Origin of the sequence: Microbacterium sp. NPDC060132 (assembly GCF_042729675.1) — a bacterium.
In the GTDB taxonomy this organism is placed as follows: Bacteria; Actinomycetota; Actinomycetes; order Actinomycetales; family Microbacteriaceae; genus Microbacterium; species Microbacterium sufflavum.
In genome coordinates, this window is the sequence record NZ_JBHWXU010000001.1 from 1613534 (window position 1) to 1671204 (window position 57671).

Consider the following 57671-nt stretch of genomic DNA (forward strand, 5'->3'; position numbering starts at 1 on the left):
CATGGCCGGAGGCAAGAAGCTGCCCGAGCTGGACGCCCTCACGATGGCCTCGAACGCCGTGCGCGCGGGGGCCGCCGGAGTGGACATGGGCCGCAACATCTTCCAGAGCGCCCACCCCGCGGCCATGATGCAGGCCGTGCGGGCCGTGGTGCACGACGACACCGACCCCGCCGACGCCTACGAGCTGTTCCGCGAGGCCACCGAGACGCGGGTGCTCGCATGAGCGCCGACGTGCTGCGCAGCGCCGAGGCCGCCCTCCGGTTCGGCGACTGGGGCCCCGGCTACCTCGCGCAGGGCGACGACGCGGCGTTCGGCGTGGTCGTGCTGCGGCCCGGCGACGAGTTCGCCAACCACCTCCACGAGCACCACACCGAGTCGTTCGTGGTGATCGAGGGGCGCGCCGAGATCTGGCTCGACCGCGACACCCGTCGCGTCGTCGAGACCGGCGACGTGCTGCGCGCCGCACCGCACGAGGAGCACTTCGTGCGGAACCCGTTCGACGAGACCTTCCGCGCCGTGTTCGTGAAGACCCCCTGGGTCGACGGCGACAAGGTCGACCGCCCCTGGACGCCCGACGCCTGAGCGCCCTGAACCCGCACCACCCTCACCCGAGCACGAACCCCTCACCCGAGAAAGAACATCGAAAGGACAGCACCATGAGTGTGCAACGACGCTCCTCATCCCCCGCGCGGCTGACGCGCCGTGCCCTGCCCGTCATCGCCCTGGCGTCCGCCGCGGGCCTCGTGCTCGCCGGCTGCTCCGGCGACGCGGGGGGCTCCGGCGGCGACGGCGGCGACAAGACCCTCAAGGTCCTCATCGCCGCCCCGCAGGAGGGCGCGGGCAAGATCCTCGAGGAGGACTTCGAGGCCTCCACCGGCGTCGAGGTCGAGGTCGAGGTCGTGCCCTACGACCAGATCCAGACCAAGGCGATCCTCGACGCGCAGTCCGGCACCAACAACTACGACGTCATCCAGTACTGGTACACGTCGGTCGGCGCGCTCGCCGACGCCGGGGCCCTCGCCGACATCACCGACTGGGTGGAGTCCGACGAGGACATCGACTCGGGCGACTTCATCGAGGCGATCTTCGGCCCCTACTCGCAGTACGAGGACGCGACCTACGGGCTGCCGATCGACGGCGACACGCACGTGCTCTTCTACAACAAGGCGATCTTCGAACGGAACGGCGTCGAGGTCCCGACCACGTGGGACGAGTACGTCGAGGTGTCGCAGAAGATCACCGACGCCGAGAAGACGAACGGCGTGTACGGCAACGCGCTGCTCGGCTCGAAGAGCGCGTTCAACATCGGCTCGACCTTCTTCAACCGCCTCGCCACCATGTCGCCCGACCCGATCGACCCGCAGATGCCGCAGCTCGACACCGAGTACGCGGTGGCCGCGGCACAGTCGATGCTCGATGCCTCCGGTTCGGCGCTGCCCAGCCCGCTGGAGATCGGGTTCGAGCAGGCGCTGCCGCAGTTCCTCTCCGGCTCCGTCGGCATGATCGAGTTCTGGACCGACCTGGGCGTGTTCGCGCAGGACCCGGAGCAGTCGAAGATCGTCGACGGCTGGGGCGTCGCGCCGCTGCCGGTCGGACCCGAGGGCAAGGTCTCCGGAGCGCTGAACGCCGGCTGGGCGATGGGCATCAGCCCGAACGCCAGCGACGAGGACCTCGCGAAGCAGTTCGTCGCGTTCGCCTCGTCGAAGGAGACGAACGAGAAGCTGATCACCACGACCGGTTCCGGTGTCGACCCCACGCGCACCTCCACCCTGGAGAGCCCGGAGTACATCGAGTTCGCGCCGGAGGTGTCGGCCGTCGCCGCCCAGGTGCTGCCCAACGCGCAGTCCTGGCCGACCTCGCCGCAGGCCCCCGAGATGATCCAGTCGCTCAGCGACAACCTCGCGCTCATGCTGCAGGGCAGCCTGACCGCGGAAGAGGCGATGCAGCAGACCTGGGACACCTGGCAGTCCCTGGCCGACTGATCGCCTCGTCGAACCCGAAAGGACAGCTCATGTCGCAACCCGTCGCCTCCCGGCGCCGCGCCCGACGCGCGTCGTGGACGGGCCGCGCCCTGCTGGCGCCCGCCATCCTCGCGATCGTGATCATCGCGATCTACCCGCTCGCCTACATCGTCGCCGCGTCGTTCTCCGACTCGTCGCTGGGGCGTCCGTTCGCGGACTGGGTCGGGTTCGACAACTTCGCGGCACTGCTGGGGGACGGGGTCACCCTCCCGTCCCTCGGCAGGTCGCTGCTCTTCGCGATCCCGTCCGCCCTGATCGCCCTCGTCGCCGGTCTCGTGGTGGCCCTCTCGCTCGACGCGGCCGTCAAGGGCGGACGGATCATCCGGGTGCTGCTCCTGCTGCCGCTGATGACGCCGCCCGTGATGGCGGGCGTGATCTGGAAGCTCATGCTCGCCCCCACCGGCGGGCTGCTCAACAACATCGGTCAGTCGTTCAGCCCGGGCGCCGAGCCGTTCCTGTTCCTCGGCTCGAGCCCGGCGGCGATGGTCTCGCTGATCGTGGTCGACGCGTGGCAGTGGACGCCCTTCTGCGTGCTGCTCGTGTTCGCCGCGCTGCAGACCCTGCCGACCGAGGTGTACGAGGCCTCGCAGGTCGACGGCGCCGGGGTGTGGCAGACGTTCTGGCGCATCACGTTCCCGCTCGTGCTGCCGAGCCTGGTCACCGTGCTGCTGCTCAAGCTCGTGGTGTCGTTCAAGGTGTTCGACCTGGTGTTCATCATGACCGGCGGCGGACCCGGCTTCGACACCACCGTCAGCAGCTTCGAGATCTACCGCACCGGGTTGCAGACCTTCGACGTGGGGGCTGCCGCCGCGCAGACCATCGCGTTCCTGGTGCTGGTCACCATCGTCATCCTGCCGCTCAACGCCGTCCGGCAGCGCCTGCACAGGGAGAGCTGACATGTCGCTCACACTCCGCACCTCCGACCACGCCTCCGACAGCGCGACCGTCACGCTGGTCGTGCCGGACGCGCGCCGCCGTCGTCGCCGCAGCCGCACCTCGAGCATCTCGCGCCCCGGTCGCCCGTCCGTGCTCGTCACCGTCGTGAAGTGGGTCGTGATCCTCGTCGCGATCGTGCTCGCCCTCCTGCCCGTGCTGTACATGGTGGGCATGTCGTTCAAGAGCCCGGACGACATCCTGTCCACCCGCATCCTGCCCTCGCGGCTCGCGTTCGAGAACTGGGTCGGCGCGTTCGAGAACTGGCCCATCCTCACCTACCTGCGCAACTCCCTCGGTGCCGCGCTCGTGGCGGTGCTGGTGTCGCTCGTCGTCTCGATCCCCGCCAACTACGCCATGGCGCGGCTGCGCGCGGGCGGGAAGCAGACCCTCGGGCTGATCGTCTCCGCCTACGTCGCCCCGCCGATCGTCGCGATCATCCCGCTGTTCGTGCTGGTGCGCACCGCCGGGCTGATGGACTCCGTGATCGGGCTCGGCATCGTGGAGGGCCTGCTGCTCACCCCGGTCGCCGTGTGGCTGCTGGACGGGTTCTTCCGCGCGATCCCGTTCGAGGTCGACGAGGCCGCGCAGATCGACGGCTGCGGACCGCTGCGCACCCTGTGGGCGGTCATCCTCCCGCTCACCGCGCCCGGCATCGTCGCCGTGTCGATCATCGTGTTCATCCTCGCGTACAACGACTTCCTCATCCCGCTGCTGCTCACGCAGAGCATCGACTCGCAGACCCTCCCGGTCGGCATCGCGCTCATGCAGGGCGGCCGCGAGGTGATGTTCGGGCAGATGGCCGCCGCCAGCCTCGCCGGCCTCATCCCGATCTACCTGCTCGCGCTGTTCCTGCAGAAGTGGCTCGTCGGCGGGCTCACCCAGGGGAGTGTGAAGTAGCCCGAGGACGCGATGGTCCGAGTGCGGGGTCGGAGACGTGGCGGGCGGGGTGGTCCGGGGTGCGTTTGTGAGGCCGCGACAGGGGCGGAGCGGGGGATGGATCGCGTCAGGGGGCGGGGCGGCGCGCGATCGAGATCGAGTCGGCGGCGGCGAGGCGTCGGAGGTGGGCCGTGATGCGGGCCCGGAGATCGTCGTGCTGCGGGCCGAGGCGGGTGGCGGCGTCGTGCCAGTTCGAGGGGTCGTAGCGCCAGACGGGCCAGGACTTCAGGTCGGGCGCTTCCCACTCGTAGCGGGGCCAGACGTGGGCATGGACGAAGGCGTCGGTGTTGCCGAGGATGTCGATGTTGATGCGACGGAACGCCGGATCGACCTCTCGGCAGGCGTGCTCCACGGCCGTGGCGAGGAGGTCGACGGCGGCGAGGAACCGTACCCGTTCCTCCCGCGGCAGGTCCGCCAGCGCGGTGGCCTCCGGATCCGTGCCGAGCAGCACGCAGTAGCCGGGGAGGAACTGCACATCGCCGATCACCGCGTAGCCGCCGGGCAGTTCGGCGAGCAGCGTCGGGTTCTCTCCCCGCGCGGCGGAGCGGATGCGGTCGTCACGCCAGTCCATGCCGCCGATGCTATCGATGGGTGCTCCGGCGGGGACGATCGGGTCGCGAGGGCGTGGTCTGCGAGCCCGTTCCGTCGGGCGCCACCGTGCGGTTCGTGGAGGGCGTCGGTGGCCCTCTCGACAGCCCGATATCCCGGTTCTCGATTCGAACAAAGATACGAAACTCGCCGCCGTCGACGGTAGAATCGGGGCATGTCCACACTCTCCGGTTTGCACGAGGCGATGTCCCGCCTCGACGCCGCGTGGGGTGGCGCGGGCGATCCGATGGACCTGAACCGCGAGCAGTTGATCGCGGTGAACGACGCGATCGGCGTGCTGCGGAGACGTCTCGACGCGGTGCACGTGTCAGTGGGAGCGGGCATCGCGCGGGAGTCGCGGCCTGAGCTCGGTGCCGGCAGCCTGGCGAAGCAGCAGGGCTATCGGAACCCGGCGAGGCTGATCGCCGCGACGACCGGAGTCTCGACGGGAGAGGCGGCGCGACTGGTGGCGGTGGGCGAGGCCACGGCCCCGCGCGCCGACCTCCTGGGGCAGCGACTGCCGGCGAAGTACCCGTGCGTGCGGGAGGCGTTGGCCGCGGGTGCGCTCGGTGCGCCGGCGGCCGCGCTGATCGTCGCGATGCTCGACCGGTGCCGCGTGGCCGTGGGTGCTGCTCGGGTGGCGGAAGCCGAGCGGGTGCTGGTGGAGCAGGCGGCGGGGTTGTCGGTGGATGAGGTGCGGCGGTTGGTGGTGCGGGCGGAGGCGTGGGTCGATCCGGATGGGGTGGAGCCGCGGGCGGAGGAGCAGCGGTCGCGTCGGTCGTTGACGCTGTTCGAGCGTGACGGGATGGTGCATCTGAACGCGGTGCTGGATGCGGAGACGGCGGCGCCGGTGGTGGCGGCGATCCGGGGGTTCGTGTCGGCAGCGTTCGCGGCGCGTCAGGAGGCGCCGGATGCGGGGGCTCCGGATGCGGACCGTCGTACAGTGCCGATGATCCAGGCGGATGCGTTGTCGGCGTTCGCGGGGCACGTGCTCGGGTGTGCGTCGCGGTTGCCGCTGGCCGGGGCGACGGTGGTGGTGCGGGTGGGCCTGGGGGATCTGGAGGCGGGATCGGGGTCGGCGCAGGTGGACGGGATCGATCAGCCGGTGAGCGTCGGGGCGGTGCGGCGGATGGCGGCGGGCGGCGGGGTGATCCCGTGTGTGCTCGGCGGGGGCAGTGAGGTGTTGGACTGGGGGCGGGAGAAGCGGTTGTTCACCCGGGCGCAGCGGCTGGCGCTGGTGGAGCGAGACGGGGGGTGTGCGATGTGCGGGTTGCCGCCGGAGATGACGAAGGCGCATCACATCCGGTGGTGGTCGCGCGACCGCGGGCCGACGGATCTGTCCAACGGGGTGCTGCTGTGCGAGACGTGTCACCATCGCATCCACGACAACGGGTGGGACATCCACATCGACAGCGGCGAACGCGGCAGTGGTGGCGGTGGTAGCGGCGGCGGGATGGCGAGGGTGTGGTTCGTGCCTCCGCGGTACATCGACCCCGCACGCACGCCTCGGCTCGGTGGGCGGGCCCGCTTCGACATCGCCGCCTGACGGGTGGACGGGTGGTGGGGGTGGGCTCGAGTCGCGTCGAGGCGGGGTCAGCGGCTGCGGCCGACTCCGGCGGCGCGCAGGCGATCAGCGATCAGGATGCCGAGGGCGGTGGCGGCGACACAGCTCGCGAGTGTGATCGCGAAGAAGAGCAGCTGCACCGGAAGGGTGAAACCGCCCAGGTCGAACGACGCCCACGCGAGCAGGGGATACACGACCCCCACCACCACGGCCCCGACGTAGTGCAGCCACGTGCCCCAGTAGCGCCACATCACGAACAGGAACGGCAGCTCGGTGAAGGCCGCCCACCACAGGTTCGTCGCCACACTGCCGAAGCCGTACCCGGAGAACGGCACGATCACGAGCCCGGCCAGCAACCCGACCAGCAGACCCACGAGCGGCGCGCGCAGCAGGCGCAGGGCGATCACCGACGGCAGCAGCCACAGGCCGGCGAGAGCGACGCTCACGAACGGCAGCCCCGGGAACAGGATCGTCGACACCCAGTTCGCGGGAGCGAGCAGCAGCCCGCCGGCCACGCCCAGCGCGGCGCACGTCAGCAGCAGCGCCGTCGGGAACCGGAAGCGCCGCCTGCCGGAGACACCGCCGTCCGGCGCGCTCATGCGAGGGGTACCGAGGTCCGCGGGTTCCGGCGCGTTCGTGTGATCGGGTCCGCCATCCGTAGCTTCCGGCGCGCTCGTGTGATCGGGTGCGCCGTCCGTAGTTTCCGGCGCTTTCGCGTGATCGGGTGCGCCGTCGGCCGTATCCTGAGCGCTCATGCGAGGGGTTCCGACGCGGCCTCGCGGGCGGCCTTCGACGCGGGCGACGCCGCGCCGACCTTCCAATACCCGCAGAAGCTCACGGCGTTCTTGTCCACGCCGCGCTCGCCGACGAGGAGCCTGCGGGCACCGGAGGCCAGCGACTGCTCCCCGGCCGCATAGGCGTGGAAGGGCGCGCCCGGAAGCTCGCTCCGGCCCAGCGCCTCCAGGGCGAGAGCACCGGGCGCCGCGTCGTGGGGGCGCACGATCAAGACCACGTCGAGCCCCGGAGGGCGCGGGAAGTCCAGGGCGTCGTCCTCGGCCGGCACCTCGACGATCGCGGTGCCGGTGGCGTGCGCCGGGAGCGAGGCGGCGATCCCGGCGATTGCGGGCAGCGCGGTCTCATCGCCGACGAGCACCACGCGATCGGTCCCCCGCTGCGGGTTGAACGTGAGGCCCTCGTCGATGATGAGCACGTGCTCGCCGGGCTCGCAGGTCTCCGCCCACCGCGACGCCGGGCCCGCCGTGCCGTCGGCCGCAGAACCGTGCAACACGAAGTCCACGTCGATCTCCGCCCCCGCCTCGGCGGTCGCCGCCCGGAAGGCACGCACCGTGTAGTTGCGCATCACGGGCCGCTCGCCGTCGGGGATACGCAGGAACTTGAGATAGCCGAACATCTTGTTCGCCTTCGCCGGCACCCGGTCGAGACCGGCCTCGCCGCCGATGGGCAGGAACAGCCGGAACCACTGGTCGTACCCCATCGGGCGGAACCGGTCGATCTCACCGCCGCCGAGCGTCACGCGGATCCAGTGCGACGAGAGCCGTTCAGAGCGCAGCACGGTGAGGTGCAGGAGTTCGGTCGTCTCGGGCTTGACCATCTTGCTGAATGCCATGGAGTGCCTTTCAGGAGAGGGGGAGCTGCCAGGGGAAGAAGACGAGGAAGATCGCCGCCGAGGTGAGGAGCATCGCCACGGTGAACACGGTGTCGCGCACGCGGAACGGCACCAGGTGCCGCTCGGTCCGCGTCGGATGCGCGCCGAACGCCCGGGAATCCATCGCCAGGGCCACGCGCTCGGCATGCCGGATGGCCCCGGCGAGCAGCGGCACGATGTACCCCCAGCCTCGGGCGATGCGGGAGAGGGGACCGCGCCCGCCGTGATAGCCGCGCACCCGGTGTGCCGCGCGGATCACCGCCAGCTCGTGCCCGAACCGCGGCACGAAGCGGAACGCCGCCAGAGCCGTGTACCCGATGCGGTACGGCACGCGCAGCTGCTGCACGCTCGCCCGCACCAGGTCGGAGCCGCTGGTCGTGAGGCCGCCCACCAGCGCCAGCGCGACGATCGCCCCCAACCGCAGGGCCGTGGCCGCACCGATCGCGAGCGCGCCGCTGTACAGCGTCCAGTCGCCCACCGAGAGCAGCGCCGGGGTGCCGTCGACCCGTGCGGCATCGACCCACAGCGAGAACCCGGCGGTGACCGCGAGCATCCCCAACGGCAGGCCGAGCAGCAGCAGCGCGAGCAGCCGCCCGGTGACCCTGGCTCCGGACAGGATCAGCACGTACGCGAGCGCGAGGAACGCGGCGGGCGTCGCGAGATCGCGCACGAACACGAGCAGCACCATCGCGGGAGCGAACCCCGCGACCTTCGCGAGCGGGTTGAGCGCATACAGGAACTGGTGCGGCGCCGTCGCGGTGAGACGCGCGTACGGGTCGAACGCGGTGCCGGTGCTGCCGCTCACGACGACGCCTCCGGGTCCGGAGCGGGAGCGGATGCGGATGCTGGGGGCGCGGATGCGGGTGCGGGGATGAGTCCGGACGCGGCGGTGCGTGCGGGGGACTCCGCGGTGAGACCCGCGGCGGCGAGCACGCGCTGCACGTCGGGGAGGCGCAGGCTCGCGTCGGTGAACACCGCGGGGTCGGCGAACAGCTCCGCGGTCGGCCCGGCGGCGTGCACCCGGCCGTCCGCGAGCACGACCGTGTGCGTGGTGTGCTCGGCGACCAGCGAGAGGTCGTGCGTGACGAGCACGATCGTGGTGCCCTCCGCGCGCAGGGTCCGCAGCAGGGCGAGCAGTTCGGTGGCGCGCGCGCGATCCTGGCCGAACGTGGGCTCGTCGAGGGCGAGCACCCGGGGCCGTGTGATCAGGGCGGTGCCGACCGACAGCCGCCGCTTCTCGCCGCCCGACAGCAGGAACGGGTGCACGTCGGCCTTGTGCGTCAGCCCGAATCGGTCGAGCATCTCGGCGACCCGCGCCGCGATCTCGTCGTCCGTCACGTGCCGCAGCCGCAGGCCGTGGGCGAGCTCGTCGAACACCGTCGCCGCGATGAACTGGTGCTCCGGGTTCTGGAACACGAAGCCGATGCGGGCGGCGAGATCCCGCGGGGAGGCGGTGCCCGGATCGATGCCGTCGACCGACACCTGCCCCTTCGGCGGCGGCACCACACCGGCGAGCGCCTGGATGAGCGTGGTCTTGCCCGCCCCGTTCGCCCCGACGATCGCGGTGAGGCTGCCCGCGGGCAGATCGAGGTCCACCCCGTGCAGGATCTCGGTGCGCCGTCGCTTCACCGTGAGCCCTCGCGTGCGGATGATCGACTCGCCGGGCCGGTTCGCGGCGGCGCCGGATTCGCGGAATTCGTCGGATTCGTCGGATACACCGGATACGCCGGATGCACCGGATGCGCCGGATGCACCGGATGCGCCGGATGCACCGGATGCACCGGGCACGGCGTCGCGCACGGCGAGCGCCGTCGCGAGCTCGTCCGGGGTCAGCGGCAGCGGATCGAACCGGTGCCCCCGCTCCCGCAGGCGCAGCGCCGCGAGGGTGGCCCCCGGCAGCCACACGCCCATCGCGAGCAGCTCGTCCGCGTGCGCCCTGATCGTCTCCGCGGCCGGTCCGTCGAACGCGACCCGCCCCTCCCGGTCGAGCACGATCGTGCGGGTCACGAAGGCCATCGCGGCGTCGAGGTTGTGCTCCACGAGCAGGATCGCGCGATCGCCAGCGGCCACCACCTCCGCGAGCGCGGCGTACACGTCGTCGATGCCCTGCGGATCGAGGTTCGCGGTGGGCTCGTCCAGCACGATCAGCGGCGACCCCATCGCGAGGGCGCAGGCGATCGCGAGCCGCTGCCGCCCGCCGCCGGACAGGTGGTCGGGGTTGTCGTCGCGGCGGTCCCACAGGCCCACGCGCCGCAGCGACTCCGCGACGCGCTCCCGCACCACCTCGACGGGGAGCAGCAGGTTCTCCGGACCGAACGCCACCTCGTCGTACACGGTGCCCGTGACGATCTGCGCGTCCGGGTCCTGGAACACCATGGCCACGTGCGTGCTGAGCGTCGCGGTCGCGGTGTCCGCGGTGTCGAGCCCGCCCGCCTCGACCGTGCCGGTCATGGTCGCCGGGAGGGCGTGCGGGATGAGGCCGTTGAGCGCCAGGGTGAGCGTGGACTTCCCGGAGCCGGACGGACCGAGCAGCAGCACGACCTCGCCGGGCCGGATGTCGAACGACGCATCGCGCGGGGAGGGGTGCGCGGCACCGGCGTGGGTGAGCGAGAGCTCGCGCACGCGGAGGAGGGGCGCGGATGGGCGCACGGCAGGTCCCGGGCTCGACGGAGGGTGTGCCTCTAACTTAGCTGAGCCTTACCTGTGTTATCCAGCGAGGCTCCGGGGCTAGCGGCGGGCGACCCCGGCCCGGCGCAGCGACGTGCCGACCGCGAGGCCGATCGCGGTCCAGGCGATCGGGCCGAGCACCGAGATCGCGAGGTAGAGGATCTGCGCCCACACCGGCATCACCGACAGGTGGGCGGCGAAGAACACCACGACCGCGACGATCACGCCGATGATCGCGGCCGAGACGAAGAAGCGCCAGGCGCCCCAGGAGCGGTACCGCGTGAGCGCGGCGACCCCCTCCTGGATGAGCCCGAACAGCAGCGCGGTGCCGATGAAACGCAGCGCCCACGCCGGATTGAACGCGCTCGCGATGAGCGCCGCGAACACGTGCGTGATGAGCGCGACGAGCGGCAGCCGCAGCACCTCCTGGGCGATGATGCCCGGCAGCACGTGCGACCCGAGCACGAGCCCGTAGAGGAACAGCAGCGGGCTCGCCAGCAGCACCGGTGTGACCCACCCGGCGATCCCGCCGAGGAGGCCCGTCGCGACACCGATCGCGGCGCAGACGAGCAGCACGCGGGTCGTGAGGACGGGGGTTCGGGCCACCCCTCCAGCCTACCGGCGACCTTCGCCCGACCCGGCCGTCGCGCACCCTGGCCGATCGGCACGACCGGGGATGACCATCGTTCAGTTCTCGATCCGGCGCCGAGGAGCGGGGTTATCGTGATCCGCGGTGCGGCAACGACGCCGCACCGTGATCATCGGGAGCGAGATATGGGTCGAACACCCCTCCGGATGGCAGCGGCCGCCACCCTGGCCACGCTGTTCATCGCATCGACGGCAACCGCCGGCTACGCAGCGACCGGGGAGGTGACACACCCCGTTCCGGTCGCGGGAACCCCCGGGCACTACATCGTGGTCATGAAGGCCGATCCCCTCGCCAGCTACGAGGGCGACGTCAAGGGACTCAAGGCGACGAAGCCGGCCGAGGGCGAACAGCTCGAGACGCAGTCGCAGGACGCGCAGCGCTACGTGAAGCACCTCGAGTCCGAGCAGTCCACCCTCATCAACGACGTCGGCGTGACGCCGGACACGACGTACCAGGTCGTGCTCAACGGGTTCAGCGCCGACCTCACGGGCGAGCAGGTGGATCAGCTCCGGGCCTCGAAGGACGTTCTCGGGGTGTTCCCCGACGAGATCCGTCACCCCGACGCGCTGACCTCCACCGACTACCTCGGCCTCGGCGACGACCGCAAGGGCCGCGGCGGGGTGTGGCAGCAGACCGGCGGCGTGAAGAAGGCCGGAGAGGGCGTCGTCGTGGGTGTGATCGACACCGGCATCGCCCCGGAGCACCCGTCGTTCGAGGGCAAGAAGCTCAAGCAGCAGAAGAAGCAGAACGCCCGGCACAAGGGCCAGCAGCCCTACACCGACGGCACCTACGTGTACTTCGACAAGTCCGACGGCGGGCAGTTCCGCGGCGCGATGGTCGAGGGCCAGGACTGGGACACGAGCGACTACTCGACCAAGCTCATCGGCGGGCAGTACTTCTTCGCGGGAGCCCAGGCCGCCGGCTTCGACTTCCAGTACGACTACCTCTCGCCGCGGGACGGCGACGGCCACGGCTCGCACACGGCGAGCACGGCGGCGGGTGAGTTCGGGGTGGAGGCCGCGATCGAGGGCGTCGACTTCGGGACGATCTCCGGCGTCGCGCCCGGCGCGAAGGTCGCCGCATACAAGGCCTGCTACGTCGGGCCCGACACGACCGTGACCACGGACGACATCTGTGCGCTGAGCGACCTCGTCGCCGCGATCGACCAGGCCGTCGCCGACGGCGTCGACGTGATCAACTACTCGATCGGCGGCGGTGCGGCGAGCACCGTGATGGCACCAGAGGACCTGGCGTTCCTCAACGCGGCGGCCGCCGGTGTGTTCGTCGCGACCAGTGCCGGCAACGACGGTCCCGACCCGGTCACGGCCGACCACGCGTCGCCGTGGTACACCACGGTCGCGGCCTCCACCATCCCCACGTGGGAGGGCACCGTGCAGTTCGACGGCTTCGCGCAGGCCGGCGCCTCGGTGAGCGTGCCGTTCGGTGAGAGCGTCTCCGGGCCCTCCATCGCGGCACAGGATGCCGCGGCACCCGGAGCGGTGGACGCGACGCTGTGCCTGCCCGGCACCCTCGACCCGGCGAAGGTCGCCGGACACATCGTGGTCTGCGACCGCGGCGGCAACGCGCGCGCCGAGAAGTCGCAGGTGGTGAAGGACGCGGGTGGCATCGGCATGGTCCTGGTGAACGTGCCCGGCGGTGCCGACTCGCTCGACAACGACTTCCACGCCGTGCCGACCGTGCACCTGAACGCCGTGCACCGCGACGCGGTCCTCGCGTATGTGCGGGGCGGAGTCGACCGTCCGATCACCCTCGTCGGCGAGAACACCACCGGCGTGACCACGCCGACCCCGCAGATCGCGGGCTTCTCCAGCCGCGGCCCGGTCCTGGCCGACGGCAACGACGTGCTCAAGCCCGACGTCGCCGCTCCCGGCGTCGCCATCCTCGCCGCCACGCACAACGCGCCGGGCGAGCAGCCGACGTTCGGCATCCTCTCCGGCACCTCGATGGCCTCCCCGCACATCGCGGGCCTCGGTGCGCTGTACCTGGGCGAGCATCCGCGGGCGACGCCGGCGGAGATCCGTTCGGCGATGATGACCACCGCCTCCGACACCGTGCTCCCCGACGGCTCGAAGAACACCGACCCGTTCGAGCAGGGCGCGGGGCAGGTCGACGCGCGGCGATACCTGAACCCGGGTCTGCTGTACCTCAACGGGTTCCGGGACTGGGCGGCCTTCCTCGACGGGAAGGGGCTGTCGGACTTCCCCGGCATCGAGCCCATCGACGGCAGCGACCTGAACCAGGCGTCGATCTCGATCGGGTCGCTGGCCAGCGCGCAGACCGTCACCCGCACGGTCACCTCGACGGAGAAGGGCGTGTTCACCGCGAAGGCCTCCGTGCCGGGAGTGAACGTCACCGTCACGCCGTCCCAGCTCACGTTCGACAAGCCGGGGCAGTCGAAGACCTTCACGGTCACGTTCGACAGCACCAGCGCCCCGGTCGAGCAGTGGGCCACCGGGTCGCTCACCTGGACGAGCGCGAAGAACACGGTGCGCTCGCCGATCGCGGTGTATCCGGTCACGGCGGATGCTCCGGGAGAGGTCACCGGCAGTGGCGTCGACGGGAGCACGACGGTCGGCATCATCCCCGGCCTCGACGGCGATCTGGCACTGAACCTCTCGGGCCTCACCCCGTTCCAGCTCCTCACCGATCCGGACAACCCGGTCGAGGGGCACTCCGGGAACGAGAACTCGGGCGACGCGAACAAGGACGTGGCGTGGATCGTCGACGTGCCGGAGGGCGGCACGCTCTCGCGGTTCGACCTCGACTCCTCCGACGACGAGGGCAGTGATCTCGACCTCACCGTCTACCGGGTGGTCGCGCCGGACGACCTGCGCTACTACGAGCGCTGGCAGTCGGCGACGGGCTCGGCCGACGAGCAGGTCACGGTGCCCACGCCGACCGCCGGCACCTACCTCGTGGTGGCGAACGTGTATGCGACGACCGGACCGATGACGTGGGACATGACCTACGCCACCGTGCTCCCCGGTGACCAGGGCGCGTTCACGGCGACGCCGAACCCCATCGCCGCGGTGCGCGGGGAGAAGACGAGCTATGAGCTGAGCTGGACCGGCCTGACCGCCGGCACCCGCTACCTCGGTCTCGTCCAGTACGGCGACTCCGCCGTGCGCACGGTGGTGACCGTCACCACCCCGGCCGACGTCGCCCCGGCACCGGCTCCGACCCCGGAGCCGACGCCGACCCCGGAGCCGACCCCGGACCCCACTCCGACGCCGGATCCCACCCCGACGCCGGACCCGGAGCCGACGCCGACCCCGCCCCCGGCGACCGACGCTCCCGGGTGAGCGGGGGAGCGCCGGACACGGACGCGTGACACACGGCCGCACGACGGACACCCGTCGTGCGGCCGTGCCGTCGTTGCGGCCCATCGCCCGCCGGGGTACCGCGGGCGTCCGTTCATCGCGTGATCGACACCGCTCGTCGCACCGTCCGCCGATCGGCGCGCGACCGCGGGGCGGGCTTCCTAGCGTGGGAAGACGCAATGATGCGTCCACCGAGGAGAACCCCATGACCGCACCTTCGTCGCGCCGCCGCGACGGCGCCGGGCTCGTCGACGACGAACCCGTCATCGAGACCGACCCGACCCTCCCACCCGTCGCCCTCTCCGCCGAGCACGAGGCGAAGAGCCGCCGCTGGACCCTGCCGAAGATCCTGCTCTGGACGGCGATCGCCCTGCTCGGCGGCGTCGCCTGGGTGATGCTCGCCATCGTCCGCGGCGAGACCGTGAACGCGATCTGGTTCGTGTTCGCCGCCGTGTGCACCTACCTGATCGGCTACCGCTTCTACTCCAAGGTCATCGAGCGGTACATCACCCGCCCCGACGACCGCCGTGCGACCCCGGCCGAGGTCAAGCAGGACGGCAAGGACTACGTCCCCACCGACCGCCGCGTGCTCTACGGCCACCACTTCGCCGCGATCGCCGGCGCCGGTCCGCTCGTGGGCCCCGTGCTCGCGGCGCAGATGGGCTACCTCCCCGGCACCATCTGGATCATCGTGGGCGTCGTGCTCGCGGGCGCCGTGCAGGACTACACGGTGCTCTTCTTCTCCATGCGCCGTGGCGGTCGCACGATCGGCCAGATGGCGCGGCAGGAGCTCGGCAAGATCGGCGGCACCGCGGCGATCATCGCGTCGCTGCTCATCATGCTGATCATCGTCGCGATCCTCGCGCTCGTCGTCGTCAACGCCCTCGGGGAGAGCCCGTGGGGCGTCTTCTCCGTCGCCATGACCATCCCGATCGCCCTGTTCATGGGCGTGTACCTGCGCTACCTGCGCCCCGGCAAGGTGACCGAGGTGTCGATCATCGGCTTCGTGCTGCTCATGTTCGCGATCATCGGCGGCGGCTGGGTCGCCGGCACCGAGTGGGGGCAGGCGATCTTCCACCTCGACCGCACCACGATCGCCTGGGGCATCATCGTCTACGGCTTCATCGCCGCGGTGCTGCCGGTGTGGCTGCTGCTCGCGCCGCGCGACTACCTCTCCACGTTCATGAAGATCGGCGTGATCGTGATGCTCGCCGGCGCCATCGTGCTGGTGCGCCCCGAGATCTCGGTCCCCGCGATCAGCGTGTTCGGTGAGAACGGCATGGGCCCGGTGTTCGCAGGTCCGCTCTTCCCGTTCCTGTTTGTGACGATCGCGTGCGGAGCGCTGTCCGGCTTCCATGCACTGATCGCCTCCGGCACCACGCCCAAGCTCGTGGAGAAGGAGCGGCAGACGCGCTTCATCGGCTACGGCGGCATGCTCATGGAGTCGTTCGTCGCGATCATGGCCCTCGTCGCCGCGATCTCCATCGACCAGGGCATCTACTTCGCCATGAACGCGCCATCCGCGGCGACCGGCGGCACGGTCGAGGGCGCTGTCGCGTTCGTGAACTCGCTCGGGCTGACGGGCGTGAACCTCACCCCCGACATGCTCACCGGCACGGCCGCCGCGGTCGGCGAGGAGTCGATCGTGTCCCGCACCGGTGGCGCCCCGACGCTCGCGCTGGGCCTCGCGCACATCATGCAGCAGGCCCTCGGCGGTCAGGCGCTCATGGCGTTCTGGTACCACTTCGCGATCATGTTCGAGGCGCTGTTCATCCTCACCGCGGTCGACGCCGGCACCCGCGTGGCCCGGTTCATGCTGCAGGACTCGATCGGCGCCTGGTTCCCGAAGTTCCGTGACGTGTCGTGGCGCCCCGGGGTGTGGATCTGCACCGCGATCATGGTCGCCGGCTGGGGAGCGATCCTCATCCTCGGCGTGACCGACCCGCTCGGCGGCATCAACACGTTCTTCCCGCTGTTCGGCATCGCCAACCAGCTGCTCGCCGCGATCGCGCTCGCCGTGGTGCTCGCGATCGTCGCCAAGCGCGGCCGCAGCTACTTCCGGTGGCTGTGGATCATCGCGCTGCCGCTCGCGTTCACCGCGGTCGTCACCATCACGGCCTCGCTCTACAAGATCTTCTCGCCGGTCCCGGCGATCGGATACTGGGCGAACCACTTCCGCTACCGGGAGGCGCTGAGCTCGGGAGACACCGCACTCGGAGAGCCGCAGGTGCTGGAGGCCGTGATCCGCAACACCGCGGTGCAGGGCACGCTGTCGATCATCTTCGTGGTGCTCGCGATCGTCGTGATCGTCATGGCCGTGATCGCGACCGTGAAGGCCATCCGCCACGGCGGCGGAGAGAACACCGAGGACGCCCCCGTGGCCTCCCGGCGCTTCGCCCCCGCGGGCTTCCTCCCCGACGCGGAGGAGCGCGAGCTGGAGAAGCAGTGGGAGCCGATCCTCGCCGAGGAGCGCGCGGCCGCGCGGCACTGAGATGACCGACACCGTGCATCGGACGGATGCCGCGACCACCCCGCTGCGGGCGCTGTGGAGCGCCCTCGGCCGGGCCGGGCGCGGCATCCGCTGGTACATGACGACGCTGATGGGCGACACCGCGTACGCGACCTACGTCGCCCATCACCGCCGTCACCACCCCGACGAGGAGCCGCTGACCGAGAGGCAGTTCTGGCGGCAGCGCATGGACGACCAGGACCGCAACCCCGGTGCCCGCTGCTGCTGACGCCCTTCGTCTCGCGTCCCTAGGCTGAACGAATGAACGACGTCGTCCTCGCCGCGGTGCTGGGGGTGCTCGGCGGCATCGCGCTCACCGTGCTGCTGCTGCTCGCCCGCCGGTTCGCGCGGGGTGCCGCCGACCTCGGCAGTGACGCGGAGCAGGGAGCCCTGCGGGCGCTGCACCAGGCGAGTCTCGCCGCCCCGCACCTGCGCGGCGGGCTCGCCGGGCCCGATGCGGTGAAGGCGGCGCGGCACCTGCGGGTGCTGCTGGGCAGCGCCGCGGTCGCGATCGTGGGCACCGACGGCGGCGAGGAGTCCGGCGTCGTGTCCTTCGACGGCGCCTCGGACGGCTTGGAGTCGGCCGCGCGCCGCATCGCCGAGCGGGTGCGGGCGAGCGGCCGGCGGCAAGTGTTCCCCGCCCCGGCGAAGACCGATGACCTGGAGGCGGTGGGCGCCCCGATCGTCGTGGACGGGCGAACGATCGGCGTGATCGTGGCCTTCGCGTCGCCCGTGCGCGCGGCCCTCGTGCGCGCCGCAGAGGAGGTCGCCGACTGGTGCGCCGCACAGGTCGAGCTCGGCGGGCTCGACGCCTCCCGCGCGCAGCTCGCCGAGGCGGAGCTGCGGTCGCTGCGGGCGCAGATCTCCCCGCACTTCATCTACAACGCCCTCACCGCGATCGCCTCGTTCATCACGACCGACCCCGACCGCGCGCGCGACCTCGTGCTGGAGTTCGCCGACTTCACGCGCTACTCCTTCCGCCGCCAGGGAGAGTTCACGACCCTCGCGGAGGAGCTCGGCAGCATCCACTCGTACCTGGAGCTCGAGCGGGCCCGCTTCGGCGACCGGCTGCGGGTCACGCTGCAGATCGCGCCGGAGACCCTCGCCACGGTCATCCCGTTCCTGTCGGTGCAGCCCCTCGTGGAGAACGCGGTGCGGCACGGCCTCGAGCCGGGGGAGGGCGGCGGCGAGATCCGCCTCACCTCGCGCGACGACGGCACCCACACCGAGATCCTCGTGGAGGACGACGGCGTCGGCATGGACCCCGACGGGCTGCGGTCGCTGCTCACGGCGCGCGAGGACGGCTCCCACGTGGGGCTGCGCAACGTCGACACGCGCCTGCGACAGCTGTACGGCAGCAGCGGCGGACTGGTCGTGGAGACCAACACGGGCGCGGGTACCCTGGTGCGCATGCGAGTCCCGAAATCGCAGCCCCTGCACGACCCGGACGACGACTGAGGAGCCCGGATGATCGACGTCCTCGTCGCCGACGACGAGCAGCCCGCCCTCGACGAGCTGGTGCACCTGCTGCGCTCCGACCCGCGCATCGGCGAGATCCTCACCGCGACGAGCGGAGCCGACGCCCTGCGGCAGCTGTCGCAGCGCGCCGTGCGTCTCGCGTTCCTCGACATCCACATGCCCGGCCTGCTCGGCACCGACCTGGCCCGCGCCCTCCTCGGGCTCGCGGAGCCGCCGGCTGTCGTGTTCGTCACGGCCGACGAGGCCCGCGCGGTGGAGGCGTTCGAGCTGCGCGCGGTCGACTACCTCCTCAAGCCGGTGCGGCGGGAGCGGCTGCGCGGCGCGATCGACCGCGTCGATCAGGCCGCCGATCCGACGAAGGGCGACGACGAGGTGCTGTCGGTCACGGTCGGGTCGACCGTGCGGTTCGTGCGGCGCAGCGAGGTGCGGTGGGTGCGGGCACAGGGCGACTACGCGCGACTGCACACCGACGACGACGACCCCGGCCAGCTCGTGCGGATCCCCATGGCGGAGCTCGAAGCGCGGTGGGCCGACGCGGGGTTCCTGCGCATCCACCGCTCGACGCTCGTGCGCACGGCCGCCGTGACCGAGGCGCGGTTGTCCGGGGGAGAGCCGACGGTGGTGGTCGGCCGCACGGCCCTCCCGGTGAGCAGACGGCTCGTGCCCGCGGTGCGGGAGGCGCTCGTGCGCGGTGAGGCGCCGGCATGACCGGGTCTCCCGAGCGTGCGGCTCCGGAGCCCGCGGCGCGCGGCGCGGGGGAGCCCGCGAAGCGCGTGCGGGTCACGGCCGACCTCCCGCCCCGCGGCCCTGCGGCTCTCACGCGCGGCATCGCGCTGCCCGGGGCGCCGGTCGACGAGGCCGATGCGGTGTACGCCAGGGCGCTCCAGCGCAGTCAGCTGCGGCTCGCGCTCGGCACGGTCGCCGGGTTCGTGGTGGTCGTGGTCGCGATGACCCTGGCGATCGCGCTCGTGCCCGAGATCGACCGGGTCGTGCTGTGGGGCCTGCCGCTGTCGTGGCTGCTGCAGGCGTTCGCGTTCTACCCGGTCATCGTGGTGTTCGCGCTGCTGTATCTGCGCACGGCCGTCCGCAACGAGCGCCGCTACCGCGCCCTCCGGGACCGCGAATGAACGCGCTGCTCGACCTGCTCGGGGTCGCGCTGGTGGTGATCGCCACGCTGCTGATCGGCGTGTACGGCCTGCGGGTGTCGCGCACGACGAGCGACTTCTTCGTGGCGTCGCGCACCGTCCGGCCGGTGTGGAACGCCTCGGCCATCAGCGGCGAGTACCTGTCGGCCGGCACCTTCCTCGGGCTCTCCGGACTCGTGCTGCTCGACGGCGCGCGCGGCTTCTGGTTCCCGATCGGGTACGCGGCCGGGTACCTGCTGGTGCTGGTGTTCGTCGCGGCCCCGCTCCGGCGCAGCGGGGCCTACACGATCCCGGACTTCGTGGAGGCGCGGCTCGGGTCGGCCTCGGCGCGACGCGTCACGAGCCTCGCGGTGCTCGTGATCGGGTGGCTGTACATCGTGCCGCAGCTGCACGGCGCCGGCATCACGCTGGTCGTGGTCGCGGGGTTGCCGGAGTGGGTGGGCGCCGTGACGGTCGCGGTGCTCGTGGCGGCGTCGGTCGCGGCGGGCGGGATGCGCGCGATCACCTTCGTGCAGGCGTTCCAGTACTGGCTCAAGCTCACGGCGCTGCTGGTGCCGGTGGTGTGCATCGCCTTCGCGCTCGGCGGCGGACCGCACGCGTTCGACCCGGCGCTCGTGTTCCCCAGCGAGGCGGGCCCGTCCGGCTTCGACGCGTACGAGACCGCGTCGCTGCTGCTCGCGCTGCTGCTGGGCACGATGGGACTGCCGCACGTGCTGGTCCGCTTCTACACGAGCCCGACCGGGGCGTCGGCGCGGCGGACGACCGTGATCGTGATCGCGATGGTCAGCGCCTTCTACGCCGTGTCGAGCGCGATGGGGCTGCTCGCCCGCATCGCCGCTCCCGACCTCGCGGTGCCGGGGGTGGCCGACACGGTGGTGCTGCAACTGCCCTCGCGCGTGTTCCCCGGACCGGGCGGAGAGCTGCTCACGGCGCTCATCGTCTCGGGCGCGTTCGCGGCGTTCCTGGCGACCTCGGCCGGGCTCGTGGTGTCGCTCGCGGGAGTGATCAGCCAGGACGTGTTCTCCGGGTCCGTCCGCTCGTTCCGTCTCTCCGCGGTGCTGTGCGCGCTCGTGCCGCTCGGGGTCGCGCTGCTCACGGCGCCCGCGGGGCTCGTGTCGAGCGTGGGGGTGGTGTTCGTGGTGGCCGCATCGACGCTGTCGCCCGTGGTGCTGCTGGGCGTGTGGTGGCGTGGGCTCACGGCCCGCGGGGCGGTGGCGGGGATGGTGTGCGGCGGCGTCGCGACCGGGCTCGCGCTTCTCGTGCACGCCGTGATCGACGGGGTGGGGGTCGCGGCGCCGTACCTCGCGCAGCCCGCGGCGTGGACGATCCCGCTGGCCACGGCCGTGACGGTCGCGGTGTCGCTGCTCGATCCGCGCGGCCCGTCGCCGCGCACGGACCGCTTCCTCGCGCGCGTGCACACCCCCGAACGCGGCTGACCGGAGGGCCGAGGACGTGCGGGATCACGCCGTGGTGGCCGGGGGTCCGCGCGAGCGCCTGAATCCGAGCGTGCCCGTGCGGGTCAGTCCGTGCGGGTCAGAGGTGCGGGTCAGAGGGTGCGGGTCAGAGGGTGCGGGTGCGCGGCAGGAGCCGGACGGGCGGGAGCGGCGGCGCGGGGATGCGCACGTCGTGCCCCTCGACCGTCCCGAACCGCGGGGCCGCGGCCTCCCAGTCCTCGCGGGCGGCCGCGATCTCGTCGTGCGTGCGGCCGGCGAAGTTCCACCACATCACGATGTCCGACTCGAACGGCTCGCCGCCGAGCAGGAACAGCAGGGCGCCCTCGGTGCTGGTGACCTCGACCTCCGTGCGCGAATCGCCGAGGTACACCAGGGCGTTGCGCTGCATGGCGTGCTCGGACAGCGCGGCCTCGCCCTCGACCAGCAGCAGCGCGTGCTCCCACTCGGACCGCAGCGGCAGGCGCACGGTCGACCCGGCGGGCAGCGCGACCTCGGCGCCCACGATCGGGGTGTGCACGGTCGCGGGGGAGCGCGTCGCGGCGAACTCGCCGAGCACGACGGTCGCCGTGGCGTCGGGCCCCTCGGTCGCGGGCAGCTCGACGGTCGGCAGGTCGGTGTGGCGTTCGAAGCCGCCATCGCCGTGCCGCGCCGACTCGGGCAGCACGACCCAGAACTGCAGCGCGTCGAGGGGGATCGGGTCGTCGCCGACGGAGTACTCGGAGTGGGAGATGCCGTTGCCGGCCGTCATCAGGTTCAGCTGCCCGCGGCGCAGGTCGGCGTCGCTGCCGAGCGAGTCGCGGTGACGGATCTCGCCGACGAGGGGCCAGGTCACCGTCTGCAGTCCGATGTGCGGATGGGGTTCGACGCGCATGCGGGTGTCGGCTGGTCCGAAGCGGTCGAGGAAGCACCAGGCGCCGATGGTCGGCAGGTTGCGGTGCGGGAGCACGCGCAGCACGGTCATGCCGCGCACACCCCCGAGCGGCACGTCGCGGGGCTCGAGGACGAGGCGGCGCTGCCCGATCATTCCGCCCGTCCGGTGGGATCGTCGTCGGAGCCGCCGGCGGACTCCCGCGGAGCCGACTTGTCCTGCGCCGACTTCTCCTGCGCCGACTTCTCCTGCACTGCGGCGTCCGGTGCCGCCGCGCCCTGGACCTCGGCGGGACGCCGCGGCCAGCGGATCTCGGCGCCGGGCACCTCGTGCGTCTGCAGGTACTTCGCGATGTAGGGGCACAGCGGCACGATCGCGTCGCCACGCCCCGCCGCGTCGGCCAGGGCCTCGGCGGCGAGCTTCCCGGCGAGCCCCTGGCCCTGGAACGCCGGGTCGATCTCGGTGTGGATGAAGCGGATGGCGCCCGGCCTCAGCTGGAACTCGGCGAACCCGGCGAGCACGTCGTCGGAGCGGATCTCGTAGCGGGAGGCCTCGTCGTTGCGGGTCACGGAGATGTCGGTCATCGGGTGCTCCTTCGGGGTCTGGGTCCAACCTAACCCCGGTCGCGGTGGTGGGGACGGCCGCTGCCCGTGTCGGCCGGGGTCGTTACGCTGGAGGCATGCCGCAGACTCCCCGTGACCCGTACGAGGATCTGCCCTACGCCGATGAGCCCTGGGGCGACGGGTGGGAGCCGTCCGCGCCGCCGGAGCCGATGGACTGGGAGCCGCAGGGCGCGGGGTTCGAGCCGCCGCTCGACTGGGGTCCCGGTCCCACCACGCCGGTGACCGCGTCCCGTGCGCCGGCCGCGCCGGCCGTGCGCCGCGCGACGCCGAGCCGCTTCCCGACCGCCCGCGAGGCGCTGCACACGGTGTTCGGCTACGACGACTTCCGCGGCGATCAGGCCGCGATCGTCGAGCAGGTCATCGGCGGCGGCGACGCGGTCGTGCTCATGCCCACCGGTGGCGGCAAGAGCATCACGTACCAGGTTCCCGCGCTCGTGCGCGAGGGCACGGGCCTCGTGATCAGCCCGCTCATCGCCCTCATGCACGACCAGGTCGACGCGCTGCGCGCCAACGGCGTCAAGGCCGCGTACCTCAACTCCACGCAGTCGATCGACGAGCGCCGCGAGGTCGAGCGGGCCTACGTCGCGGGCGAGCTCGACCTGATCTACGTCGCCCCCGAGCGGCTGTCGAACGCGAACACCACGGCCCTGCTGCAGCGCGGCACCCTCAGCGTGATCGCGATCGACGAGGCGCACTGCGTGTCGCAGTGGGGCCACGACTTCCGCCCCGACTACCTCGCGCTGGGCGACCTGGGCGACCGATTCCCCGGCGTGCCGCGCATGGCGCTCACGGCCACCGCGACCCGGGCCACGCACAAGGAGCTCACCGAGCGGCTGCACCTCGACCGCGCGCAGCACTTCGTCGCGAGCTTCGACCGCCCGAACATCCAGTACCGCATCGTCCCGAAGGTCGACCCCCGCACGCAGCTCGTGCAGTTCATCCGTTCGCAGCCCGAGGGTGCGGCGGGCATCGTGTACGCGCTGAGCCGCAAGTCGGTCGAGCAGACCGCGACCGCGCTGGCGGCGAAGGGCATCGACGCGCTGCCGTACCACGCGGGGCTGCCGGCCGAGGTGCGGGCCGCGAACCAGTCGCGCTTCCTGCGGGAGGACGGCGTGGTGATGGTGGCGACCATCGCGTTCGGCATGGGCATCGACAAGCCCGACGTGCGTTTCGTGGCGCACATCGACCTGCCCAAGTCGGTGGAGGGCTACTACCAGGAGACGGGTCGCGCGGGTCGCGACGGCGAACCGTCGGTGGCATGGATGGCGTACGGCCTCGGCGACGTCGTGCAGCAGCGCCGGCTGATCGACCAGAGCCCCGGCGACCGCACGTTCAAGATGCGCATGGGGCAGCACCTCGACGCGATGCTCGCGCTGTGCGAGACGGTCGAGTGCCGACGGCAGAACCTGCTCGGGTACTTCGGCCAGGAGTCGCAGCCGTGCGGCAACTGCGACACGTGCCTCGACGACACCGAGACGTTCGACGGGCTGATCCCCGCGCAGAAGCTGCTGTCGACGATCGTGCGCCTCCAGCGCGAGCGCAATCAGGCCTTCGGCGCCGGGCACCTGATCGACATCCTGCGCGGCGCCTCGACCGAGCGCATCCGCCAGCAGGGGCACGACCGCCTCGCCACGTACGGCATCGGCGGCGATCTGTCCGACCAGGACTGGCGCAGCGTCGTGCGGCAGCTGCTCGCCCGCGGCATCCTCGTGGCGCAGGGCGACTACGGCACGCTCGCGCCGGGAGAGGCCGCGGCCGGGGTGCTGCGCGGCGAGACCCCGGTGCCGCTGCGCAAGGACACGATCGGCCGCGCGACCTCGACCCCGCGTGCCCGCAAGGCCAGCGCCGCGGACGCGCTCGATGCGGGCGACCGGGAGCTGTTCGAGGCGCTGCGGGCGTGGCGGGCCGAGACCGCACGCGAGCAGGGGGTGCCGGCGTACATCGTGTTCGGCGACGCCACGCTGCGCGCCCTGGCCGAGCACCGCCCGGCGTCCGCCGCTGACCTGGAGGGCATCACCGGCATCGGCGCGAAGAAGCGCGAGGCCTACGGCGACGGGGTGCTCGCGGTCATCGCCGCGAATTGAGGCCCGGCTGTCGCGAGCCGACAAGCCGGACGGGGCGCGACCCCCGAGGCTCTTGGAGGAAGGAGACAGCGGAGTTCTCCCCGGTTTGTGGCACACCTACCATGGAGGCACCGTCACTTCTCCGAGGAGGAACCCCCATGGTCGACGCTGCCGTCCGTCCTTCCACCGCCCCCGACGAGCCCCGTCGCGAGACGGAAGCTCCGCGCATCGATGTCGCCGCCGTCACCGACGCCCTGATGGGCACCTGGGCCGACGTGCGCCGTGAGGCCCGCGAGATGATCAAGGACCCGGCGTTCTGGCGTCAGGACGAGCTGGGCAAGGACGAGCACCGCGAGCGCGTGCTCAGCCAGCTGCACCTGCTGGTGGAGAACAAGGCCGTGCACCGCGCGTTCCCGAAGCGCTTCGGCGGCGAGGAGAACAACGGCGGCAACATCGCCGGGTTCGAGGAGCTCGTCGCCGCCGACCCCAGCCTGCAGATCAAGTCGGGCGTGCAATGGGGTCTGTTCGGCTCGGCCATCCTGCAGCTCGGCACGGCGGAGCACCACGAGAAGTGGCTGCCCGGCGTGATGGATCTGTCGATCCCCGGCGCGTTCGCGATGACCGAGATCGGCCACGGCTCCGACGTCGCGGCGGTCGGCACCACCGCGACCTACGACCCGGAGACGGAGGAGTTCGTCATCCACACGCCGTTCCGCGGCGCGACCAAGGAGTACCTCGGCAACGCGGCCCTGCACGGCATCGCGGCGACCGTGTTCGCGCAGCTCATCACGAACGGCGTGAACCACGGCGTGCACTGCTTCTACGTGCCGCTGCGCGGGGACGACGGAAAAGACCTGCCGGGCATCGGCCGCGAGGACGACGGTCTCAAGGGCGGGCTGAACGGCATCGACAACGGACGGCTCTCGTTCGACCGGGTGCGCATCCCGCGCACGAACCTGCTGAACCGGTACGGCGACGTGGCCGCGGACGGCACGTACACCAGCGCCATCGACAGCCCCGGCCGCCGCTTCTTCACGATGCTCGGCACCCTGGTGCAGGGGCGCGTGTCGCTCGACGGCGCCGCGTCCTGGGCGTCGGCGCTCGGCCTGTACATCGCGGTCACCTACGCCACCCAGCGCCGCCAGTTCGACGGGGCGGACGGCCAGGAGGTCGTGCTGCTCGACTACGGCAAGCACCAGCGCCGCCTGCTCCCGCGGCTCGCGACCACGTATGCGCAGATCTTCGCGCACGACGAGTTCCTGCAGAAGTTCGACGGCGTGTTCTCCGGGCGCACCGACACCCCGGGCGACCGGGAAGACCTGGAGACGCTCGCCGCGGCCCTCAAGCCGCTGTCGACCTGGCACGCGCTCGACACGCTCCAGGAGGCGCGCGAGGCGTGCGGCGGGGCGGGCTTCATGTTCGAGAACCGGCTCGTCGGCCTGCGGCAGGACCTCGACATCTACGTCACCTTCGAGGGCGACAACAACGTGCTCCTGCAGCTCGTCGGCAAGCGGCTGCTGACCGACTACGCCAAGCAGTTCCAGGGCAAGGACGCGGCGTACCTCGCCCGGTACGCCGTGGGCATGACCGCGGGGAAGGTGTTCCACGGTGCGGGCCTGCGCCAGCTCGGCCAGGCCGTGAGCGACTTCGGACAGGTCGCCCGTTCGGTGGAGCGGGGACTGCGCGAAGAGCAGCAGCACGACCTGCTCGCCGGTCGCGTGCAGCAGATGGTCGCGGACATCGCCGGGCGGCTGCGCGCCGCCGGGAAGGACAAGACGCTCGGCGCCGAGCTGTTCAACCAGAACCAGACCGAGCTGATCGAGGCCGCCAGGGCGCACGGCGAGCTGCTGCAGTGGGAGGCGTTCACCGACGCTGTCCACGCGATCGACGACCCGGAGACGCGGAAGGTGCTCACGTGGCTGCGCGACCTCTTCGGTCTGCAGCTGATCGAGAAGCACCTGGCGTGGCACCTCATCCACGGACGCCTGTCGACGCAGCGCGCCGCCGCCGTGTCGAGCTACATCGACCGGCTGTGCGCCCGGCTGCGTCCGCACGCGCTCGACCTCGTCGACGCGTTCGGGTACGAGCCCGAGCACGTGCGCGCGCCGATCGCGAGCGGGGCCGAGAAGCAGCGTCAGGACGAGGCCCGCGCCTACTACGCCGATCTCGCGGCGTCTGGTCGGGCGCCGATCCAGGAGAAGGCGCTGAAGAAGCAGAAGCGCTGACGCGGCTCGCCGTTCACCCACCCCTCGATCCCGCCCGGATCCGCCGCGATCCGGGCGGGATCGTCGCGTCCGGCGCGGTGCGTTGAGGAGGTGGGAACGGGCGTAGTCTCGGCAGGTACCGACCAGAGGAGCACCATGTCGTCCGTCATCGCCTACGCCGCCCCCGCCGAGGCCGCCCCGCTCGAGAAGACCGTGATCGAGCGCCGGGAGCTGGGGCCGCACGACATCCTCATCGACATCGCGTTCGCGGGCATCTGCCACTCCGACATCCACACCGTGCGCGGCGACTGGGGCCCGCAGCAGTACCCGCTGGCACCGGGTCACGAGATCACCGGCACGGTCGCGGCGGTGGGCTCCGAGGTCACGCGTCACGCCGTGGGCGACCGCGTGGGCGTGGGGTGCCTGGTGAACTCCTGCGGCGAGTGCCGGCAGTGCCGCCGCGGCGAGGAGCAGTACTGCGAGAACGGCGCCATCGGCACCTACGGCGCGGTGGACCGCGACGGCACGATCACCCAGGGCGGCTACGCGCAGCAGGTCGTGGTGACCGAGGGATTCGTGCTGCGCATCCCCGACGCGCTGCCGCTCGACGCCGCGGCCCCGCTGCTGTGCGCGGGCATCACCACGTATTCGCCGCTGCGGCACTGGAAGGTCGGCCCCGGCACGCGCGTGGCAGTGGTGGGCATGGGCGGACTCGGGCACATGGGAGTGCAGATCGCGCACGCGCTGGGTGCCGAGGTGACCGTGCTGTCGCAGACCCTGTCGAAGCAGGACGACGGCCTGCGGCTCGGCGCCGACCGCTACTTCGCCACAAGCGACCGCGAGACGTTCCGCGAGCTGCGCGGGTCGTTCGACGTGATCCTCAACACCGTGAGCGCCGCGATCGACCTGCGCTCCTACCTGGGGCTGCTCGACGTGGATGGCACGCTGGTGTGCGTGGGTGCGCCGCCGGAGGCCCTGTCGGTGAACGCGGGCTCGCTCATCGCGGGGCGTCGCTCGATCGCCGGGTCGAACATCGGCGGCATCAGGGAGACGCAGGAGATGCTCGACTTCTGCGCCGAGCACGGCATCACCGCGCAGATCGAGGTCATCCCCGCGTCGGCGATCAACGAGGCGTACGAGCGCGTGCTCGCCTCCGACGTCCGCTACCGCTTCGTGATCGACGCCGCCACCTTCGCCGCCTGACCGCCATCCGATCCCGCGCGACAGCTCCGTGCGGGATCGGAACCGCGCCGCGGCGGGGTCGGAGAGGCCCGCTTCCGATCCCGCATCCGGCGTGCGGGCGTGTCGGCGGTCGCCGGTAGCGTCGAGTCATGACCTCTCTCCTGATCGGCCCCGACCTCCGCGCGCGCTGCGCGTGGGTGGGCGACGACCCCGAGTACCGCCGCTACCACGACGAGGAGTGGGGCACCGCGCTGCACGGCGACCGGGCGCTGTTCGAGAAGATGGCGCTGGAGGGGTTCCAGGCCGGACTCTCCTGGATCACGATCCTGCGCAAGCGTCCGCGGTTCCGCGAGGTGTTCGCGGGGTTCGAGCCGGAGGCGGTCGCCGCGTTCGACGAGTCCGATGTCGAGCGGCTGATGGGCGACGCCGGCATCATCCGCAACCGCGCCAAGATCGAGGCCACGATCGGCAATGCGCGCCTCGTCCGTGCGATGGCGGAGGGGGAGCTCGACGCGCTCATGTGGTCGTTCGCCCCGCCGGCGACCGGCGCCCGGCCGAGCTCGTTCGCCGAGGTCCCGGCGGTGACGCCGGAGTCGACCGCGCTGAGCAAGGAGCTGCGGCGCCGGGGCTTCCGGTTCGTCGGACCGACCACGATGTACGCCCTGATGCAGTCCGCCGGGATGGTCGACGACCACATCGCGGGGTGCTGGCGGGCGTAGCTCCGACCGAGTGGGGAGATCTCCCCATCGAGCGATATTCTGCGACGTGGTTAGGATGTAGCAGTGTTCCGTGGGCCGTCGTGCCGCGGTGGAGTCAGTGTGAGACGACCCTGGGGGGGAACCGGGTATGAAGGCGTTGTCGTGGATGCGCGCGCGACCCAAGACGCTGGCGTCCGCCGCCGGGGTCACGGTGGGTGTGATCGCCCTCACCACGATGGCCTTCACGTATGAGGGCTTCCCCACCACCAAGGTCGACCTGAACGACGGCGGCGTCTGGATCACCAAGACCTCGAGCCTGCTCGTCGGGCACTTCAACCACGAGTCCACGATCCTCGACGGCGGGCTGCGCACCACCAGCGAGGACTACGACATCCTGCAGGACGCCGCGAACGTGCTGGTCGTCGACGAGAGCGCGTCCACCGTGACCGCGGTCGACCCGGCGCGCGTCTCTCTCGGCGACTCCGCGCTCATCCCCTCCACCGCGAAGGTCGCGCTCGGCGCGAACACCGCGGCGATCCTCGACCAGGACTCGGGCGACCTGTGGGTCGTGCCGGTCCGGGGCATCAACGCGTTCGAGATCGAGGCCGCGGAGCCCGTGGTCGAGCTCGGCGACGACTCCGACGTGACGGTCGCCCAGGACGGCACCGTGTTCGGGCTGTCGGGCGAGCGCGGCGAGGTCGTCACGGTCCCGGTCGACCCCGAGGGCGCGCCGCTCGACCCGTCCGCCGCGTCGGTGGGCGAGCTCGACCTGTCCGAGCGTCCGTCGATCACCGCGGTCGGCCGCACGCCGGTCGTGCTCGATGCGGCCGCCGGCGTCGTGACGAGCCCGGGCGGCTTCCGCACCGAGGTTCCGGGCGCCGCCGACGCCGTGCTGCAGCACGCCTCCGCCGAGACCGACGCGGTCGCCCTCGCCACGCCCTCCGCGCTGGTGCGCGTGCCGTTCGACGGCGGAGAGCCCGAGGAGACCTCGGCGGGAGCCGACGGCACGGCCGCGGCCCCCGTGTGGCTCCGCGGCTGCACGTATGGCGCGTGGGCGGGCTCGGCCACGTTCATCCGCGAGTGCCCGGGCGATGGCAACGACGTCAACGCCCCCATCGACGGCGCGGAGGACTCGTCGAGCCTCACGTTCCGCGTCAACCGCGACGTGATCATCCTCAACGACGCGGTCGGCGGCGCCGCCTGGCTCGCGAACGAGAGCCTGCAGCGCGTCGACAACTGGAACGACCTGACCCCGCCCGAGGGCGAGACCGAGAACCAGGACGACTCCACGGAGGAGACGGTCGAGACCACGCTGCCCGAGCGCAGCGAGGAGAACACCCCGCCCATCGCGGAAGACGACTCCTACGGCGTGCGACCCGGCGCGACCACGCTGCTGCCGGTGCTCGACAACGACAACGACCCCGACGGCGACGTGCTGGTCGCCGCGCTGGCCGAGGCGCAGCCGGGCATCGGCACGGTGCAGCCCATCAACAACGGCGGGGCGCTGCAGATCGCGGTCGACGAGAAGGCGTCGGGCACGGCCAGCTTCACGTACGAGGTCGACGACGGCCGCAAGGGCAAGGACACCGCGGTCGTCACCCTGACCGTGCGCGACTGGAGCGAGAACGCCGCGCCGGAGCCCAAGCGGAAGACCTCGCTGGCGGTGGAGACCGGCGGCACGATCTCGTACAACATCCTCCCCGACTGGATCGACCCCGACGGCGACGACATCTACCTCAAGGAGGTCATCCCCGCGCCGGGCGACGAGGTCGACTTCAGCCGCGACGGGCAGATGACGTACAAGGCGACCGCGAGCCTGCAGGGCCGCAAGGACGTAATGGTGACGGTCGCCGATGCGACCGGCGAGTCCACGTCCGCCACGATCGCGCTCGACGTGCGCCCGCAGGGCTCGACCAACCCGAAGACCAACGCCGACCACGTGGTGACCCGCGCGGGGGAGCAGATCACGGTCGCCCCGCTCACGAACGACACCAGCACGAGCCGGGAGCAGCTGCGCCTGAGCCGTGTGCTCGACACCGCGGGCGCCACGATCCAGCCCGACTTCCCCAACAAGACCTTCACGTTCCTGGCCCAGAACCCGGGCGTCTACTACGTGCAGTACCAGGTGACGACGGGGCCGAAGAACGGCGAGGGGCTCGTGCGCGTTGACGTGATGCCCGAGTCCGAGACCGACCTGCCGCCGGTCGCCGTGCGCGACGTGGCACTGCTGCCCACCGGCGGCGACGTGCTGCTGGGCGTGCTCAACAACGACACCGACCCCGCCGGCGGCATCCTCGTGGTGCAGTCCGTGTCGATGGACCCCAGCACGGGCATCTCGGTGTCGGTGCTGAACCACGAGACCCTGCGCATCACCGACCAGGGCGCGCTCGACGAGCCGGTGCGCATCGGCTACCGCATCTCGAACGGCTCGAAGTCGGCCGACGGCGAGGTCGTGGTCATCCCGATCCCCGCACCCGACGAGATCCTGCCCCCGATCGCCAACCCCGACACGGCGACCGTGCGCGCGGGCGACGTCGTGACGATCCCCGTGCTCGACAACGACTCCCACCCGAGCGACGACGTGATGCACGTCGAGCCGGAGCTGGTCGAGACGGTCGACCCGGAGGACGGCGAGGCCTTCGTGTCGCAGGACGAGGTGCGCTTCAAGGCGGGCACCGAGCCGAAGACCGTCTACCTCACGTACGAGGTGGCCGACTCGCGTCAGCAGAAGGCCGCCGGCTACGTCACGATCCAGATCCTCCCGGTGGACGTGGAGAAGAACGCCGCCCCGCGTCCGCAGGACCTCACGGCCCGTGCGCTCGCCGGCAGCGAGGTGAACATCGCGGTGCCGCTCGACGGCATCGACGCCGACGGCGACTCGGTCGAGCTGCTGGGCATCGATTCGAGCCCGCGCAAGGGCCGCATCACGACCGTCGGACCCAACTACTTCACCTACGAGGCCGGCTCCGAGTCGTCGGGGGTGGACACGTTCACCTACCGGGTGCGCGACCGCCTGGGCAAGGAGGGCGTCGCGACGATCCGCGTGGGCGTCGCTCCGGCCGAGCAGATCAACCAGCCCCCGTACGCCGTGAAGGACGCCGTGGTCGTGCGGCCCGGCCGCGAGATCGCCGTCCCGGTGCTCGCCAACGACTCCGACCCCGAGGGCGACAAGGTCTCGCTCGTGAAGGACGGGCTCGAGGTGCCGGAGGGCCTGGAGGGCCGCGTCTCGGGCGACCGCGTGATCGTGAAGGTGCCCGACCGCGAGATGGAGACGTCGCTGCAGTACACGGTGAGCGACGCCCGGGGTGCCACGGCCACCGCGACCCTGCAGATCACGGTCGACGAGGACGTGCCGCTGCAGGCGCCCGTCGCCCGCGACGACCGGCTCCAGCCGTCTGACCTGAAGGACGGCGGGCTCTCGGCCGACCTCGAGATCCTCAAGAACGACGAGGACCCGGACGGCACCAAGGACCGGCTCGACGTGGAGGTGGGCGCGGGCGGCACGCTGCTGGAGAACGGCAAGGTGCGCGTCACCGTCACCGACGAGCTGCAGCTGATCCGCTACACCCTCACCGACCCGGACGGCCTCCAGGCGTCCGCGTTCATCTTCGTGCCGTCGCGCGACGGCCTGCGCCCGACCCTCACCTCCACCAAGCCGGTCGAGGTCGTCAGCGGCGAGACCAAGGACCTGCCCCTGTCGGAGTACGTCACGGTCGCGGGCGGCGGCGACGTGCGCATCACCGAGAAGGCGAAGATCAGCGCCAACAACGCGGACGGCTCGGATCTGCTCAAGGACGCGAGCACCCTGGTCTACACCTCGGCGCCCGGCTACTTCGGCCCCGACGCGCTCACGTTCGAGGTGACCGACGGCGACGGACCGGACGACCCCGAGGGGCGCAAGGCCACGCTGAGCATCCCGATCAACGTGCTGCCGCCGGAGAACCAGCAGCCCACGTTCATCGGCGGTCAGGTCAACGTCGCCCCGGGTGAGGACGCGACCCCGCTCGACCTCGCCGCCCTCACCGACGACCCCGACCCGGAGGATGAGGGCAAGCACGAGTACTCCCTCGTCGGCGGAGACGGCAAGGGCATCTCGGCGCGCATCGACGGCGACCGGCTGCTGGTCGAGGCGTCGTCGAACGCCAAGAAGGGCACCAGCGCCTCGCTCACGATCCGCGTGTCCGACGGCGAGACCGAGCCGATCGAGGGCACCGTGACCGCGACCGTCACGGCCTCCACACGGGCGATGCCCGCCGCCAACACCGACACGATCTCCGAGGCCGACGCCGGGAAGACCATCACGGTGCCGGCACTCGCGAACGACTTCAACCCGTTCCCGGAGACCCCGCTGAAGATCGTCGGCGCGGTGACCGAGTCGGGTCGCGGCGAGGCCTCGTTCACCGAGGACGAGGTGCGCGTGACCCCGGCCGAGGGCTTCGTCGGCACGCTGGTGGTGCGCTACCGCGTGCAGGACGCGACGGAAGACGTGGACCGCGAGGTGAACGGACAGATCGTGGTCACGGTGCAGGACGTGCCGGCGGCCCCGGGCACCCCGGTCGTGACGAGCGTGCAGGACCGCACCGTGGTGGTGTCGTACTCGGCCCCGTCGAACAACGGCGCCGAGATCACGAAGTACACCGTGAAATCGGTCGGCGGCGGCGCGTACTCGAAGGAGTGCGCCTCCACCACCTGCACGCTGGACGGCCTGACCAACAACGTCGAGTACACGTTCCAGGTGACCGCGACGAACCGCGTCGGCGAGTCCGAGCCGTCGGGCGTCTCCGAGGTCGCGCGTCCCGACGCCCGGCCGGACACCCCGAACCCGCCGACCCTCGACTTCGGCGACAAGTCGCTCAAGGTCGCGTGGACGACGCCGACGACCCCCGGCTCTCCCGTCGAGCGGTACACGCTCGAGATCTCCCCCGCGCCGCCCTCCGGCATCACGCAGAAGGAGGCCACGGGCAACTCGCTCACGTGGGAGGGGCTGGAGAACGGCTCGAACTACCAGGTGCGCGTGCAGGCGCACAACCGCGCCCCCGACCCGTCGAGCTGGAGCGGCTGGTCGGCCTCCGAGATCCCCGCGGGACCCCCGCTCGCGGCCGGCGCTCCGTCCACGAAGGAGCTCGAGCCGGTGTCGGGCCAGGCGCAAATGCTCGTGAGCTGGGACCCGCCGGACAAGAACGGCGACGCGATCCGCGGGTACGAGCTCCAGGTGATCTCCGGCGGCCAGACGGTCCGCACCCTCACGCCGGGCGCGCAGGCGAACAGCCAGGCCGTGACCGTGCCGACGTCGGAGTCCGCGTACACGTACCGCATCCGCGCCTACAACAAGGCCGGCTGGGGCGAGTGGAGTGCGCCGTCGGCCCCGCGCCGCGGTGTGATCGCGCCCGGAGCGCCGACCAGCCTGACGGTCACCGCGGAGCTGGACAGGGCGCTCGACATCTCCTACCGCCAGGGCTCGCGCAACGGCGCCAAGGAGAGCGAGGTCACGTACCAGTACCGGCTCAACGGCGGCAACTGGAACACCCTCTCCGGCACCCGCATCGGCGGTCTCACGAACGGCCAGAACTACCGCATCGAGGTGCGGGCGGTCGCGACCGTCGACGGCGTCACGTACGCCGGGGCCGTGTCGAACTCCGCGACAGGGAACCCGTACGGTGCACCGCGCCAACCCGCCGTGGACGCCATCGGTGGCGCGACCCAGGTGGAGCTGCGGTGGAACGCCAGCGGCTCCCCGAACGGCCGCGACATCAAGGTCGTGCAGATCAGCATCGACGGCGGCGGCTGGGAGAACGTCGGCATCTCCGGTTCGCGCACGGTCGGCAACGGCTACAACCAGGGCCACAGCATCCGCGTGCGTGCGCAGGACGCCGCGGGGCAGTGGACGCCCGAGAACTCGGCATCGGCGAGCTCCGGCCCGCCGCCCGCGCCGCGCGCCTGGGTCAGCCGAGGCACCGCCGGCTACTGGCCGGGGCAGTGCACCGACGGCACGTGCGCCAAGTTCGTCGTCAACACCCAGAACTTCCCGGCCGGCACCTACCAGGTGTGGTGCAACAGCAACGCGCCCACCGCGGGACCGCGGTTCGCCGGCGGCAGCAGCTGGTACATCCCCGCCAACGGCGCGGTCGAGCTCGGCTGCTTCCACGGTGCGGGCGGCCGCGGCTACGAGGTGTGGGTCACGATCGGCGGCACCGACTACGAACGACGCCCCTGGTAGCGGGCACCCCTTCCCCCGAGAGAGCACAGGACAACCCATGACAATGACCCCCGAGCAGGCCGCCTGGTTCCACGGCACCTTCACGCGCCTGGTGGAGAACGTCGACAAGGCGGTGCAGGGCAAGCGCGAGATCGTCGGGCTCGTTCTCGCCTCGATGCTGGCCGAGGGCCACGTGCTGCTGGAGGATGCCCCCGGCACCGGCAAGACGAGCCTCGCGAAGGCGCTCGCCGCGACCGTGCAGGGCACCAGTGCGCGCATCCAGTTCACGCCCGACCTGCTGCCCTCCGACGTGACCGGTGTGACGATCTACGACCAGCAGTCGCACCGCTTCGAGTTCCACAAGGGCCCGATCTTCGCGTCGATCGTGCTCGCCGACGAGATCAACCGCGCCTCGCCGAAGACGCAGTCCGCGCTGCTGGAGGTCATGGAGGAGTCGCGGGTCACGGTCGACGGCGTGACGCACGAGACGGGCCGCCCGTTCCTCGTGATCGCCACGCAGAACCCGGTCGAGCAGGCGGGAACGTACAAGCTGCCGGAGGCGCAGCTCGACCGCTTCCTGATCAAGACCTCGATCGGATACCCCGACCTCGCGGTGACCGAGAGCATCCTCGCCGGGGCGTCGGACCGCAACCCGTCGGCCGGGCTGTCGGCCATCATCACCACGAGCGCCGTGGCCGACATGGCCGACCTGGCCGCGACCGTGCACGTCGAGCCCGCGGTGCTGCGCTACGTGGCCGAGCTCGCCGAGGCCACCCGTGCCGACGGCGCGATCCGGCTCGGCGTCTCGGTGCGCGGTGCGATCGCCATGGTCCGCATCGCCAAGGTGTGGGCGGCGTCGCAGGGCCGCCACTACGTGCTGCCCGACGACATCAAGGCGCTCGCCCGCCCCGTGTGGCAGCACCGTCTGCTGCTCGACGCCGAGGCCGAGTTCGCCGGCACCAGCAGCGACACCGTGATCGCCCGCGTGCTCGACGGCGTCGCAGCCCCCCAGGCCCGAGCGGCGGCCTGATGACGGCGGAGGCTCTGCAGGCGCCGCCCGCGCCGGCCGACCGCGACGCCGGCTGGCGGGACATCGCGGCGGTCCTCGGCGCGCGCGCCCTGTCGCGCCTCCGCCTCATGGCCGCGGCCGTGCGCCCTCTCGCGTGGGTGCTGATGGGCCTCGCCGTCGGGTTCTGGATCCTCGGGCAGGTCGCGGGGTGGGCGGAGTTCACGATCGCCGCGATCGTGATCGCGATGGCCGTCGCCGTGTGCGCGCTGTTCCTGATCGGTCGCACGGCCTACGACGTCTCGCTCGACCTCGCCCGCACCCGCGTCGTGGTGGGGGAGCGGGCCGTGGGCGCCCTCACGCTCGCGAACCGGGGCTCGCGGGCCATCCTCCCGTCGCGCGTGGTGCTGCCCGTCGGCTCCGGCCGCGGCGAGTTCGGCATCCAGCGCCTCGCGCCGGGCGAGGAGGCGGAGGAGCTGTTCGCGATCCCCACGCACAAGCGCGGCGTGGTGAAGGTCGGGCCGGTGAGCGTGGTGCGCGGCGACCCGCTCGGCCTGTTCGAGCGTGCGCACCGCCGCGACGAGCCGGTCGACCTGTTCGTGCACCCCCGCACGGTGCTGTTCGACGGGCAGTCGCTCGGCTACCTGCGCGACCTGGAGGGCCTGCCCGCCGCCGACCTGTCGCGCGACGACGTGTCGTTCCACGCGCTGCTGGAGTATCAGCCGGGCGACGACCTGCGCCACGTGCACTGGCGCTCCACGGCCCGTACCGGCACCATGATGGTGCGCCAGTACGAGGAGACGCGCCGCTCGCACTTCGTGATCGGGCTGTCGCGCTCGACGGCGGAGTACGCGACCGACGACGACTTCGAGCTGGCGATCTCGGCGGCGGGATCGATCGGCCTGCGGGCGCTGCGCGACTCGCAGCGCGTCGACATGCGCGTGCAGGGGCGCGAGCTCCCCTCCGGCACCGGCAAGCAGCTGCTCGACTCGCTCTCGGCCGTCGAGGGCAGCAAGCCCAAGGAGGGCGGCATCGCCGAGCTCGCGGGGGTGGTCGCCGCGACCATGCCGCTCGCGAGCGTGGTGGTGCTCGTGTGCGGGTCGCGCGTGCGCGCGGACGACCTGCGGCTCGCCTGCTCGCGCCTGCCGTTCGGCGCCCGTGTGCTCGCCGTCGTCGCCGACACCTCGGTGGACACCCCGGCGCTGCGCCGCACCGGCGACGCCGACGTGGTGACGGTCGGCGCGCTGGCACAGATCCCCCTCGCCCTGCAGAAGGTGCTCGCATGACCGCGCCCGCCACCGCCGCCCCCGCCCCGGTCGCGCTGCCGCTGCGCCGCTGGATCCTCGACCTCGGGGCGACCGCGCTGCTGGTGCTCACGGCGCTCGTCGGCTTCTGGCCCACGTTCGCCGGGCCCTCGTTCCTGCCCGCCGTGGTCGGCGGGGTCGTGCTGGGCCTCGCGATCGCGGCCGTGTCGGCGTGGCGCCGCTGGGGCATCCTGATCGTCGCGGGCCTCACGGTCGCGGCGTACTTCGTGTTCGGCGGGGCCCTCGCGCTTCCGCACACGGCACTGCTCGGGGTGGTGCCGTCGCTGGAGACGCTGCAGAAGCTCGCGCTCGGCACCGTCACGTCGTGGAAGCAGCTGCTCACCACGGTCGCCCCGGTCGCGGCCGCCGACGGCCACCTCGTGGCACCGTTCCTGCTGGCGCTGGTGACCACGACCCTCACGGCCTCGCTCGCGCTGCGGCTGCGGTCGGTCGCGTGGGCGCTGATCCCGGCCGGCGTGCTGCTGATGCTGGTGATCGCGCTCGGCACGCCCGAACCGGCGTTCCCGCTCGTGCAGGGCCTGGTGTTCGCGCTGGTCAGCATGGCCTGGCTGGCGCTGCGGCAGCTGTGGGCGCCGCAGAACATGGCCGTGTCGGTGAGCGAGGTCGACCCCGCCCGTGCCGCGCACATGCGGATGCGGCGGCTGCTGGCCGGTGTCGCCGTGCTCGCGGTGGCCGGCGGGGCGGGCGTGGCCACGAGCGCCCTCGCCGCGCCCGCGCAGCCGCGGCACGTGTTCCGCGACGTGATCATCCCGCCGTTCGACATCCGCGACTACCCCAGCCCGCTACAGGCGTTCCGCAAGAACGTGCGCGACGAGGCCGACGAGACGCTGTTCACGGTGCAGGGGCTGCCCAAGGGCGCCCGCATCCGCACGGCCGTGATGGACCAGTTCGACGGCATGGTCTACAACGTCACCGATGGCGGGCCCACGTCGTCGAGCGCCTTCGCCCCGCTGCGCTCGGCGATGGCGCCCGAGGCGGAGGGCATCCCGGTGACGCTCAAGATCGCGATCGACGGCTACCGCGGGGTGTGGATGCCCACGGCCGGGCAGCTCGACGAGATCCGGTTCGACGGCGACCGCGCGGAGGACCTGCGCCGCGGCACCTACGTCAACACCTCGACCGGGACCGCGGTCGCCACCCCGACGCTGGAGAAGGGCGACGAGTACGCCGTCGACGCCGTGATCCCGACGCAGCCCGACGACGAGCAGCTCGCCGAGGTGCCGTTCGGTCGCGTGACCATGCCGAAGCCCAGCAACGTGCCCGAGGAGCTCACCGCGCTCGCGGCCGAGACCGTGTCGGGGGCGGAGAGCCCGATCGAGCAGGTGCGGGCGCTGGAGAACTTCCTCTCCGAGGGCGGGTTCTTCAGCCACGGCCTGGAGGGCGAGGTGCTGTCGCGCGCCGGTCACACGGCCGAGCGCATCTCGACCCTCATCGGCGGCGAGCAGATGATCGGCAACGACGAGCAGTACGCGGTGGCGATGGCGCTGCTGGCCGGACAGCTCGACATCCCGGCGCGCGTCGTGATGGGGTACTACCCCGACGAGGAGCAGGCGGGCGAGGCGGTGTTCGAGGCGACCGGCGACACCGTGCACGCCTGGGTCGAGGTGAACTTCGACGGGATCGGGTGGGTGACGTTCAACCCCACGCCGCCCGAGGACCAGGTGCCGAACGACCAGAACACCAAGCCGCGCGTCGACCCGAAGCCGCAGGTGCTGCAGCCGCCGCCCCCGCCGCAGGAGCCGGTCGACCTGCCGCCGACCCTGCCGGACGACCGCGAGTCGGAGGACGAGAGCCTCAACCTCGCGGGCATCATCGGCGCGATCCTGCTGATCGGCGGGATCTCGCTGGCCGTGATCGCGCTGCTCATGTCGCCGTTCATCGTGATCGGGGCGTGGAAGGCCGCGAGGCGCCGGGCGCGGCGATCGGCCGCGCGCACCGCCGACCGCATCAGCGGCGGGTGGGATGAGCTCACCGACCGCGCGGTCGACTACGGTGCGCGGCTCGCCCCGGGCGGCACCCGCGGCGAGGAGGCGGCCGTGGTCGCGTCGACGCTGACGGTGCCGCAGGTCACGACCCTCGCCGAGCGCGCCGACGCCGAGGTGTTCGGGCCGACGGAGCCGACGGCGCAGGACGTGGACGCCTTCTGGAGCGAGGTCGACGAGATCGTCGGCGGCCTCGGCGAGCAGGCCGGGTTCTGGAAGCGCGTCAAGGCGCGGCTGAGCCTGCGCTCGCTGCTCGGCGGCACCGCGGTGTCGCAGGGCTTCCAGAGCCTGAAGGAGGCGGCGGCCGCGCGCGTGCGCCGCGAACCTGGCACCATCAAGAGCAACGACGAGACGCCCCCGCCGTCGACCGAGAGTGAGACCCCATGACGCCGCCCGCGCTCACCCAGATCGCGCCGATCTCCCGCCGGGTGATCGCCTACGTCATCGACGCCGCGATCGCGGCCGGCCTCGGCATCCTGCTCGGCGGCGGTCTGCTGGTGGCCACCTCGCTGTCGGGCGGCCTGGAGGCCTCGCTCCTGACGCTGCTGATCGGTGGGCCGATCGTGAGCCTCGTGCTGCTGGCGTGGTTCGTCGTCTACACCGCGATGCAGGCCGGAAAGGGCTCGATCGGCATGCGCGCGCAGGGTCTGCGCCTGGCCACCGCGGCGGACGGTGCCCCGCTGGGCTTCGGTCGTGCCCTGCTGCGCAACATCGTCTTCGGTCTGGCCGGTGCGATCGTGGTGGGCTACTTCAGTCCGCTGTTCGACGGCTCCGGACGCTTCCAGGGCTGGCATGACAAGGCCGTCGGGTCGCTGATGCTCGACGCGCGGGTCGCGGCACCCGAGCCCGAGCCGGAGCCGGAGCCCGTGGTCGAGGCCCCGCCGCTGCTGCCCGCCCCGTCGTTCGAGCGGCTGCCCCCGGCACCCATGCCCGGGTTCGCGCCCGCCGGTGCCCCCGCAGCACCCGAGCCCGCGGTGTCGGCGGTTTCGGCCGTGGAGCCGGTGACGCCCGCGGCACCCGCGCCCGCTCTTCCCGCGCAGGACTCCGGGATGATCGCGTACGTCCCCGGCATCACGCAGGACTCCCGCCCCGCGCGGCCTGCGGCACCGGCGGCTGCGGCTCCTGCGGCTCCTGCGGCTCCGGCTCCTGCGGCGCCTACGGCTACCGCGGCGGCTCCGGCTCCCGCGGACTCGGCTGCGCCCGCGGCGGCGACTCCGGCGGCGGCTCCCGCCCCGGCTGCCCCACCCGCTCCGGTCACGCCGGCAACCGGCACCCCGACCCCACCCGCCCCCGCATCCGCGCCCGCCGCATCCGCGCCCGCCGCCCCCGCATCCGCGCCCGCCGCATCCGCGCCCGCCGCGCCTGCCCCCGCCGCGCCTGCCCCCGCCGTCGTCGCGCCCGCGACCGACGACCTGGAGGAGACGCGCATCAGCATCCCCGGGCACCGGCTGGTCTTCACGTGGGACGACGGCACCCGCGTCCCGGTCTCGCGGCGCACGGTGTTCGGCCGCAACCCCGCGGTCGAGGAGGGCGCGGTGATCGTGCCCGTGCGCGACGAGACGCTGTCGCTGTCGAAGACGCACTTCGAGGCCGCGTCCGAGGCATCGGGTGGCTGGGTGCTCGACCGGCACTCCACGAACGGCCTCACGATCGTGCGCGACGGTCAGCGCATCGCGTGCCCGGCCGGCCAGCGCGTGCCGATCCGGCTCGGCGACGTGATCGAGATCGGCGACCGCGTGGTGATGGTCGGAGGTTACGCATGACCGCCCCGCTCGTGGTGTCCACGGGGGCTGCGACCCACTCGGGTCTGCGCCGCCCGCTCAACGAAGACGCCTACATGGCCAGCTCCCCCCTGTTCCTGGTCGCCGACGGCATGGGCGGCCACGAGGCGGGGGAGCGCGCGAGCGCCGCGGTGATCGACGAGTTCGCGCGCTTCATCGGTCGCACCGACCTGGAGCTCGACGACCTGCTCGAGGCGCTGGCGCGGGCGCGCACCGCCGTCGAGGAGCTGTCCACGACCGGCAACGGCCGCGCGGGCACCACTCTCAGCGGCGTGGTCGTCGCCTCGGTCGAGGGCATGGGCTACTGGCTCACGGTCAACATCGGCGACTCGCGCACCTACCGCTTCGCGGACGGCGAGCTGGAGCAGATCAGCGTCGACCACTCGGTGGTGCAGGAGCTCATCGAGTCGGGCGAGCTGACGATCGAAGAGGCCGCGCACGACCGCCGCCGCAACATCATCACGCGCGCGATCGGCGCGAGCAGCACGGGCGACGCGGACTACTGGCTGTTCCCGGCCGAGCTCGGCGACCGCATGCTCATCTGCTCCGACGGGCTCACGACCGAGGTGCCCGACGCCCGCATCACCCAGATCCTCGGCGCGGAGCCTGATCCGCAGCGCGCCGCCGACCTCCTGGTCGACGAGGCCGTGCAGGCCGGTGGCCGGGACAACATCACCGTGGTCGTCGTCGACGCGGTGTCGGTCGCGTCGCGACCGGGCACGCTGCTGCTGTCCGACGACACCGACATCGACGCCGACACGCGCCCGCGCGAGGCCGCAGCAGGAGGGGTTCGCTGATGCAGACGATCTACCGACCGGGACCGTGGTACCTGATCGTGATCCCCGGCGCCCTGGTGGCGCTGCCGCCCGACGTGCCCGGCGCGACCGTGACGACGCTCTGGGAGCGCCTGCCCGCGGAGCGCAGCCTCGCCACGGTCATCGACGTGCTCACGACGCAGGCCGGCGGCTCGTTCTCCGCGATGCCGCCGTTCGTCGCGGCGGTGCTGGAGGGGGCGGACGCCCGCGTGGCCGTGCGCGGAGCCCTCACCGTGCGCGTGACCGGCGCGGACAGCGAGACCGCGTCGTTCTCCGGCGCCGACGTGACCACGTGGAGCGAGCGGTTCGTCCCCGGTGCGTCGGCGGTCGAGATCACGGTGGACGACGACGACGCCGGCACCGCCCTGCCCGTGCACACCGGGATCGTCCTGGCCGCCGCGGTCAGCGCCGAGCTGGAGCCGGCCGACGCCGAGGCCCTCGGGGGCTCCGCGGGTCCGGCACCCGTGCTCGCCGAGGCGCCGCGCCCCGCCGCCTCCGCCGTACCGTCCGGCACCCCGGCCGCCCCGGCCGCCCCGGTCGCGGGCACCGCGGTGCCGCTCCCGCCGCCGCCGTCCGGCCTTCCGGTACCCGGGGGCTTCGCGTCGGAGGATGCCGCGGCCGACGCCGCTGCGGTGGCCGCCGCCGACGAGGGCCCCACCGCGGCCGACGAGCCGCAGGAGGCCGAGCAGCCACCCGCGACCGCAGACGACGCCGCGACCACCGACGACGCCGCGACCTCCGACGACGCAGCGACGACCGACGACGCCGGCCCCGCCGACGACGCGGCGCCCGATGCGACGCTCGTGCCCACCGAGGCCACGCTCGCGCCGCCCGTGGACGAGTTCGACCACCTGTGGGGCGCGACCGTGCACACGCCGATCGAGGCCGCCGCGGTGCGTCCGAGCGAGGAGCCCGAGTCCGCTCCGGCCCCGCCGCCCGCCGCGGGCGACCACGACGGCTCCACCATCTCCGCCGCCGAGCTGCGCGACCTGCGGCAGCAGCCCGCGGCGGCGCCCGACGCCCCCACCGAGGTCATCCCGGTCGCCGCGCCCGCCGCGGTGTCGACCGGACGCATCCGCGTCTCGACCGGACAGGTGGTCACGCTCGACCGCACGGTCATCATCGGCCGTCGCCCGCGCTCGACCAGGGCCAGCGGGGCGAACATGCCGCACCTGATCGCGGTCGAGAGCCCGCAGCAGGACATCTCGCGCAGCCACCTCGAGGTGCGTCCCGAGGGCGACACCGTGGTGGTCATCGACCTGCACACGACGAACGGCTCGACGCTGCTGCGCCCCGGTGCCGACCCGGTGCGGCTGCACCCCGGCGAGCAGACGCTCGTGCTGTCCGGCGACGTGGTGGACCTCGGTGACGGCGTGACCGTCGCGTTCGAGGACCTGCCGTGAGTCGTCGCCCCTCCCCGCCGCCCGCCCTGCCCGGCTTCACCTATGTGGAGCCGCTGGGCACGGGCGGCTTCGCCGACGTCTTCCTGTACGAGCAGGAGATGCCGCGGCGCCGGGTCGCGGTGAAGGTGCTGCTCGCCGACCGCATCTCCAGCGGAGCGGCGCAGGAGTTCGCCGACGAGGCGAACGTGATGGCGATGCTGTCCACGCACCCCGCGATCGTCACGATCTATCAGGCGGGTGTCGCGGGCGACGGGCGCCCGTACCTGGTGATGGAGTACTGCCCGCGGCCGAACCTGCAGCTGCGCTCGCGCAAGGAGCCGTTCTCGGTGGCTGAGGCGCTGCGTGTCGGCGTCCAGGTCGCGGGGGCCGTGGAGACCGCGCATCGTGCGGGCGTGCTGCACCGCGACATCAAGCCGGCGAACATCCTCGTCACGGAGTACAACCGTCCGGCGCTGACCGACTTCGGCATCGCGTCCACCACGGGCGCGACGGGCGAGGCGTCGGGCATGTCGATCCCGTGGTCGCCGCCGGAGTCGTTCGCCGAGCCGCCGCAGAGCGGTCCGCGCACCGACGTGTGGGCGCTGGGTGCCACGCTGTACACGCTGCTCGCGGGGCGTTCGCCGTTCGAGCGCCCGGGGGAGCGCAACTCCAGCGCCGACCTGATCGAGCGCATCGAACGGGCGGCGCTGCCCCCGCTCGGGCGTCCCGACTCGCCCGAGAGCCTGCAGCGGCTGCTCGAGCGGGCGATGGCCAAGAACCCCGACGACCGCTTCCCGAGCGCGGTCGCCTTCGCCCGGGCGCTGCAGAAGGTGCAGATCGAGCTGTCGCACTCGGTCACGCCGATCGACATCGTCGACGACCACCCGCCCGCGGAAGACCTGGAGGACGACAACGACGGCCTGACCCGGGTGCGGGAGATCGTCAGCATCGACCCCGGCATGTCCACCTCGACGCGGCCGTCGGCGGCCACGCAGCCCAAGGGTCCGTCGGTCGTGGTGCCCGACGCCCCGCGGTTCGACTCCCCGCCGCGGCCGGAGCCCGACGTGGAGCAGACGCAGCGTCGCGACACCGCCGCGACCTCCGCCGCTGCGACCGCCGCCGCCGGCACCCCCGCCGCCCCCGCCGCCGCGGCCTCCGCCCCCTCGAGCCCCGCCGCGCCCGGCCCCGACCGCGACGACCGCACGATCCTGCGTCCGCCGCAGGTCGTGCAGCCCGAGGCCCCCGCGCCCGTGCGCGCTCCCGAGCCGGCCGCTCCGGCCGTCCAGGCCCCGGCCGACGCGGAGCCGTCCGCCCCGCGGTCGCGCCGCGGGCTGTGGATCGGGCTCGCCGCGGCCGCGGTGGTCGTGGTCGTCGGCGGCATCGTGGGCCTCAACGTGCTGGTGTCCGGCCTCACGCCCGACCCGGCGCCGGAGAGCACCGAGTCCGCGGTCGACCCGCAGGACCCGGTGTCCGACGCGGTGCCCAAGGTCACCGAGCTCGCGGGCACCCGGGCCGGGGAGCAGGTCACGTTCACGTGGCAGAACCCCGACCCGCAGGAGGACGACAGCTTCATCTGGACCGAGACCGGCAGCGCGGCCGACGGAGCCGTGAAGCAGGTGGCGGAGCCGACCGTCACGTTCGCCCCGGCGTCGGCCGGCGAGGTGTGCATCGAGGTCATGCTGCGCCGCGGCGACGGCAGGGCGTCCGAGCCCGTGACGGGGTGCGTGGAGTGAGCGCCGTGGCGGGGGTCACGGTCGAGTTCGCGGGCGAGTACTACCCGATCGACCACGGGAACCGGTTCGTGGTCGGGCGCGAGGGCGACCTGGCCCTCGACGACAACCTGTTCCTGCACCGGCACTTCCTGGAGATCAGCGAGGGCGACGGCCTGTGGTGGCTGACGAACATCGGCACCCGCCTCACCGCCACCGTCACCGACTCGGCCGGCGGTGTGCAGGCGTGGCTCGCGCCGGGGGCGCGGCTGCCGCTCGTGTTCGAGACCACCACGGTGGTCTTCAGCGCGGGACCGACCACGTACGAGCTGGTGCTGCACGCCGCGGAGCCCGCGTTCCGTGCCACCAAGCGCGACTACGACGACGACGGCATGTCCACGATCGGCGACGTGCCGCTCACGCTGAGCCAGAAGCTGCTGATCCTGGCGCTCGCCGAGCCGCAGCTGCGTCGCGACGGCACGGGCATGAGCGAGATCCCGTCGTCGGCCAAGGCGGCCGAGCGGCTCGGGTGGACGGTCACGCGGTTCAACCGCAAGCTCGACAACGTGTGCGACAAGTTCGACCGCGTCGGCGTGCCCGGCATGCGCGGCGGTCAGCGCAGCTTCGCGACCAACCGCCGTGCGCGTCTGGTGGAGCACGTGATCGCGTCGCGTCTCGTCACGAAGGACGACCTCCCGCTGCTGGACGCCCCGCAGCCGAGCGAGGCAGAGGGAGACAACGAGTGAAGGTACGGCTGACCCTGCTGCGTCAGGGCGCGGCATCCAGCGACATCGAGGTCACGGCGGAGAGCACGGCGACGATCGGCGAGATCGCCGCGATGATCGTGCGCGCCGATCCGCTGGGCTCCTTCGCGCACGCCGACCCGGCCGCCGTGACCCTGGAGGCGTACAGCTCGGTGGTGTCGGGGGCGGGCGACCTGCTCGCGCCGGAGTCCACGTTCGCGCACGTCGGGCTGGCGCACGGCGCCACGGTCCGTGTGGTCCCCGCGTCGTACGAGCAGCGTCCTGTGGTCGGCCGCATGGAGGTCGGTGCGGGCCCGGGTGCGCGCTCGATCGCGCTGACCCGCGGCACGATCGTGCTCGGTCGCGACGAGTCGTGCGACGTGGTGATCGATGATCCGCTGGTGTCGAAGAAGCACGCGCGACTGGAGATCGGCGACCGCGTCGAGCTGATCGACCTGAACTCCGCGAACGGCATCCTCGTCGACGGCGCCTCGGTCGTGCGCCTGGTGGCGGCGGAGGGCGAGCTGTCGGTCGTGCTGGGCGACACCCCCGTGCGCGTCAAGGTCGAGGCGGGTGCCACGACGCCGTCGCCCGCGGAGGCCTCCATCCGCCAGGTCGAGTTCGTGCGCTCGCCGCGCGTCGAGGAGCGGTACCTGGGCGAGGAGCTCGACGGCACCGACCTCCCCGTGCCCGCCCGCAAGCAGCCGTTCCCGCTGCTGACGCTCGTCGCCCCGCTGCTCATGGGCGGCGCGATGTACGCGTTCACGCAGAACCTGCTGTCGATCATGTTCGTGGCGCTGTCGCCGCTGCTGATGATCGGCACGTGGCTCACCACGAAGAACCAGCAGAAGCGTGAGCTGGAAGAGGACAAGAAGCGCTTCGAGGAGCAGCTGGAGCGCCTGGACGCGCGGCTGCAGAGCGAGCGCGACCGGGAGATCGACGTGCGCCGCCGCGAGGTGCCGCTGCTGCGCGAGATCAGCGACGCCGCGCTCACCGCCGGTCCGCTGGTGTGGACGCGCCGCACCGAGCACTGGTCGTTCCTGCACGTGCGACTCGGGATCGGCGACACCGCCTCGCGCAGCTCGGTGAAGGACTCCAACGGCCGCGACCGCGCGATCCCGGAGTACGTCGACCGCCTGGACGCGGTCGTCGAGGCGACGAGGATCGTGCCGCAGGTGCCGATCCTGGAGGACCTGACCGACGTCGGCGCGCTCGGCATCGCGGGCCTCGGCGGCCGCTCGACCGGATACGCCAGGGCCCTGCTCGCGCAGCTCGCGGGGCTGCACGCACCCGCCGATGTCGGGGTGGTGGGCCTGTGGGGTCCGCGCTGGGGCGCTCAGCTGGCCGATGCGAAGTGGCTGCCGCACGCGTGGTCGGCGCAGGCCGTGCTGGGTGTGCAGCCGATCGGCGACGGTCCCACCTCCGCTGGGCAGATCGTCGCGCGCCTGGAGGAGCTGATCGCGCAGCGCTCGACCCGCAGCGGCGACGCGGTGGAGCTCGGGGCGCTGGAGGCCGAGAAGGCCGCGACGAACAGCGGCTCGAAGGTCGGCGAGGACTCCCGCAGCCGTCATGACGCGGTGCCCAAGCCCGCGATCGTCGTGCTGATCGCGCCGGACGCCCCGGTCGACCGCGGCCGCCTGATCCAGCTGTCCGAGCGTGCGGCCACCCGCGGCATCTTCCCGGTCTGGCTCACGGAGGACGCGGCCGCCCTGCCCGCGTCGTGCCGCACGTTCGTCGAGCTCGGGTCGACCGACAGCGCCCACTTCGTCCGGCTCGGCGAGGTGATCGACGACCTGTCCGTCGACGAGCTCACGCGGGAGCAGTTCGCGGTGTTCGCGCGCGCTCTGGCGCGGCTGACCGACGCGGGCGAGGTCGCCCTGGACCGCAGCGACGTGCCGCGCACGATCTCGATGCTGCACCTGCTCGGCCGGGACATGGCCACGCAGCCGGAGAGCGTGATCGACCGGTGGACGCAGAACGACTCGCTGCACTCCCGGCGCAAGGTCGGCTCCGCGCGCCGGTACCAGCCGAAGCTGCGCGCCCTGGTCGGCGCCGGAGCGGAGGGCGCCCTGCAGCTCGACCTCCGGCAGCAGGGCCCGCACGCGCTCGTGGGCGGGACCACCGGTTCCGGCAAGAGCGAGTTCCTGCAGGCGTGGGTGCTCGGCATGGCGACCGAGTACAGCCCGGAGCGCCTGACGTTCCTCTTCGTGGACTACAAGGGCGGCTCGGCGTTCGCGGATTGCGTGAGCCTGCCGCACTGCGTGGGCATCGTGACCGACCTGAACGAGCACCTGGTGCGCCGCGTGCTGGTCAGCCTCCGCGCCGAGCTGCACTACCGGGAGCACCTGTTCAACCGCAAGAAGGCGAAGGACATCCTGGAGCTGGAGCGCGCGGGCGACCCGCAGGCCCCGCCCGCCCTGGTGCTCGTGATCGACGAGTTCGCGGCGCTGGCGAAGGAGGTGCCGGAGTTCGTCGACGGCGTGATCGACATCGCCCAGCGCGGGCGCTCCCTCGGCATCCACCTCATCATGGCCACGCAGCGTCCGGCCGGTGTCATCAAGGACAACCTGCGGGCGAACACGAACCTCCGGGTCGCGCTGCGCATGGCCGACGAGACCGACAGCAACGACGTGATCGGCACGAAGGACGCGGCGCTGTTCGATCCGGGCACGCCCGGCCGCGGCATCGCGAAGACGGGTCCCGGTCGCATGACGCTGTTCCAGTCGGCGTACTCGGGCGGCTGGAGCCTGGGGGAGGACGACGGCACCGACGTCTCCATCGCCGCGTTCGGCTCGACGGACCAGGGCCCGTGGGAGCTGCCGATCGACGAGAACGCGGTGGTGGTCGACGACGACCTCGGCCCGAACGACCAGCAGCGTCTGGTGAGCACGATGGTGCTCGCGGCGCAGGCCGCGCAGGTCGCGCAGCCGCGGCGTCCGTGGCTCGACGAGCTGGCGCCGACGTTCGACCAGCTCAAGCTGCCGCAGCGCACCGATGCGGCCCTGCTGCTCGGCGTGATCGACGAGCCCGAGCGTCAGGAGCAGGTGCCGTTCCACTTCCTGCCCGACACCGAGGGCCACATGGTCATCTACGGCACCAGCGGCTCCGGCAAGTCCGCGGCCCTGCGGACGCTCGCGGTGTCGGCGGGCATCACGCCGCGCGGCGGACCCGTGCACGTGTACGGTCTCGACTTCGGCTCGGGCGCGCTGCGCATGCTGGAGCCCCTGCCCCACGTGGGTTCGGTCATCTCGGGCGACGACGCCGAGCGGGTCGCCCGGCTGTTCGCGACGCTGCGTCAGGAGCTCGACCGCCGCGGCGACGCGTATTCGGCGGTGGGCGCGGCGACCCTCACCGAGTACCGGCAGCTGTCGGGCAAGAGCGATGAGCCGCGCATCGTGGTGCTGATCGACGGGTTCGCGGCGTTCCGCAACGACTACGAGGCCGTGATCGGCCGCACCGACACGTACAACGCGCTGCAGGAGGTGCTGTCCGACGGCCGTGCGGTCGGCATCCACGTGGTGCTCTCGGCCGACCGGTTCCAGAGCATCCCGAGCGCGCTGAACGCGATGATCCAGCGCCGCGTGGTGCTGCGCATGGCCGACACCGACGCGTACAACATCCTCAACGTGCCCAAGGACGTGCTCACGCCGGAATCGGTGCCGGGGCGCGCGATCGTGGGCGAGAACGAGGCGCAGATCGCGATCATCGGCGGTACGCGCAGCATGAAGGAGCAGTCGCTGGCGATCGAGCGGATGGCCGCGTCGATGTCGCGCCGCGGCGTGCCCGACGCGCCGCCGGTGCGTGCGCTGCCGCTCAGCTACGGGCTGGAGGAGGTGCCGGCGACCGTCGGCGACCAGCTCGTGGTGGGTCTGGCGGACAGCGACCTCGGTCCGTTCGGCATCGAGCCGACCGGCACGTTCGTGATCGCCGGTCCGCCCGCGAGCGGCAAGAGCAACGCGCTGGCCGCGATCACGCAGCAGGTGCTGCGGGCGCGACCGGGCACGCCGACGCTGTTCCTCGGGTCGACCCGCTCCCCGGCGCGCCACGCGGTGTCGTGGACCGCGACGGCGGCGGACGGCATCAGCGGCACCGCGGCCGTGGCCGAGATCGTGGAGAAGGCCGAGCAGGGCCTGAAGCCGGTCGTGGCGGTGGAGGGCGTCGCGGAGTTCGCGTCGTCGCTGCTCGAGATGCCGCTGTCCGACCTGGTCAAGCGCGCGACGCGCGGCGAGCTGCTGCTGCTGTTCACGGGCGACACGAGCGAGTGGACCAGTAACTTCGGGCTGCTCGGCGAGATCAAGCAGGCGCGGCGCGGTGTGGTGCTTCAGCCGGAGACGATCGACGGCGAGCTCGTGCTCAAGGCGCCGCTGCCCCGCATCGGCCGCGGCGAGTTCCCGGTCGGCCGGGCGGTGCTGGCGCAGCGCGGCAAGATCGTGCGGGTGCAGTTCCCGCTCGTGATCCCCGAGACCGTCTGACCGGCGGCCCTTCGCCGCCCATACGAAAGCCATAGCCCCGCCAGAGGCTCCTGATCATCGGGGCGGGCACCATGGGGACTCCCGACGCCCCCGAAGGAGCCGCCATGAGCCCGAGTCCCGAACCCACGCCGACACCGCGGGGCCCCGCCTACGAGGGGCGACTGCTGCCGCGTACCGAGGAAGAGGTCGTCGATCAGGGGGCCGCGTTCGACCTGGGCACGCTGTTCAGCCGGCGCGGCGTGCTCGGGCTGGTGGGACTGGGGGCCGCGTCCGCCGCGCTCGCGGCCTGCGCGCCGCTGTCGTCCGGAGCCGGCACGACCGCCGCACCCACCGCCGACGCGGGGAGCGACGGCACCGCGACGACGGGCGTGGACGGCGAGATCCCCGACGAGACGGCCGGCCCCTATCCGGGCGACGGCTCGAACGGCCCCGACGTGCTGGAGGAGTCCGGGATCGTCCGGCGCGACATCCGCTCGAGCATCGACGGGGGCGCGACGGCCGAGGGGGTGCCGCTGACGTTCGAGCTCACGGTGCTCGACCTCGCGAACGGCGGGGTGCCCTTCGCCGGGGTCGCCGTGTACGCGTGGCACTGCACGGCGCAGGGGGAGTACTCGATGTACTCCTCGGGCCTGGAAGACGTGACCTACCTCCGCGGCGTGCAGGTCGCGGATGCGGACGGCCGTGTCTCCTTCACGTCGATCTTCCCCGGCTGCTACTCGGGACGGTGGCCGCACATCCATTTCGAGGTGTACCCCGACGTCTCCGCGATCACCGACTCGACGGCTGCCATCGCGACCTCGCAGCTGGCGCTGCCCGAAGCCGCGTGCACGGCCGTGTACGCGCTGCCGGCCTACGACGGCTCGGCCGGGAACCTCGCGCAGACCTCGCTCGACGCCGACATGGTGTTCGGCGATGACGGCGGTGCGCTGCAGCTCGCGAGCATCGCCGGCGACACCGGCACCGGTTACCGCGCATCGCTCATGGTGGGCGTCGACACCACGACGACGCCGAGCGCCGGCGGCGCCCCGCAGGGTGGTCCCGGCGCGGGTGGGCGACCGCCGGGGAGCTGATGGGGACTTCTCCCCATTTGCGTGGCGGGTGCCCTTCGTTACTCTCGAAGAACAAGAACACCTCCGGCACCGGCCGGGGCGACCGGAAGGTAACACCAATGACGAACCTCAAAGTCAGCTACGCCGACATGAAGGACGCTGCTGGCCGTCTCCGCACGGGCCAGCAGGACATCGAGACCCAGCTCAAGAACCTGCGCGCCTACGTGTCGCAGCTCGTCTCGGGCGGCTTCGTGACCACGTCCGCCTCGGGTGCGTTCGACGCCTCGTACGCGCAGTTCAACCAGGGTGCCACCGCGACCATCGCGGGCATCGAGGGCATGGCCCGCTTCCTCGACGTGGCGGCCCAGTCGCTGCAGTCGACCGACGAGCAGCTCGCGGCGCAGATCCGCCAGTAACGCCTCAGCGAGAAGAGGGGATGCCGATCCGGCATCCCCTCTTCTGCGTCTCCGGGCGCTGTCCCCGACCCCGCACGAGGACGGATGCGGCACGCTCCGCGTCACCCGCGTCGGCATATTGCCATGCGCATGACCCGTGCATACCGTGACTTCCGAAACACGCTGACGGGGGGCTGGCGTTTCGGAAAGCATCATCGTTTCGAGGCTTCATCCTGCCCGCAGCGGGAAAGGAAGAGATCATGGAGACGACGATGAAGAGCAACGACAAGGGACGGCGGTTCGCGCGCTGGGGAAAGCTGGCGGTGGCGTCGGGAGCCGTCGCGGTCGCCTGCGGGATCGCGTTCGCGGCTCCCGCCTCGGCCGATGACGGCTACGGAGGCTACGACTTCGGCTCCGGCAACACGTACAGCTGGGGCCAGGGGTACGACGGCGGCTACGGCTACGGCAGCTCCTACGGCGACGGGTGGGGTCAGCCCAACGGATCGTCGAACTGGTGGGCGTCGAACGACGTCGTGCAGAACGTGCTGCAGGGCAACTCCTGGGCCGGAGCGCCCAGCGTGCAGAACTCGGGATACTCGCCGCAGCAGGTCTCCTCGTGGGGCAACAGCCTGTTCTCGTCGTGGTGGCGCTGAACGCTCGTCGCGTTTCGGTCGCGCAGCGGTGAGCACGAGTTCCTGACCGCGTCGGCGGCCCGCACCGCGCAGAGTTCGACCCCTGGACGTCCGGACGTCCAGGGGTCGAGGTCTGCTCAGCGGAGGGCCGCGGCCGCGTCGGCCAGATGCCGGGCGTTGTGGTTGAGCACCTTCACGATGATGCCGTGGCGGCGCAGCTCGGCGACCGTGCGGGCGCCCTCCTCGCTGTCGCGGCCGAGCGCGGCGATCGTCGCGACGACCAGCACGTCACCGGCGTGCAGGGTGCCGATGAGACGGGCGATCCGGTCGCTCCAGCTCTCCAGGATGTCCGGGGCCGGATGGCGGAAGCCCTCGATGGGCACGCCGAAGCGGGTGAGGTCGGCGCGCTGCTCCACGACCGAGGGCATGTCGTCGCGGGAGACGACGAGGCCGACCAGGCGGGAGCCATCGGGCCGGGCGAGCCAGAAGTTGCGGTTCGCCTGCAGCTCGGTGAAGCACTTGGGGCACTCGGCGGCCGCGTGCGGCAGATGCAGCGGGCTCGTCAGGGCCTCGTCGACGGATGCCGCCGTCGTGGGTTCGATCGTCTCGCTCATCGCGCACCTCCGTCCTCCATTGTGCCCTGTCCGCGACCCGATCTGTGCCCTGCGGGCGCCCGCCGGGCGTCCGGTTTTGCACCCGTGGCGGGAGCCCGACCAGAATAGGGGTCATGCGTCGCCTCACCGCTGTCCTTCTCGCGTCCGCCTCGCTCCTCCTGCTGGCCGGATGCGCCCCATCGGAGGACGAGCGGCGCGGCGACCTCGCGGCCGAACTGGAGGGCATCGACGGCGTGGACACCGCGCGCGTGGACAGCGTCGAGGTCGTGGTCGCGACCGAACCGGGGCTGTCCGAGGACGACTCCGCGGAGGTGCTGCAGGGCGTGCGCGATCTCGTGCTCGCGCAGGACGACGCCGAGGACTACACCTCCGTCGCCGTCTGGTTCTACGGACAGGGTGAGAGCTCGTGGACCGGTGACTGGGGCCTCGGCGCGATCGCCGCGGACGGGTTCGACCAGCAGGCGGCGTTCCTCGCGTCCCTCGCCGGCTGGGACGGCGTCACCGCCGCCGATGCTCCCGTGAGCAGCGTCGAGCTGAAGGTGACGCGGAACGACGACCAGGTCGTGGAGCTCACGGCGAGCGCCGAGTCGGCGGGTGTCGCGGACGAGTGGAAGACCGGACTGCAGGAGCTGTGGACCTCCAGCGGCGGTGACGCGGATCAGGCGATCCGCTGGCGCTGAGCGAACGCGCCCCGCAGGTTACGGGGTTCCGCCGTTCGCGGCACTGGTGATCTCGGCCTCCTGCGTCTCGAACGCGGTCGCGGCATCGCGGGCGACCACGCCCGCACCGGCGGTCATGCTCTGCAGCTGCAGCAGCGTGCCCTTGGCCCACATCGCCCAGGTGTCGGCGGCCGCGGAGACGGCGGAGCTGCCGCACGCGCCGAGTGCGAGGTCCACGTCGAGGCTCATGGCCCATGCGGTGCTCTGCAGCGTGCCGCCGGTCGCGCCGACGGCTTCGGAGTCGAACTGGAGATCGGTCATCACGGCACCTTCACATCGTCGGGGGAGTAGGTCTCGGTGGGGTCGGGTCGGGGGTCGCCGGAGGGCGCCGACGGCTCCGCGGAGACGGCGCGCGCAGCGGCGGCGGGCGTGCAGCCGACGAGCGCGATCCCGCCGATCAGGATGAGCGCCCAGCCGCCGGATCGCCGCATCAGGTGCCCTCCGCCCACGAGGTGTTGGCCTCGACACCGCGCTGGTAGTCGGCGAACATCTCGCGGGCGAGGTCGTCGACCTGCCCCGCCGAGAGGCCCTCGGTCATTCCCAGGTCCACGAGCATCTGCTCGATGGTCTCCATGGTCGCGATCTCGCGGCCGTTCGCCGCGTCGGCCTGAGCCTCCAGCAGCGCCTCGTGCGAGTTCGCCCACGCCGCCGTCGCCTGTCCGGAGCCCCAGTCGGAGACGCCGCCGATCACGGCGCTCTGCGCCACATCGATCACCACGCTCCCGCCGGCCACGAGGACGTCGCCCACGGCCGGGATCGGGATCAGGCCGACCACGGTGCCCACTCCGTCGATCGCGGCCTGGACCGCTTCGTCGTGACGGGTCGCCTCGCCGAGGGCGGCTCCCGCCGGGGAGCCGTCGAGCCAGCCCTGCAGCTCCACGACACGCTCCAGGGCGTCGGCCTTGAAGGCGCTGTCGGCGGGCGCCAGGTCGGCGATCGCGATGAGCGCGTCCTGGTACTGCTGCACCGACTGGGCGATGACCGCGGCACCGGCGGACGGCGTCTCCCCGTCGCTCCAGGCGGCCGTGCCGAGAAGCTGCGCGAGCTGCGCCTGCGTGACATCGGGGATCGCGCGCGGGTCGTCCGTCCCGATCAGCAGGTTCTCGAAGTACGGACGGGTTCCCGCGGCCGGGTCGCTCTCGCTGATGGCCTCGGAGAAGTAGGGCATCGCGACCGAGATGCCCTCGGCGACGCGCACCTGGCCGATGCTCGTGAGGTTCTCCGGCAGGAACGATTCGTTGCCGGTGAGCTCGCGCACGACCTGGGTGGTGAGTTCCGCCACGCGCTGCCACGTCTCGGGGTTGTACGTGTGGGTCGCATCGGCCGGGCCTCCCGCGGCCTGCTGCGCGCCGGCCCACAGAGCTCCGGGCCCTTCGAAGCCGTCGCCGGACGAGTTCGCGCTCCAGTCGCGCTCACCGAACCAGTACTCGATGCGGCCGTCGCCGAGGTCGCCGTCGCCGAACGGGTCGTTCTCGGTGGAGGTGAGCCAGTCGAGGGCCGCGTCGGGGTAGGTGCCGAGGGTCGAGAAGATGCGCCCGGCCAGATCGTCGACGCGGTTGCCGTCGAGTCCGGTCTGCTCGCCCTCCAGGAACGCCAGGGTGCGGCCGCCCGCGTTCGGGGAGAAGTCGGTCCAGCCCCCGTAGAGCATGCTGGCGGGGTCGCGCTCGATGCGATCGATCTCGTCGGCCATCGCCACCGTGAGGTTCACCCCGAGCGGGTGGTTCTTCTCGTCGGAGAACAGGAAGCCGATCGCGGCGACCGCGCCGCCGACGCTCGACGAGGCGCCGGTGAGCATGCTCTCGGCGAAGTCCTTCGACGTCGACTCCATCCAGATCTGGGATCCGGTCGACAGGCCGCCGCGGATCGACGTCGCCAGGGCGAGCGCCGTCGCACCGGCAAGGCCGTCCACCATGACGGCGTCGCCGAGGTTGTCGATCATGGAGACGGTGTTCTCGCCGCCGACCTCCAGGAAGAACTGCGACATGACGAACGTGTCGTCGCCCCACACGTCGAAGAAGTCCTGCATCGCCTGCAGGTTCTCGTCGGTGATGTCGCCCTCGGCGATCTCGTCCGCCACGTTCGCGAACGCGTCGCCGAGGTTGTCGTAGTTCAGGTCGTCGATGTCGTCGATGCCCGCGAAGCTCAGCGCCGACTGCATGGCGTCCCAGCGCGGAGAGGCCGGCGGGGCGAGGGCGGCCACCAGCGTGCTGTCGGCGGTCTCGCGCTGCGTGGCGAGGGCCTTGAGCTGGTTCGCGGCCTGCCGCATGTCGGCGAGGCCCGCGGTGGTGCCGCTCGGCACCCACAGGCCCGGCTGCAGCGTGGGGCTGGGGGCGTTGAACGTGTAGGTCGAGAGCGGGAACGGGCTCTCCTCGGCCTCGGCGGCCTTCCACGTCGCATAGCCGTTCGCATACGCCTGGTGGGCGGCGGCGGTCGCGGCGCGGATGCGGTCGACCTCGGCGGCGTAGGCCGTGAGCGCCGACTGCACGGCCGCGAACTCGGTGGTCAGCTCGGTGCACAGGTTCTGCGGCTTGGTGAGCGAGGTCCGGAAGGCCGCACCGGCGTCACCCGCCCACACCTCGTCCGTGGTGCTCGTCGCGGCGTTCGCCAACGCCGAGCGCACCGTCTCGGTCCCGGTGCTGCGGTTGCTCACGCGCGTCGCCGCGTCGTTCACCGCGCTCGTGACCCCGCGCCCCGGATGCAGATCGTCCCACTGTGCCATGTCGTCGCCCCTCCTCGACGGTGTCCCGTCCGCAGCAAATCTACCGGGGCGGCACGAACGCGGCGATGGGCAGAACTCCCCATGCGCCCCAGGGCCGTCAGAGCAGGCCGAGCGCCCGCACCGCCTCGCGCTCCTCCTGCAGCTCGGCGACCGAGGCGTCGATCCGGCGCCGCGCCCAGTCGCTCAGCTCCAGACCCTCGACGATCCGCCATTCGCCGTCGACCGACCGCACGGGGAACGACGACACGAGCCCCTCCGGCACGCCGTACTCGCCGTGCGACACCACCGCGGCGGAGGTCCAGTCGTCGGTGCCGCGCACCCAGTCGCGCACGTGGTCGATGGTCGCGCTCGCCGCGGAGGCCACGGAGGAGGAGCCGCGCACCTCGATGATCTCCGCACCGCGCTTCGCGACCCGCGGGATGAACGTCTGCTCCAGCCAGGTCGGCACGTCCCCGACGATCTGCGCCAGCGCCTCCTGCACCGGCTCCCCGCCGACCGTCGCGTGCGACACGTCGGGGAACTGCGTGGCCGAGTGGTTGCCCCAGATCGGCACGCGCCGCACCGTGCGCACGGGCGTGCCGAGGGTCTGTGCGAGCTGCGCCCTCGCCCGGTTCTCGTCGAGCCGGGTGAGCGCCGTGAAGCGTTCGGCCGGTACCCCGTCCGCGGCCGCCGCGGCGATCAGCGCGTTGGTGTTGGCGGGGTTGCCCACGACCGTGACCCGCACGTCCGGCGAGGCGTTCGCGGCGATGGCCGCTCCCTGCGGGCCGAAGATGCCGCCGTTCGCCGCCAGCAGGTCGCCGCGCTCCATGCCGGGGCCGCGGGGGCGCGCGCCGACGAGCAGCGCGAGGTCGCAGCCGTCGAACCCGACCGCCGCGTCGTCCGTCACCTCCACGTGCTCGAGCAGGTCGAACGCGCCGTCCTGCAGTTCGAGGGCGGCTCCCTCCGCAGCGCCGAGGCCCTGCGGGATCTCCAGGAGCCGCAGCCGCACCCGCTCGTCGGGACCGAGGAGGTCGCCCGCCGCGATGCGGAACAGCAGCGCGTAGCCGATCTGTCCGCCCGCGCCCGTGATGGTGATCGTCGTGGTCATGACCCGAGCCTACGACCGTCGGCGCGGGGGTGCGCGGAGTACCCTCGACGCATGACGTTCAATCCCGATGCCGACCTCTCCGGCAACACCACGCGCCGTCGCGGACGCACGGCTGCGATCGCCGGTGGCACCGGTATCGGCGTCCTCGGCCTGCTCGCCCTCATCGCCGGTCCGCTGCTGGGGATCGACCTGTCCGGACTCGTCGGCGGAGGGGCACCGAGCGGCGGCGGCGGTCCCGCCGAGGGGTCGGTGATCGAGAACTGCGACACGGGGGCCGACGCCAACGCCGACGTCGACTGCCGCATGGCCGGATCGCAGCTCGCGCTCGATGCGTTCTGGGAGGACCACGTCGAGGGGTACCGTGCCCCGCAGCTCATCGTCGTCGACGGCTCGACCCCCACGGCCTGCGGCACCGCGTCGAACGCCGTCGGTCCGTTCTTCTGCCCGGGCGA

At 72.2% G+C, this 57671-nt stretch carries 45 protein-coding genes (2 of these 45 running past the window's edge); 32 read left to right on the plus strand and 13 right to left on the minus strand.

Annotation, left to right across the window (positions count from 1 at the left end):
• The 5 genes from lsrF to ACFWCH_RS07970 form a co-directional block, all read left to right on the plus strand.
• Window positions 1-223 carry the 3' portion of a 3-hydroxy-5-phosphonooxypentane-2,4-dione thiolase gene (gene lsrF, locus ACFWCH_RS07950; RefSeq protein ID WP_378803302.1) on the plus strand. The gene continues 668 nt to the left of window position 1, outside the view, so only the last 223 of its 891 coding nucleotides appear in the window; its start codon lies off the left edge, out of view; the stop codon is at window positions 221-223.
• Window positions 220-582 carry a cupin domain-containing protein gene (locus ACFWCH_RS07955; protein WP_136033995.1) on the plus strand — a complete coding sequence of 121 codons (363 nt, stop codon included), beginning with the start codon at window positions 220-222 and terminating at the stop codon, window positions 580-582. The genes lsrF and ACFWCH_RS07955 overlap by 4 nt, the downstream gene beginning before the upstream one ends.
• Window positions 583-656: 74 nt before the next feature.
• The gene (locus ACFWCH_RS07960) at window positions 657-1982 is read left to right on the plus strand and encodes an ABC transporter substrate-binding protein (protein WP_378803304.1); all 1326 of its coding nucleotides are present in this window, start codon (window positions 657-659) and stop codon (window positions 1980-1982) included.
• A 29-nt stretch (window positions 1983-2011) separates the two neighbouring features.
• Window positions 2012-2917, plus strand: a complete 906-nt coding sequence (locus ACFWCH_RS07965) for a carbohydrate ABC transporter permease (RefSeq protein WP_378803305.1) — start codon at window positions 2012-2014, stop codon at window positions 2915-2917.
• A 1-nt stretch (window position 2918) separates the two neighbouring features.
• Complete coding sequence (locus ACFWCH_RS07970; RefSeq protein WP_136036765.1) at window positions 2919-3854, plus strand: carbohydrate ABC transporter permease; 936 nt, start codon at window positions 2919-2921, stop codon at window positions 3852-3854.
• A 106-nt stretch (window positions 3855-3960) separates the two neighbouring features.
• On the opposite strand, the gene ACFWCH_RS07975 is transcribed toward ACFWCH_RS07970, so the two are convergent.
• Window positions 3961-4464: an HIT family protein gene (locus ACFWCH_RS07975; RefSeq protein WP_378803306.1), complete on the minus strand. Its 504-nt coding sequence runs from the start codon at window positions 4462-4464 to the stop codon at window positions 3961-3963.
• A 192-nt stretch (window positions 4465-4656) separates the two neighbouring features.
• Between ACFWCH_RS07975 and ACFWCH_RS07980 the strand changes: the two genes are divergently transcribed.
• Window positions 4657-6027 (plus strand): DUF222 domain-containing protein, encoded by a 1371-nt coding sequence (locus tag ACFWCH_RS07980; RefSeq protein WP_378803307.1) that lies wholly within the window; start codon window positions 4657-4659, stop codon window positions 6025-6027.
• Window positions 6028-6074: 47 nt separating this feature from the next.
• Here the strand turns inward: ACFWCH_RS07980 and ACFWCH_RS07985 are convergent, their stop codons facing one another.
• The 5 genes from ACFWCH_RS07985 to ACFWCH_RS08005 all read right to left on the minus strand — a co-directional run bounded on the left by ACFWCH_RS07985 (window position 6075) and on the right by ACFWCH_RS08005 (window position 10984).
• Window positions 6075-6644, minus strand: coding sequence for an ECF transporter S component (locus tag ACFWCH_RS07985; RefSeq protein WP_378803308.1), 570 nt, complete (start codon window positions 6642-6644; stop codon window positions 6075-6077).
• 152 nt (window positions 6645-6796) lie between these two features.
• Window positions 6797-7672 (minus strand): siderophore-interacting protein, encoded by an 876-nt coding sequence (locus tag ACFWCH_RS07990; protein WP_378803309.1) that lies wholly within the window; start codon window positions 7670-7672, stop codon window positions 6797-6799.
• A gap of 10 nt (window positions 7673-7682) precedes the next feature.
• On the minus strand, window positions 7683-8516 hold the full coding sequence (locus tag ACFWCH_RS07995; RefSeq protein ID WP_378803310.1) for an energy-coupling factor transporter transmembrane component T: 834 nt from the start codon (window positions 8514-8516) through the stop codon (window positions 7683-7685).
• A complete protein-coding gene (locus ACFWCH_RS08000; protein WP_378803311.1) occupies window positions 8513-10360 on the minus strand; it encodes an ABC transporter ATP-binding protein in 1848 nt (615 codons plus the stop codon). The genes ACFWCH_RS07995 and ACFWCH_RS08000 overlap by 4 nt, the downstream gene beginning before the upstream one ends.
• Before the next feature lie 78 nt (window positions 10361-10438).
• Window positions 10439-10984, minus strand: a complete 546-nt coding sequence (locus ACFWCH_RS08005) for an ECF transporter S component (RefSeq protein ID WP_136033981.1) — start codon at window positions 10982-10984, stop codon at window positions 10439-10441.
• A gap of 189 nt (window positions 10985-11173) precedes the next feature.
• Here ACFWCH_RS08005 and ACFWCH_RS08010 point away from each other — a divergent pair, with 189 nt between their 5' ends.
• The 7 genes from ACFWCH_RS08010 to ACFWCH_RS08040 all read left to right on the plus strand — a co-directional run bounded on the left by ACFWCH_RS08010 (window position 11174) and on the right by ACFWCH_RS08040 (window position 20937).
• Window positions 11174-14350: a S8 family peptidase gene (locus ACFWCH_RS08010; protein WP_378803312.1), complete on the plus strand. Its 3177-nt coding sequence runs from the start codon at window positions 11174-11176 to the stop codon at window positions 14348-14350.
• A gap of 223 nt (window positions 14351-14573) precedes the next feature.
• Complete coding sequence (locus ACFWCH_RS08015) at window positions 14574-16859, plus strand: carbon starvation CstA family protein (RefSeq protein WP_136036760.1); 2286 nt, start codon at window positions 14574-14576, stop codon at window positions 16857-16859.
• Between the two features lies 1 nt (window position 16860).
• Window positions 16861-17106: a YbdD/YjiX family protein gene (locus ACFWCH_RS08020; protein ID WP_205812761.1), complete on the plus strand. Its 246-nt coding sequence runs from the start codon at window positions 16861-16863 to the stop codon at window positions 17104-17106.
• Between the two features lie 32 nt (window positions 17107-17138).
• A complete protein-coding gene (locus ACFWCH_RS08025; protein WP_378803313.1) occupies window positions 17139-18335 on the plus strand; it encodes a sensor histidine kinase in 1197 nt (398 codons plus the stop codon).
• A gap of 9 nt (window positions 18336-18344) precedes the next feature.
• Window positions 18345-19064, plus strand: coding sequence for a LytTR family DNA-binding domain-containing protein (locus ACFWCH_RS08030; RefSeq protein ID WP_136030081.1), 720 nt, complete (start codon window positions 18345-18347; stop codon window positions 19062-19064).
• Window positions 19061-19483, plus strand: a complete 423-nt coding sequence (locus ACFWCH_RS08035; RefSeq protein WP_206251871.1) for a hypothetical protein — start codon at window positions 19061-19063, stop codon at window positions 19481-19483. Before ACFWCH_RS08030 ends, ACFWCH_RS08035 begins: the two co-directional genes overlap by 4 nt.
• A complete protein-coding gene (locus ACFWCH_RS08040) occupies window positions 19480-20937 on the plus strand; it encodes a cation acetate symporter (protein ID WP_136030082.1) in 1458 nt (485 codons plus the stop codon). Before ACFWCH_RS08035 ends, ACFWCH_RS08040 begins: the two co-directional genes overlap by 4 nt.
• A gap of 124 nt (window positions 20938-21061) precedes the next feature.
• Here the strand turns inward: ACFWCH_RS08040 and ACFWCH_RS08045 are convergent, their stop codons facing one another.
• Window positions 21062-21979, minus strand: a complete 918-nt coding sequence (locus ACFWCH_RS08045) for a pirin family protein (protein WP_378803314.1) — start codon at window positions 21977-21979, stop codon at window positions 21062-21064.
• Window positions 21976-22407: a GNAT family N-acetyltransferase gene (locus ACFWCH_RS08050; protein WP_136044177.1), complete on the minus strand. Its 432-nt coding sequence runs from the start codon at window positions 22405-22407 to the stop codon at window positions 21976-21978. Before ACFWCH_RS08050 ends, ACFWCH_RS08045 begins: the two co-directional genes overlap by 4 nt.
• A gap of 95 nt (window positions 22408-22502) precedes the next feature.
• Here ACFWCH_RS08050 and recQ point away from each other — a divergent pair, with 95 nt between their 5' ends.
• The 17 genes from recQ (at window position 22503) to ACFWCH_RS08135 (ending at window position 52101) form a co-directional block, all read left to right on the plus strand.
• Window positions 22503-24530 carry a DNA helicase RecQ gene (gene recQ, locus ACFWCH_RS08055; protein WP_241115053.1) on the plus strand — a complete coding sequence of 676 codons (2028 nt, stop codon included), beginning with the start codon at window positions 22503-22505 and terminating at the stop codon, window positions 24528-24530.
• A gap of 137 nt (window positions 24531-24667) precedes the next feature.
• Window positions 24668-26734, plus strand: a complete 2067-nt coding sequence (locus ACFWCH_RS08060; protein ID WP_136044762.1) for an acyl-CoA dehydrogenase — start codon at window positions 24668-24670, stop codon at window positions 26732-26734.
• Between the two features lie 135 nt (window positions 26735-26869).
• Window positions 26870-27916: an NAD(P)-dependent alcohol dehydrogenase gene (locus ACFWCH_RS08065; protein ID WP_136030092.1), complete on the plus strand. Its 1047-nt coding sequence runs from the start codon at window positions 26870-26872 to the stop codon at window positions 27914-27916.
• A 128-nt stretch (window positions 27917-28044) separates the two neighbouring features.
• Window positions 28045-28614, plus strand: a complete 570-nt coding sequence (locus tag ACFWCH_RS08070; RefSeq protein WP_136030094.1) for a DNA-3-methyladenine glycosylase I — start codon at window positions 28045-28047, stop codon at window positions 28612-28614.
• A 145-nt stretch (window positions 28615-28759) separates the two neighbouring features.
• Complete coding sequence (locus ACFWCH_RS08075) at window positions 28760-34810, plus strand: Ig-like domain-containing protein (RefSeq protein WP_378803315.1); 6051 nt, start codon at window positions 28760-28762, stop codon at window positions 34808-34810.
• Between the two features lie 37 nt (window positions 34811-34847).
• Window positions 34848-35819: an AAA family ATPase gene (locus tag ACFWCH_RS08080; RefSeq protein WP_378803316.1), complete on the plus strand. Its 972-nt coding sequence runs from the start codon at window positions 34848-34850 to the stop codon at window positions 35817-35819.
• Entirely contained in the window at window positions 35819-37081 is a 1263-nt protein-coding gene (locus ACFWCH_RS08085; RefSeq protein ID WP_378803317.1) for a DUF58 domain-containing protein, read from the plus strand. The genes ACFWCH_RS08080 and ACFWCH_RS08085 overlap by 1 nt, the downstream gene beginning before the upstream one ends.
• Window positions 37078-39489: a transglutaminaseTgpA domain-containing protein gene (locus ACFWCH_RS08090; protein ID WP_378803318.1), complete on the plus strand. Its 2412-nt coding sequence runs from the start codon at window positions 37078-37080 to the stop codon at window positions 39487-39489. Before ACFWCH_RS08085 ends, ACFWCH_RS08090 begins: the two co-directional genes overlap by 4 nt.
• On the plus strand, window positions 39486-40865 hold the full coding sequence (locus ACFWCH_RS08095) for an RDD family protein (protein ID WP_378803319.1): 1380 nt from the start codon (window positions 39486-39488) through the stop codon (window positions 40863-40865). Before ACFWCH_RS08090 ends, ACFWCH_RS08095 begins: the two co-directional genes overlap by 4 nt.
• Window positions 40862-41680, plus strand: a complete 819-nt coding sequence (locus ACFWCH_RS08100) for a PP2C family serine/threonine-protein phosphatase (protein ID WP_136031075.1) — start codon at window positions 40862-40864, stop codon at window positions 41678-41680. Before ACFWCH_RS08095 ends, ACFWCH_RS08100 begins: the two co-directional genes overlap by 4 nt.
• Entirely contained in the window at window positions 41680-43101 is a 1422-nt protein-coding gene (locus tag ACFWCH_RS08105) for an FHA domain-containing protein (protein WP_378803320.1), read from the plus strand. Before ACFWCH_RS08100 ends, ACFWCH_RS08105 begins: the two co-directional genes overlap by 1 nt.
• Window positions 43098-44813: a serine/threonine-protein kinase gene (locus ACFWCH_RS08110; RefSeq protein ID WP_378803321.1), complete on the plus strand. Its 1716-nt coding sequence runs from the start codon at window positions 43098-43100 to the stop codon at window positions 44811-44813. Before ACFWCH_RS08105 ends, ACFWCH_RS08110 begins: the two co-directional genes overlap by 4 nt.
• Before the next feature lie 5 nt (window positions 44814-44818).
• On the plus strand, window positions 44819-45535 hold the full coding sequence (locus ACFWCH_RS08115) for a hypothetical protein (protein WP_372490605.1): 717 nt from the start codon (window positions 44819-44821) through the stop codon (window positions 45533-45535).
• Window positions 45532-50004 carry an FtsK/SpoIIIE domain-containing protein gene (locus ACFWCH_RS08120; protein ID WP_378803322.1) on the plus strand — a complete coding sequence of 1491 codons (4473 nt, stop codon included), beginning with the start codon at window positions 45532-45534 and terminating at the stop codon, window positions 50002-50004. The genes ACFWCH_RS08115 and ACFWCH_RS08120 overlap by 4 nt, the downstream gene beginning before the upstream one ends.
• Window positions 50005-50108: 104 nt before the next feature.
• Entirely contained in the window at window positions 50109-51074 is a 966-nt protein-coding gene (locus tag ACFWCH_RS08125; RefSeq protein ID WP_136037096.1) for an intradiol ring-cleavage dioxygenase, read from the plus strand.
• 98 nt (window positions 51075-51172) lie between these two features.
• Window positions 51173-51469, plus strand: coding sequence for a WXG100 family type VII secretion target (locus ACFWCH_RS08130; protein ID WP_017204355.1), 297 nt, complete (start codon window positions 51173-51175; stop codon window positions 51467-51469).
• Window positions 51470-51708: 239 nt separating this feature from the next.
• Window positions 51709-52101: a hypothetical protein gene (locus tag ACFWCH_RS08135; RefSeq protein ID WP_136037097.1), complete on the plus strand. Its 393-nt coding sequence runs from the start codon at window positions 51709-51711 to the stop codon at window positions 52099-52101.
• A gap of 116 nt (window positions 52102-52217) precedes the next feature.
• Here ACFWCH_RS08135 and ACFWCH_RS08140 read toward each other — a convergent pair whose 3' ends face one another.
• Window positions 52218-52694, minus strand: a complete 477-nt coding sequence (locus tag ACFWCH_RS08140; RefSeq protein ID WP_136029314.1) for a recombinase family protein — start codon at window positions 52692-52694, stop codon at window positions 52218-52220.
• A 113-nt stretch (window positions 52695-52807) separates the two neighbouring features.
• Between ACFWCH_RS08140 and ACFWCH_RS08145 the strand changes: the two genes are divergently transcribed.
• Entirely contained in the window at window positions 52808-53374 is a 567-nt protein-coding gene (locus ACFWCH_RS08145) for a hypothetical protein (protein ID WP_136029316.1), read from the plus strand.
• Between the two features lie 18 nt (window positions 53375-53392).
• Here ACFWCH_RS08145 and ACFWCH_RS08150 read toward each other — a convergent pair whose 3' ends face one another.
• From ACFWCH_RS08150 to ACFWCH_RS08165, 4 genes are all read right to left on the minus strand, one after another.
• Window positions 53393-53674 carry a hypothetical protein gene (locus ACFWCH_RS08150; protein WP_136029318.1) on the minus strand — a complete coding sequence of 94 codons (282 nt, stop codon included), beginning with the start codon at window positions 53672-53674 and terminating at the stop codon, window positions 53393-53395.
• On the minus strand, window positions 53674-53844 hold the full coding sequence (locus tag ACFWCH_RS08155) for a hypothetical protein (RefSeq protein ID WP_378803323.1): 171 nt from the start codon (window positions 53842-53844) through the stop codon (window positions 53674-53676). Before ACFWCH_RS08155 ends, ACFWCH_RS08150 begins: the two co-directional genes overlap by 1 nt.
• Window positions 53844-56132 (minus strand): hypothetical protein, encoded by a 2289-nt coding sequence (locus ACFWCH_RS08160; RefSeq protein WP_136029320.1) that lies wholly within the window; start codon window positions 56130-56132, stop codon window positions 53844-53846. Before ACFWCH_RS08160 ends, ACFWCH_RS08155 begins: the two co-directional genes overlap by 1 nt.
• A 97-nt stretch (window positions 56133-56229) precedes the next feature.
• Window positions 56230-57219, minus strand: a complete 990-nt coding sequence (locus ACFWCH_RS08165; protein WP_136037099.1) for a malate dehydrogenase — start codon at window positions 57217-57219, stop codon at window positions 56230-56232.
• A gap of 51 nt (window positions 57220-57270) precedes the next feature.
• Here ACFWCH_RS08165 and ACFWCH_RS08170 point away from each other — a divergent pair, with 51 nt between their 5' ends.
• Window positions 57271-57671, plus strand: partial view of a neutral zinc metallopeptidase gene (locus ACFWCH_RS08170; RefSeq protein WP_136029324.1) — the beginning only. 484 nt of this gene lie beyond the right edge of the window; only the first 401 of its 885 coding nucleotides appear in the window; the start codon lies at window positions 57271-57273; its stop codon lies beyond the right edge, outside the window.

Coding starts and splice junctions, on each gene's coding strand:
- ACFWCH_RS07955 (WP_136033995.1), top strand. CDS start 220: ATGAGCGCCGACGTGCTGCGCAGCGCCGAGGCCGCCCTCCGGTTCGGC.
- ACFWCH_RS07960 (WP_378803304.1), top strand. CDS start 657: ATGAGTGTGCAACGACGCTCCTCATCCCCCGCGCGGCTGACGCGCCGT.
- ACFWCH_RS07965 (WP_378803305.1), top strand. CDS start 2,012: ATGTCGCAACCCGTCGCCTCCCGGCGCCGCGCCCGACGCGCGTCGTGG.
- ACFWCH_RS07970 (WP_136036765.1), top strand. CDS start 2,919: ATGTCGCTCACACTCCGCACCTCCGACCACGCCTCCGACAGCGCGACC.
- ACFWCH_RS07975 (WP_378803306.1), bottom strand. CDS start 4,464: ATGGACTGGCGTGACGACCGCATCCGCTCCGCCGCGCGGGGAGAGAAC.
- ACFWCH_RS07980 (WP_378803307.1), top strand. CDS start 4,657: ATGTCCACACTCTCCGGTTTGCACGAGGCGATGTCCCGCCTCGACGCC.
- ACFWCH_RS07985 (WP_378803308.1), bottom strand. CDS start 6,644: ATGAGCGCGCCGGACGGCGGTGTCTCCGGCAGGCGGCGCTTCCGGTTC.
- ACFWCH_RS07990 (WP_378803309.1), bottom strand. CDS start 7,672: ATGGCATTCAGCAAGATGGTCAAGCCCGAGACGACCGAACTCCTGCAC.
- ACFWCH_RS08010 (WP_378803312.1), top strand. CDS start 11,174: ATGGCAGCGGCCGCCACCCTGGCCACGCTGTTCATCGCATCGACGGCA.
- ACFWCH_RS08015 (WP_136036760.1), top strand. CDS start 14,574: ATGACCGCACCTTCGTCGCGCCGCCGCGACGGCGCCGGGCTCGTCGAC.
- ACFWCH_RS08020 (WP_205812761.1), top strand. CDS start 16,861: ATGACCGACACCGTGCATCGGACGGATGCCGCGACCACCCCGCTGCGG.
- ACFWCH_RS08025 (WP_378803313.1), top strand. CDS start 17,139: ATGAACGACGTCGTCCTCGCCGCGGTGCTGGGGGTGCTCGGCGGCATC.
- ACFWCH_RS08030 (WP_136030081.1), top strand. CDS start 18,345: ATGATCGACGTCCTCGTCGCCGACGACGAGCAGCCCGCCCTCGACGAG.
- ACFWCH_RS08035 (WP_206251871.1), top strand. CDS start 19,061: ATGACCGGGTCTCCCGAGCGTGCGGCTCCGGAGCCCGCGGCGCGCGGC.
- ACFWCH_RS08040 (WP_136030082.1), top strand. CDS start 19,480: ATGAACGCGCTGCTCGACCTGCTCGGGGTCGCGCTGGTGGTGATCGCC.
- ACFWCH_RS08045 (WP_378803314.1), bottom strand. CDS start 21,979: ATGATCGGGCAGCGCCGCCTCGTCCTCGAGCCCCGCGACGTGCCGCTC.
- ACFWCH_RS08050 (WP_136044177.1), bottom strand. CDS start 22,407: ATGACCGACATCTCCGTGACCCGCAACGACGAGGCCTCCCGCTACGAG.
- recQ (WP_241115053.1), top strand. CDS start 22,503: ATGCCGCAGACTCCCCGTGACCCGTACGAGGATCTGCCCTACGCCGAT.
- ACFWCH_RS08060 (WP_136044762.1), top strand. CDS start 24,668: ATGGTCGACGCTGCCGTCCGTCCTTCCACCGCCCCCGACGAGCCCCGT.
- ACFWCH_RS08065 (WP_136030092.1), top strand. CDS start 26,870: ATGTCGTCCGTCATCGCCTACGCCGCCCCCGCCGAGGCCGCCCCGCTC.
- ACFWCH_RS08070 (WP_136030094.1), top strand. CDS start 28,045: ATGACCTCTCTCCTGATCGGCCCCGACCTCCGCGCGCGCTGCGCGTGG.
- ACFWCH_RS08075 (WP_378803315.1), top strand. CDS start 28,760: ATGCGCGCGCGACCCAAGACGCTGGCGTCCGCCGCCGGGGTCACGGTG.
- ACFWCH_RS08080 (WP_378803316.1), top strand. CDS start 34,848: ATGACAATGACCCCCGAGCAGGCCGCCTGGTTCCACGGCACCTTCACG.
- ACFWCH_RS08085 (WP_378803317.1), top strand. CDS start 35,819: ATGACGGCGGAGGCTCTGCAGGCGCCGCCCGCGCCGGCCGACCGCGAC.
- ACFWCH_RS08090 (WP_378803318.1), top strand. CDS start 37,078: ATGACCGCGCCCGCCACCGCCGCCCCCGCCCCGGTCGCGCTGCCGCTG.
- ACFWCH_RS08095 (WP_378803319.1), top strand. CDS start 39,486: ATGACGCCGCCCGCGCTCACCCAGATCGCGCCGATCTCCCGCCGGGTG.
- ACFWCH_RS08100 (WP_136031075.1), top strand. CDS start 40,862: ATGACCGCCCCGCTCGTGGTGTCCACGGGGGCTGCGACCCACTCGGGT.
- ACFWCH_RS08105 (WP_378803320.1), top strand. CDS start 41,680: ATGCAGACGATCTACCGACCGGGACCGTGGTACCTGATCGTGATCCCC.
- ACFWCH_RS08125 (WP_136037096.1), top strand. CDS start 50,109: ATGAGCCCGAGTCCCGAACCCACGCCGACACCGCGGGGCCCCGCCTAC.
- ACFWCH_RS08130 (WP_017204355.1), top strand. CDS start 51,173: ATGACGAACCTCAAAGTCAGCTACGCCGACATGAAGGACGCTGCTGGC.
- ACFWCH_RS08135 (WP_136037097.1), top strand. CDS start 51,709: ATGGAGACGACGATGAAGAGCAACGACAAGGGACGGCGGTTCGCGCGC.
- ACFWCH_RS08140 (WP_136029314.1), bottom strand. CDS start 52,694: ATGAGCGAGACGATCGAACCCACGACGGCGGCATCCGTCGACGAGGCC.
- ACFWCH_RS08145 (WP_136029316.1), top strand. CDS start 52,808: ATGCGTCGCCTCACCGCTGTCCTTCTCGCGTCCGCCTCGCTCCTCCTG.
- ACFWCH_RS08150 (WP_136029318.1), bottom strand. CDS start 53,674: ATGACCGATCTCCAGTTCGACTCCGAAGCCGTCGGCGCGACCGGCGGC.
- ACFWCH_RS08155 (WP_378803323.1), bottom strand. CDS start 53,844: ATGCGGCGATCCGGCGGCTGGGCGCTCATCCTGATCGGCGGGATCGCG.
- ACFWCH_RS08160 (WP_136029320.1), bottom strand. CDS start 56,132: ATGGCACAGTGGGACGATCTGCATCCGGGGCGCGGGGTCACGAGCGCG.
- ACFWCH_RS08165 (WP_136037099.1), bottom strand. CDS start 57,219: ATGACCACGACGATCACCATCACGGGCGCGGGCGGACAGATCGGCTAC.